Raw genomic sequence first — 57,275 nt, forward strand, 5'->3', positions numbered from 1 at the left:
TTTCTTTTGCCACTTCTTCTTTAGTTAAAGCCTTTTTCAAAGCTTTTTGTCTAATTCTTTTTTTCTTAGACTTCACATTAATTTTTTCAAGTCTCATAGCAGCATATTCACTGTACTCAATCCCGCTATTTTTAATGGCCTCTTTCAATTTTAGGTTGTTACTTTCATATGTACGTTTTTTTAACAAATCAAAAACCCCTTACTTTCTTAAGTTATCATAGTAAAATGAGAATAAGCAATGATAGATTTTCTCCCTTTACTATAGTACCAAATATCCTACTTTCTTTGTGCAAGTATCAAAGTTTTCTGCTAAAAGCGCTAGCAAAAATGTCTGTTTCCAATAGTATAACGTGCTTTCTATAAAAAAACTGTCGCAATTTGTTAAGCTAGCAAAATTTTTGACTTCGTTATTCTATCTATAATAAAAAACAATCCTATCTTACATATTGAAAGGGGATTTTGTCATGGCACAATCATTGCAAGGAAAAGTAGCTTTTGTCACTGGTGCTGGAAAAGGAATCGGCAGAGCGACTGCAATTGCTTTAGCAAAAGAAGGCGTACTACATCATGTTCGTATTGTACATTTGTAATGTCATAACTAGAGAAATACTCTTTCTGAAATTCTTTTAGTTCTGTACTAGTGATAATAGGACGTTCATCCGCATGGGCTTTCACTAGCGTTGTTCGAATTGAGTCGTTAATTTTTGACAAATCAACCATTGTTTTTAAATAAAGAATCACCTTTTGTCCCGCTAACATACAGTCTCTCTTGGTAAAAATCAAAGCTATTCGAAAAAATATTCTTGAAATTCTCTTCGTTTTTCTGAATCTTGAATTTGAACCCTTTTTTCTTCCGACTCATTATACAGTCCCCACACTTTTTACAATGATCGTTAAGTAAAACTTTCTCTTTTTCTATATGCGTTTGTTTTCGGACTTCTTCAAGGCACCATTATGAAGACTGAATAATCGAACCAGTGGCATAGTAATAGAAGTAACACAATCAGGATATATAAATGATAATTCATTGAAATACTGTATTAATTTCTATTATCGCTTAAATATCGTACCCAATCCCCGCTTTTAATCAGACTTTCACATTCTAATAACTTGTCCCCAACAACGTAGAGGTAAGCGTCTATCATTTCGGTTTCAGTATGTACAGGTTGAACCACTCTTATATACTCATTCGTTTCATTTAATGGAGAATACTCTTCTAATTGATCAATTTGCTTTAATTGTTCTAGATTCACTTCATAAAGCTCACCCCACACTTTTTTTGTCTGATTCCCTTTTAAGACAGGGTAGCCAAACCCAGTATCATGAAGCTCGCCATAAACCCAGCAAGATGCAGAGAGTAAAGTAGCCTTTGTTAGAAAATGCTGATTGGTTTCACCCTTCCTCAGCGTGCCATATACAAACAGAGAATTATTCATATTTTCAACTCCTTTTGCGCATGTTCGACTTATAGTTAAGTCAAAAAGGTTAAAACCGACCTTTCTGCCCTCAGTTTGATCGGTTGCATGGCTCCACTCTCTGCGCGTCCGTTCTGAGAAGTTCACTCAAAACAGACTTAAGACCATGCAGCGGCTCCGCCCATGCTTCGAGCTTTTAAAAAAAGGAAAAAACGCCCTTTTTTTAAAAGCTCTCAATCGTTGCCATTCTTTCAGTCATTCTTTTGATGGAGTGGTTGGATTCTGCTAAGACGATTTTTTTGTCCATTGTTTTCATAATGCGATTTTCCATCACGATTTTTCCATTAATAATGGAGGTTTCAACATCTGCTCTTGTCGCGGAATAGACAATTCTCGAGATTGGGTCGACATCAAAAGAAGGATAGGTGTGAAAATCATTTAAGTTAAGAATAACGAGATCGGCTTTTTTTCCGACTTCGATTGAGCCAATTTCATTTCCGAGTCCAATCGCTTTTGCTCCTCCAATCGTTGCCATCTTTAGAACGGTTTTAGCATCCATCGTGGTTGGACCATGTTTCGGCTTTTGAATTAAAGCGGCTAAGCGCATTTCATTAAACATATCTAAATTGTTGTTGCATGGTGCACCGTCAGCACCTAGACTAACTGAAATATCATCATCTAGCAAACTTGGAATTTCAGCAATTCCAGATGCCAATTTTAAATTTGATCCAGGACAATGACTTACATGAATTCCTTTTTCTTTAATAATTTGCTTTTCGCGTTCATTTAACCAAACACAATGAGCCAAAATCAATCGATTGTTCGCAAGCCCTAGATGATCTAAATATTCAATATTCTTCATACCTGTTTCTCCTTCAACGATCTGAATTTCACCTAAGTTTTCTGATGCATGGGTATGAACGTTCACATGGTAAGAAGCAGATAGTTCTGCCACTTCTTTTAATAAAGGTTCCGTACAAGAAACGACAAATCGAGGAGAGAACGCATATTTAATTCGACCATTATCAAAATTATGCCATTTCTCCAGCAAATCAACACTTTCTTGAATGGATTGATTTGTGTTTTCTTGTAATTTCTTCGGAACTTCCTCTCCCTTATCCATCATCACTTTCCCTGACAAGGCTCGAATACCACTAGAGGCAATTGCTTGAAAAGCAAAGTCTGTATGATGAACCGTCTCCATATCAACAATCGCAGTTGTTCCGCTTTGTATCAATTCCCCTATTCCTAGTAATGCGGAATAATAAAGAGACTCTTCATCATGTGCTGCTTCAAGCGGCCAAATGCGTTTTTTCAACCAATCTAACAATTCCAAGTCATCTGCTCTTCCTCTGAAAACGGTTTGGCATAGATGAATATGAGTTTGCACAAAACCTGGGATAATGGTTTTTCCTCTACCATCAATTATTTTAGTTATGTTCACCGGATTTAAATCTGGTCCAATGGCTTGAATACGATCGTTTTCTATTAATATGTCACCTTTAAAAATGTCATCTGTCCCATTCATCGTCACAATCTCTGCCTGTTTGATTAAAATTCTTCTCAATGTCTTCACCCCATTATAATATGTATACAAAAAAGGCTACGAAAAATATGCATGATGCATACTTTTCGTAGCCAGGAATTTACGGTTCCTATACCCTTACCCCATATTATTAAGGTTATACGAAAGATATATCTACTTTATTTGAAAATCTAAAGTCATACTACAAACGAGTGAGATAACCTACCATAAAATTTATGAACGAGGCGACCTCTTTTTTTGTTTTCCGAAATTCCTATTTTTTCGATAATCCTCTTTTTTACCAGAGTTTACACTATGCTTAGGAGTATTCGTTCGTTCAACCACTCGTTTCTCAAGCGATTGTCCAATTCCTTTTTCAATCATTTCTAAATGCTGACGATCTTTAGGAGCGACAAATGTATAAGCGACTCCTTCTCCCCCAGCTCGTCCTGTTCGACCTATGCGGTGGATATAACTTTCTACATCATGAGGAATGTCGTAGTTAAATATATGCGTGACACCTTCCACATCTAATCCTCTAGCAGCAACATCTGTTGCAACTAGATATTGGATTTTGGCTTCTCTGAATACTTTCATGACTCTCTCCCGTTTTGCTTGTGAAAGATCTCCATGTAGAGTGTCAACTAAATAGCCATCTCCAGCCAAAGCATCATTTAACGTATCTGCTCTTCGCTTCGTTCGGCAAAAAATAATGGCAAGAAAAGGCTGTTCTCCTTTCATGACGGTTCGAAGCGCATCCTGTTTAGCGCGGTCTGTTGTTTCAATGGCTACTTGCTTAATATCATCTAATGTTATATTTCGTTGCTTAACAACGATATTCTGAGGGTCATTCATGTAGACCCTTGCTAATTTTCTAATTTCTTCTGGCATCGTTGCGGAAAAAAGCAGGGTTTGTCTAGTTGGAGGTGTTTCTTCTATCACCTGCTCCACTTCCTGTAAAAAGCCCATATGTAACATTTGATCCGCTTCGTCCAAAACAAGAGTAGATACTTGATTTAAATGAATCGTTCCACGCCTGATATGGTCCAACAGTCTTCCTGGGGTCGCCACAACAATATGATTAGCACCTTTTAATTTCTTTAATTGTTGCTCTACATCTTGTCCCCCATATACAGCAAGAACTTGTCGTTCAGGCAATCGCGACAGAAGTTTTTTCGCCTCCGTTGTAATTTGCAAGGCCAGCTCTCTTGTTGGAGCAACAATCAATGCTTGTACATATTCTTTGGATGGATCAATAGCATCAATAATAGGTAAGAGAAAAGCAAATGTTTTCCCCGTACCGGTCTGAGCCTGTGCAATCACATCTTGCCTTTTTTGAACAACCGGTATTGCTTTTTCTTGAATCGGTGTTGGTTCACTTATGCCATTTGCTTGAACGATTTGAGATAATTCAGAACTTATTCCTAACGCTTGAAACTTACTCACTTTTATCAACCTCTCTAAAGAAGACCGACCTGCCTTATCAGACAATAAGCCGACCCACTCATGACATCATTTATTCTTTATCGTACACGTCATTTCAATCTTTCATACACTACAATCAGTTCGTCCTAGCCGTAACAGGCTGATTTTGATTCTGACCTTTTCTTTTGCCCTTGCCGAAAAAAATCGCTCTATCGCGGTAGAGCAAAGTACCTGCGAGAATACAAGCGAAGAAATCAGAAATAGGAAATGCCATCCATACTCCATATACACCAAAGAAATGTGGCAAAATCAAGACAAGTGGTATTAAAAAGATCAACTGTCTTGATAAAGACAAAATAAGAGCTTGTTTTGGCTTACCTAAAGCTTGGTATAATCCACTTCCTACAACTTGAACACCGATTAAGAATACAGCGGCGAACATGATACGAAGATAATCCACACCAGCTTCAATAACCACTGGATCAGAAGTGAAAATCATCATTAACCAGTGAGGTACGGACATGACCAATCCAAATATAAAAACAGAAATAAAAATAGTCACTTTTAAACCTAATTTAACCGTTTCTTGTAGGCGGTTAAAGTTCTTTGCTCCGTAATTATACCCTACAATAGGCTGCATTCCTTGCATAACCCCCATCATCGGCATCACTGTAAACATAATAATTCGCTGAATAATTCCATATACACCGACATGAATATCTCCACCAAATCGAATAAGCATCGTATTAATCGCAATCATCATCACGCTTCCTGCGGCTTGTTGAGCAAAGGCTGGCAAACCAACTGCTAGGACTTCTTTAATGATGCTTAGGTTAATTTTCAGATCTGCTAGATTCAATTGTAGTGAACTTTTTCCTGTTATGAAGTATTTGAGAATGACAACGGATACCGATGCTTGTGAAATAACAGTCGCAATCGCAGCCCCTTGAACACCCATATTCAAACCAAATATAAAAATCGGATCTAATATAATATTAATCACCGCAGGGATGATCATCATCAGCATCGCAAACTTGGCATTCCCCTCCGAACGAACAATGTTAGTAGTCGCAAACGCAAACGAGAAAAAGAACGTTCCAAGTAAAATTGGAAACATATAATCTGTTGCATGACCTAAAATGTCTTGACTAGCTCCAAATAAACGAAGCATTGGTTCAAGCACCGTAAATGCAGCAATAAATCCAACTACACTAATGATTAAGATAACCGCCATAATATTTCCGAAAACTTGATTCGCTTCCTGATCACGTTTAGCGCCCAATCTTCTAGAAATGACAGACGCACCACCAATTCCCATAGCAGCAGAAATAGCCATCATAATCATCATGATCGGAAACGCAAACGTTACTCCAGCTACTCCTTCAATTCCTACTCCATAAGAAATAAAAATAGTATCAACGACATTATAGAGCGCCATTACAAACATTCCAATCATGGCAGGAATCGATAAGTTTTTTAACAGCTTAGGAATCGGCTCTGTGCCAAGCTTTTCACTTTGTATTTTTGGTTTCATTTATAAACCAACTTTCTACTTTTGATAGTGACTAGTCGTCTTTTTAAACAGGTTAGAAAGAATAATTTTTTCGTAAATACGGCGATTTTTCTTCGTCTAATTGTCCTAATTTATTCCACAGTTTATTTTCTAGTTGGTTTCCCTTAACTGTTCTTTTGGGAATGTACATCTTCTAAACTAGCTTTCTTTTCAAATAAATAGTCATTTTAACATTAATTCAATGATCCCATTCATTGTTGCTGGTCTTATATAGACTACCCGAGCTGACATCAACACGATTATTTTGATTCTATTTCAAAATACCTAGCTACCTAAATAATCCTTTACGAATCATACACTCATGTACTCTCACAATCAACTATTTTATTTCGCATACCTAATTTCTTTTATTCTAAAATCCTTCTTTGTAAACAAGCTACACCTTACACCAATGCCTAGACCCATACATATATTATCTCAACTATCGTTTAAATAGCCAATGAAAGGAGATGAAGTAGTTGATTTTAACAGCACCACATTGGATCTATTTAATTGGAACATTTGTTATTATTTTAACGATGCTTTTCAGACAAAATGTTGTTGTCCCTGCTGTCTTAATGACATTTTTAGTAGGATGGGTATATACGGGCTCTATTTCTAGTGCTTTACAGACGATTTTCCAAGCAAGTTTAACGGCAGCAGGTGAGCTTTTTAATATATTTCTCATTATTGCGATCATGACAGCTCTTCTTCATTCACTAAAGTCCATCGGAGCAGACGAACAAATGATCACTCCGTTTCAACGTGTCATGAAAAATGGGCATATTTCATTTTGGGTCATTGTCGGGGTCACTTACGCGATTTCTGTCTTTTTTTGGCCAACACCAGCAGTTCCACTTATCGGAGCGTTACTAATTCCCGTCGCAATCAGGGCAGGTTTACCTCCTATTGGAGCGGCAATTGCCATCTCTCTAGCCGGTCAAGGAATGGCGTTATCTGCCGACTACATGATCAAAATTGCCCCAACGCTAAATGCAACCTCTGCTGGGGTACCTGTTGATGCCGTTGCTAACCGTGCATTAGCTTTATCAATCATTACTGGGGTAGTTGCTTTAACATACGCTTATTTTTCCATTCGTAAATCGATTCAAAAACCTTCTAGTCATCATTTACAAAAATGGGAACAAAGCAGTGGTATGGAGACAGAAGAAGAGCCTCTTTCAAAAAAAAAATCTAAGAAACAACGGATTTTCTTTGCTTTATTAGTGCCTATTTCTTTTCTACTCGTCGTCATTTACATGGTTCTTTCAATGTTTACGGAAGCAATTCCTAATATGGAAGGTGGAGCCGGCGCTGCACTCATTGGGGGAACTGCCGTTATTCTACTCGTGGCAGCTTCGTTCTTCTACAACATTCGTCAATCATTAACAAATGTAAGTGATTTTCTTGTTAAAGGGTTTATCTTTGCTTTTAAAGCTATGGGGCCCGTTATTCCAATTGCTGGTTTTTTCTTTATCGGAAGCGGTGATTTCTCTTCTAAAATTTTTGGAGTGGAAACAGAATCAGCACCAACATTTTTATTTGATCTCGTTCAAGCAGGTCAACAAGTCATTCCTGAAAGTACCTTTTTAGCAGCATTTGGTATTTTAATTATTGGAATGATTACTGGTTTAGATGGATCTGGTTTTTCAGGTTTGCCATTAGTCGGCTCCTTATCTGGCGCGTTAGGAGAAACACTAGGAATAGATACTGCTACGCTAGCAGCTATTGGTCAAATGGGATCAATTTGGGTAGGGGGCGGCACACTTATTGCGTGGTCATCCTTAGTGGCTGTTGCTGGATTTGCTAAAGTTCCTGTTATGGATCTTGTTCGCAAAAGTTTTATCCCTGTAATGCTAGGGTTAATTGTATCAACGATTGCTGCTGTGTTATTGTTTTAAGAGTTACCAATATCTTTTATTTTAACTAGATTAGCAAAAGAGATGCTACAAGAACAGATCAAGGTTGTAAAATCCCGCTATAAGGAAATAGCGGGATTGCTGTGTGGTATTTCTTTTGTAGTCTATTTAAGAACACTTTTGACCACTGTCTGTTTAAAGACTATTTAATGCCGTTTCCAAATCTTTGATAATATCATCTATCGCCTCTGTTCCAATAGACAATCTGATCATTCCAGGAATAACTCCTGCCTCTTGTTGATCTCCTTCAGATAGTTGTTGATGTGTCGTACTAGCAGGATGGATAATTAATGATTTAGAATCGCCAACGTTCGCTAAGTGAGAAAACAATTGAACAGACTGAATGACGTTCTTACCAGCTTCTAATCCACCTTTTACCTCAAACGTTAAAATAGCCCCTTGTCTATTTGGTAAATATTTTTTTGCAAGGTGATGTGAAGGATGACTTTCTAACCCAGGATAATTTACCCATTCAACTTTTTCATGTTGCTCTAAATAGTGAGCGACTTTTAACGCGTTAGAACGTTAGAACTATGTCGCTCCATACGCAAATGAAGGTTTCCAACCTTGTAACAATAAAAAAGAATTGAATGGTGAAATCGCAGCTCCTAGATCTCTTAACAACTGGACTCTAGCTTTTATAATATAAGCAATTGGACCAACAGCTTCTGTGTATACAACTCCATGTTAGCTTGGATCAGGCTCAACTAAACCAGGAAATTTATCAGTAACCGTCCAATCAAACTTACCACTATCTACAATCACTCCACCGATAGAAGTACCATGCCCTCCAATAAACTTCGTGACTGAATGAACAACTATATCAGCTCCGTGTTTAATTGGTTGTAATAGATATGGACTCGGAAACGTATTATCTACAATTAGCGGGATCTGATGATCATGTGCGCTTTTAGAAACAGCTTCAATATCAAGAATATCACCTTTAGGATTTCCTATCGTTTCTGCGTAAATCGCTTTTGTTTTATCGGTAATCACAGCTTTGAAATTCTCTGGATTCTCTGCATCCACAAATTTCACTTTTATCCCTAGTTTAGGCAAGGTCGTTGCGAAAAGATTATACGTCCCTCCATATAAACTAGATGCTGAGATAATTTCATCTCCTGCTTCTGCAATGTTTAAAATGGAATATGTGATCGCAGCTTGACCTGTTGCCGTTGCTAAGGCCGCGGCTCCTCCTTCTAATGCTGCAACTCTTGTTTCGAACACATCTGTCGTGGATTCATCAGTCTCGTGTAGATGTTACCAAATTCTTTTAGTGAAAATAAATTAGCAGCATGCTCCGTTCTTTAAATCCGTAAGAAGTTGTTTGGTAAAGTGGTACGGCTCTTGACATTGTAGTAGGATCGATTTCTTGTCCAGCATGAATAGCCAATGTTTCTAACTTAAAGGAATCATTTACTGTCATTATTCATCTTCTCCATTCGATTTTATATTGATATTCAAATAAACTCTGCATTTATTTACCATCTATCAGTTTTATAGTAGTGAGCAAGCTAAACGATGTCAATTATTATCTGAACATTTTTACTCTTTTGTGATCTTTACGATTCAATCGGTAAATTGGACTAATAAATGCTATGTTCTTACATTTATTTTCGCAGAAAGACAACAATCGAATTACGACAATATTTCCAAGTATGTAAAACTCTGTTGTCACTCATAACTTTGAGGTGGGGGCGTCATTCGCGGGTGATTAACTCCCTTCTTCTCTGTTTGATCCCATCTCGGGCGTCATTCGCGGTGATTAACTCCCTTCTTCTCTGTTTTGATCCCATTTCGGGCGTCATTCGCGGTGATTAACTCCCTGGTTCTCTATTTTGATCTCTTAGAAGCATCAAGTCATGGATAATCAAAAAAAAGCAGATGAGAGTTAAACCTCAACTGCCTTCAATAATTACCTTTACTCTTCCCACTTGCCCGTCTTGCAACCGAACTTTTATACCATGCGGATGTTTAGGCGAATTCGTTAAAATGTCTTTGACTACACCTCTAGTTGTCTTTCCTGATCGCTGATCTTGCTTAAGTACAATATCCACTTCAACACCAGCATGAATATTTTTACGCTCTTGTCCTGATTTACTCATCTTGTTACCTCATTTCGTCAACGTAGAAATTGTTTTTTCCTCTTCTTCACTATTCTACCTCAAGTACATACGGAAAAATATGAACTTTTTCTTCTGCCTTTATAAAGACCAGGTTATTCAGTTTTCATATCCAGAGCTGCTAACATGGATATTTGTATTCTGAACACTACAATAACCCCCAATGATTAGCAGCAAAATCACAATCTCTAAAACAACCAAAGTCGAGCGGCTTACCTCTCCATTTATTTTTCTAGCTTCGTTTTCTGAAGCCTTAAAGCATTTAAAATGACCGATACAGAACTAAAAGCCATCGCTGCACCTGCGACCCAAGGTGCAAGTAAGCCGACTGCTGCAATTGGAATTCCAATTGTATTGTAAACAAAAGCAAAGAATAGATTTTGTTTAATATTGACCATCGTTTTCCGACTCATGATAATGGCATCTGCCACACTATTCAAATCACCACGTATCAATGTAATATCAGCTGCTTCAATCGCAATATCCGTCCCTGTTCCGAGCGCCATGCCAATATCTGCTACAGCAAGCGCGGGAGCATCATTTAACCCATCCCCAACCATAGCAACCATTTTACCGTCACGTTGAATCTTTTCAATGACCGCGCTTTTCTCTTCAGGAAGCACTTCAGCTACGACCTGGACAATCCCTACTTGCTTCGCGATGGCTTCTGCTGTTCGCTTGTTGTCACCTGTGAGCATAATTACTTCTAATCCAAGTTCACGCATTCTTATAACAGCTTGGTTTGATGTTTCTTTAACCGTATCAGCAACGGCTACGAGACCTTCATAGTTGCCATCAAGAGCAATGAGCATAGCTGTCTTTCCTTCTAGCTCTAATTCTATTTGTTGGTCTTTGGCGCAATGAAAAGTGACATTAGAATCTTCTAGTAATTTTCTTGTTCCAACTAATAGATTCTTTTCTTGTACGATAGCTTTGACACCATGGCCTGGAATCGCTTCAAATTGGTCTACACTTAACAAAGAAATGTCGTGTTCTTCAGCATAATTGACAATTGCTCGAGCCAATGGGTGTTCTGACTTTTTCTCAGCCGATGCAACTAGCTGTAATAATGTGTTGCTGTCTATCTTGCCTTCGCTCAGTAAGTTCGTTACAGTTGGTTCTCCTTTTGTCACAGTTCCTGTTTTATCAAGCACAACCGTTTGGATAAATTGGGTGCTTTCTAAATGCTCTCCCCCTTTAAACAGTAAGCCTAATTCGGCAGCACGACCAGAACCAGCCATAATGGACGTAGGAGTCGCCAAACCTAAAGCACAAGGACAAGCAATCACGAGGATCGAAATCGTCGGGATAAATGCTGCACTTACATTTCCTGGTATAATAACAAAATGCCAAATCAAAAATGAAAGGACAGCTATAGCAACAACGATAGGGACAAAAACCCCAGACACTTTGTCTGCGATTCTTTGAATATTGGCTTTTGAGCCTTGCGCATTCTCTACGATTTTTATAATTTGAGATAAAGTTGTATCCTTTCCTACTTTTGTAGCAACCATCGTTAGTGAGCCATTTTTATTGATCGTTGATCCTATGACACTGTCATCTATTCCTTTGTCAACAGGAATACTCTCACCCGTAATCATCGATTCATCAACAGCGGAGTGTCCTTCAATGATCAATCCATCGACTGGTATTTTCTCACCCGGCTTAACAATAAGATGATCTCCTACACGAACGTCTTCAAGTGGAATCTCGATTGTTTCGCCGCTGCGGAGTACAGTAGCCGTTTTCACTTGTAATCCTAATAGTTTTTGAATTGCCTGGCTCGTTCTACCTTTGGCTCGCATTTCAAATAATTTTCCTAACACAATTAAAGTAATGATTACTGCCGATGTCTCAAAATATAAATTTGGCATCACCATACCTTTCTTCATTGCTTCAAATCCTAGATAGATACTATAGAAATAAGCTGCCGACGTACCAAGGGCAACAAGTACGTCCATATTCGCACTTTTGTTTCGCAATGCTTTGTAAGCACCGACATAAAATTGAGACCCCACGAAGAACTGAACAGGTGTTGCCAAAGCCCACTGAACCCAAGGATTCATAAACATTTCTGGCATCCAAATAAAAGCCGTAAATTCAAAATGAGTCACCATTGCCCAAATTAGCGGTAATGTTAGGATCAGTGAAAATATGAACTTCCTCAACTGCTTCTCCATCTCTTGCTTTTTAGATGTGGTGTGATCATTTGCATTCTCTTTTTCTTTTAACCCATACCCCAGTCTTTCAACCGCCCTTTTCACATCAGGTATATCAACAGCACCTTCAAAATAATCCACCGTTGCTGTTTCAAGGGCCAAGTTAACCGTTGCTTGCCTGACACCAGGTAAACGATTAAGCTTTTTTTCCATTCGGTTTGAACAAGCGGCACAAGTCATTCCTGTGACCTGAAAATCAGCATGCAGGATTCGTACCTGATAACCCAACTTCTCAACCTTATTTGTTATATGTGCTTCACTTATTTCTTCCGAATCAAAACGCACACTTGCTCGTACCGTTGCTAAGTTTACATTAGCTTCTACTACACCATTCATACGATTTAGCCCTTTTTCAACTCTAGCTGAACAAGCAGCACACGTCATACCTGATATCGCAAAGGTCATATCTTTTTCTTTTGACATAAGTTTCCCCTCTTCATTTCTTCAACTATCAATTACCCCTGTAGGGTATGTAACAATGTAAGAAAAACGTGCCACCAAGGCACGTTTTTAATTGGTTAAAGTACATCGTATCCCTGTTCTTCAATTTCATCTTTAATTGAATCTAGAGAAATGCTGTTCTTTTCGAATGAAACGACGACCATTCCTTTTTCAAGGTCGACTTCAACAGACTGAACTCCATTAAGCTTTCCTACACTTCCTTCAATAGCAGATACGCAATGGTTACAGGACATTCCTTTAACTTGAATCGTGGCTTTTTCGAATACATTTGTTTCCATGTTGTCATCACCTTTCCATTAGTTAATTTCATTTTACCATACTCCCCTAGGGTATACAATAAATAGACCCTTTATGTTTTCGTTAGCCTCTCAACAACATCCATTAGTTCAGAAATCGCTTCTTCTCCATCACCTCTTTGAATCGCATCTGCTACGCAATGCTTCGTATGATTTTCCATCAGCTGTAGGCTGACTTTTTTCATCGCTGCGTTGATTGCAGCGATTTGAATAAGAATATCGACGCAATAGCGATCTGTTTCAATCATATTTTGAATACCTCGTACCTGACCTTCGATACGTTTCAAACGATTAACCAACTGTTCTTTTTCACGAGAATGTCGATGATCAACTCGTTTTACCTCATTTTCCTTTGACATCGGCAAATCTCCTTTCACTCACATATTTCATTTTACTATTATATAAAAAGGAACCTTTGTCAATAACCTTACTTGGAAACAGAATGCAGATTTGATTAGGATCCGTTTGATTCACTGGAAAAAAGGGCCCTGATTTTCAATTGCTAAAACCCGATTAGCACAAGCAATATAACTATAAGTAGGTGTCTTTGTAAATTGAGAAAGTTTTAAAATTGGAGAAACGGATTGTAAATAATAAAACCACTAAAAACGATCCCACTACTTTTTTAACAAATAAATAACTTGTACATAATTAGTATCTTCCTTAAATAAAATGAAACAAACACATCAGGGGAGGCAAACATAAATGCAGTTAACCTTACTTATCATTAATTTTATTTTTTTATTTGGCTGGTTATTATACTTTACTTATTTTCTAAAAGACAAAATAAACAGTATGGTAGCTATGGTCATTTCTATGGCTCTTGGAATGATTATTGGTCTTTATGTAGGAACACTGTCTATTATCATTTATCCTGATTCTTATTTTGAAGTAACAATTATATCTATGTTAATTGGCGGGGTAACAGGAGTTATTGCTGGTTTACCTTCTTCGTTAGCTGCTGTCTTGGATGGGTTATTATCTGGTGTGATGGGAGGAATGATGGGGTCAATGCTTGGAACGATGGTGTCCTCTGATCATCATAACCAACTTATAAACGTTTTAAGTGTATGGACTGTTGGGGTATTCTTTTTTGTTTTCTTGTTACTCATATCTGAAATAAAAAAGGTGACAAAAAGAAAAAAGTTTTGGTTACAGCCATTTTCTTACTTTATACTTGTTTGTGTTTTTCTTTATTTTATGAATGACTATACGACCATTAAAATGAATGATAATAATCAACATTATCACGAATATTATTTAAATGAAGATGAAATCCTTATTATATAACAAATATTCTAACTAAATAATCAAGGACTCTGCGCTTTTATTTTGCTAAATACAGGTAGTGAACTACCCTCATAAACCTCATTACACCCTAATTACAGAAAATACATTCCTATTTTACGATCCTTTAGGCTATCACCTAACCGAAATTCATCTCCCCCTTACCCTGGGCTACGCCCTCCACGCAATTGAAGAGGAAGACTTCTTCCGGAGTTCTGTTAAATTTTGAATAAGATTACGTACGGTTAAATGGGAATAAGCAATACTAAGGAGGAATCTGAATGCAGATATACGCATTTGTTTTTGCCATTTTACTAGCGATTACGCATATTTTAGCGAAAAATATGCGTTTTATCCGAATCATTCCTAGAAGCCGGTTCCTCTCAGTAGGCGGCGGTGTATCAGTTGGGTATGTATTTATCCATATTTTACCTGAGCTAAAAGAACATCAAGAGTTATTTGACGAAACTGATATAATGCTGTCATACCTTGAGCATCATGCGTATTTATTAGCTATGCTGGGATTAGTAATATTTTATGCCTTAGAAAGAGTTGCGAAGGAGTCACAGAAGAAAAACCAGCAAGATACCGGTAACAATAAACCTAAGAAAGGAGCATTTTGGCTCCATATTAGTTCCTTTTTCTTTTATAACGGATTGATCGGGTATTTACTTATTCATCGTGATTCGGAAGGCTTACTAAATTTGGTTTTATATGTGATTGCAATGGGCTTACATTTTATAGTCGTCGATTATGGCTTACGAACTCATCACAAAGATACCTATAACCGGATCGGTCGATGGTTATTAGCTTTGGCTGTATTGATTGGATGGGGAGTAGGTGTCATAACAGAAATACCCGAATCTAGTCTCGCCTTACTCTTTGCCTTCCTATCAGGTGGCATCATTTTAAATGTGCTAAAAGAAGAATTGCCTGAAGATCGAGAAAGTAATATTTGGGCATTTTCACTTGGTGCGTTTGGTTATGTGGCCCTTCTATTAATTATAGTATAGAAGTGATTGTGACTCATACTTTAACTTGCTGAGTCTAGTAATCGCACACCATTATTTCTCTTATCACAACTTTATCTAATTAAAATTAAATATTTTTTCAGACATAAAAAATACGTATTTTCCTTTTACTTGCGCATAATAACAATAACATTTGAAAGTGAGGTGGGATACGTAATGTCTAAGCAAGGGATGCAAAAAAAGGATCAAACGAGAAAGCAAATCGAAAAACAAGATAAAAGAAATGATGTGGAATTAGGTAATGAATTTCAAATTGGAAATACAGGTTCACAGAGCCAAAAAAAAAGCGGGCGGCAAGTAAACAAAAAACCATTCTAACTATTATTTCTTGTTAAACTAACCAATGTGGTCAAATTCTCATTTCTCACGTATTATAATGTAAACGCTTGGTTCACAAATATTCAGAAAAAAGTAACCATCATTCCACCCATTTTCGGGCAGTAAACCATTAAGGTTACTTTATTTAACCGATGTTCATTTTAGTAATCAATTAAGGGTTAAGGGTTTTCTATTTTCACTTTAGAAAACCCTAGTTAACCCTTTTCTCGCAATAGCATTACCGTTTATAAGAGCTTCTTTTCTCCACTTATACAAAGTCGGTTCTGTTATTCCTGTGTTTTCACTGATTTTACTTATAGATTCATTTATAGGTAGCATCATTCTCTTCAAAATGGCTTCTGTCATTTCTTTTGTATATCATTTTCCAGAAATCCCTGTCATATCGATCGACCTCCGTGTTATTTACTTAACTATAACAGTAAAGTATCTTACGACAACTATCCTAACAGAGGGCATCCTTCACTTGATATAGGCAATGATATCGAAACATGTGTGCCCAGTCCGACTTCACTTTGGATGGTTACTTTTCCGTGATGTTGATCTATAATTTTGTAGGTCAGCATTAAGCCAAGCCCAAACCCCTTTTCTTTGTTCGAGTAGAATGGCTCTCCTAATTTCTGTATACGCTCTTTCGAAATTCCTACTCCGTGATCAATTACATTCACTTCCAACCTATCTCCGTAACATTTAATTCCAATATACAGAGTCCCACCAGTTTCCATTGCTTCGATCCCATTCTGAATAACATTAAAAAATGCTTGTTTAAGTAGCATCTCTTCACACCAAATGCTAGGCACCTCATCATATTCAAATTCAATATGGACATCATTTACGATTGTATGTGTCTTTAGTGATTGAATAACATCTTGAAGTAAGCGAGTCATGTCCTTCATTTTATAAGACTCTAGTTGAGTCCTCCCAAGTAAAGCAAATTCATCGACAAACGTTTCAATTTGCTTCAAGTCACCGATCATAACATTAAGGCAAAGATCGTAATCGACCACTCCGTCCCGAGATGTACTTATTAATTGCGTTAGTCCTTTCAATGATTGCAATGGATTTCTAATTTCGTGCGCAACACCAGCTGCAATCTGTCCAATCGCTAGTAATTTTTCTGCTCTTAAAAGTGATTTCTCTGCTTCTTTTTGCACTGTAATATCCCTTAGATGAACTGCCCAATTGCAGACTTTACCACACTGATCATTTATAGGTGTGATGGAGAGCATCATGTGATAAGCTTTTTCTTCATTCGTTACTCTGATCGTCTCTAAAGTAGATAACTCAGAATTAGAAGTTAAATCCGAGTTAGATTGAGAAGTAACGACATGATGATAGTAATCTCTCATTTGTTCTACCAAATGAGGAGGGATGGAAGGGCAACGAAGAATATGAAAGCCCTCAAGATTCTCTTTGCGCCATCCTAGTAATCGTGAAAAGGCGCTATTTGCTAATACGATAGTCGCATTAAGATCTAATAGAAGGATGGGATCTCGATTATTTTCAATAAAAGATTCGCACAGGTCTTTGTGGACTAGCTCTAGCTCCAACTTCACTTTTCTTTGTTCCGTTATATCTTTCATGTACAAAGAAATATTGACAATTTGACCTTCAATTTCGTTTGGAACCATTATAACTTGTAGCTCTACATTGCCCCCTTTTTTATCGTTAACCACTGATTCAAACTCATGAGTCTCTCCTTCAACTACTTTGCCAAGGTAATAATTAAAGGTTTCAAATTCCTCAGAAGAAATCAACTTATCATAGTGTAAGTTTAACAGTTCATCATCGGAATACTTGAACAATTCCGATGCAACCAGATTAGAGTAAACGATATATCCGTCTAGGTTCATGACACAAATAGCGTCATGGTGATGTTTAAATAAAAATCCATAGTTATTGGGAGCAAAAACTTTATTCTTATCTTCAATGTTTTTCAAAACTAAAACCTCACTTATTATACGAAGCCCATAAATCATCTCAAATGGGGGATCCGTTACAATTTCCACTCTATTTGTGCTTTTCTTATTACTTACTCATTTAATTCTCTTGTAAAAACTGGTGATTACTTCCCCCCTTCTTTTTTGCTGAAATTAATGCTAGATCTGCTCTTTAAAGCAGAGGATAATTAAATTATTTTCAAATGAACAACGAAAATGTATTCACCATTTTGACAATCACTTATTTTATCGCTATTACAGCGATTTCCACATTCATAGTATTATTGAAAATTTCAGTGAAATATTAGAACCTTTTTTAAGCGAAAATATTAATATTCGTACATGGGCACATGTTGAATGGAAGAAACAGGATGACATTTCAAGTAAACTTGAAGAATTTGAAAATCTAGCAGACTGTAGTGTTAATGAAATGGGTCTTATGTCCGTATGTGCATATGATTCTTCGGATGTCTCCGCATCTCTTCAGACTACTATGATGCGAAGTCATGAATACCTTATGACAGATAGAGAGTTTGTTCGATCCTCCTTATACAGAAATCCTCGTTTAAGGAGTTAGAACTTAATTAATTTTCACATAATTGATGTTTTACTGTATTTTTTAAGTTTAAAGTCAATTCGCAAATCACAGACTAGGATGAATAGAATACGATGCTCAGATTTGGTTATCATAGATGATCTTATGTTCATGGCTCTGGATCACCGTGAAACTAACCTATTCTCAAATAAAGGCCTGCTGAATACTACCAGCATTACCATCATCATTAAGCTCATTATTTCTTCTTGACGCTCGTGAACAATCACCACATAATAACAAACAGATAGAATCGTTGATAAAATAATAAAAGAAGTAGTTCTGTTTACGTAAACACCCTCCGATTAACCTCTAACCTCATAAGGGGGAAGTTAAGTACATACGAAAGGGGCACGACGATGAAAATCATAGACATCTCGCAAGTTTTAAACTCAGCAACTCCGGTATGGCCTGGGGACACGCCATTTGCTTTTCATTTAAATTGGACAAAAGAACAAACCGGTTCAGTCAACGTCGGGACAATCAAGATGAGTGCTCATACTGGAACTCATATTGACGCACCTTATCATTTTTCTGATGAAGGTACACCTGTTTCCGAACTACCACTCGAATCCTATATTGGAAACGCATTAGTCGTGGATGTCACAAACCATCAAGCCATTTCTAGTCAAGCTTTAGCAGGTATTGACCTGACAACTATTGAAATGGTTCTACTTAAGACAAACTCATGGATCGATCATTCAACTTTTCCAGAAAATTTTTCTTACCTGAGAAGTGAGCTTGCTTCCTACTTACACAAAAATGCAATTCGTTTAATCGGTGTCGACGTTCCCTCCGTTGACCCTTTAGATAGCAAAACATTAGATGCCCATCACGCTTTACATAAGCATAATATTTCCATATTAGAGGGTCTTGTTTTAAAAGATGTCAAACCAGGAGTTTATGAACTGATTGCTCTTCCTTTAAACATCGAAGGCGCTGATGGTTGTCCCGTCCGTGCGGTGTTAGTTGAAAGATAAAACGAAGATTTGTATGAAGCGAGGAGCCTACTTAGTTTTTCAAGTAGGCCCTACAACATTTATCGTCCGGATATTTCATATAATTTAGGGATAATCTTAAAAACACGTTCAATCGGAATCGCTAAACCATGACCTTCCTCTTGACTTCCTATCGAAGGAATCGTCCGAGCGTAAACGACTCCCACTACTTCACCACTCTCTGATAAAACCGGACTGCCACTATGCCCAGGGAAAATCGCATTTGAGATCTTTAAAACTTGATATGGAGCTTCGTCATTGAGAATTTCTCCTTTATTGACAATTTGTGTTTGTGATAATGGGTTTCCAATCACAAAGATCTTCTCATGTTCTACTGCATCCTCTACACGCAATGGTAAAAATGGTAAATCATTACCTTTAACTTTTAACAAAGCAACATCTAGTTCCTCATCAGATTGCAACACTTCTGCGTGATACATCTCTCCACTTGGGAATATCACTGCTAATGGCTGGCGATTATCGATCACATGATGATTTGTTAAAATATACCCTTCTGGATGCACAGTAAATCCAGTTCCTTTCCCACCATCCCCTTGAATGGTCACAACCGCTTCTTTAAACTCCATGATATGCTCTTGCTGGCTTAATTCGTCGGATGTCCGAGCTAACTCTCTTGAATCTAAGGAGAAAAGATTAAACCAGATGTTCGCTCCTTGTAGGACAAGAATGACTGCGATAGCAGCTCCGATTAATCGAATCATCATTTTTTTCGTTTTCTTTTTTTGTACCTCTTCTTCTGTTTCCTCCTCATCAAAAAGAAAGTCTTCTGGTTTCGGTACATATTCCTCTTGCTCTTCTTTTTTATCAAATTGATCTGAATCTTTCATCCAATCCCCCTCTAACAGAGATCATTTTAATAGAAGCAATGAGCGAAGCCGTTGCTTGTTTTAAGTCATACATCAAGTGGGTTTCTTGTCGTTCGACCACAGCGTATCAAGCCATTCATCTTCTTTAAACATCTTTTCACACTGCTTGAATTGTGGTTGCAATATTATCAATTTCTTTTTTTGAACAAAACCGAAACTAAAACATATACTTATCAGTTTAACAAAAAAGAAAACATATGAATACTAGGGCATTGAAAATGACTTCTCGAAAAGCAGCAATAGCTCCGCAATGAGTTTCAAGCCTACTGAAAAAGGCCGATGTCTATCTTTTCAGTGACCTTAGCAATCAACCTTTTTCTGTAGGCTTATGAACACATATGAGATTTTATTTTTGCTCCTTGTATTAAATAATTGGTTGTTGGCTTTTTTTGCTTTATACTAAATATACAATCGACTGAAGGTAATAGGAGGAGTAGGTTATGGAGAAGATTACAATTGATGGTGTTCAAGAATTAATTGATACGTTCGCCAAGCAAGAGATCTACCTGCATTTAGAAACAACTAACGGATCTTATGCGTCACATTTTGACGAATCCTTTTACTCGGCAAGTGCTTATATTCGCAATGCGAAAGTAGCGTATGAACACGGAAAAATCATAGGACAAGGCCCTTATCGCATTGGACTTAAATTAGAGATCGGTTGGATTTATGCAGAAGGCCTAACCCATTTTGAATTGGATGAGAAAGGTCGGCTACTACTTGCAGGCCACGGTAATGATGGAAAATTAGGTGTTGCACTGGAAATCAGTAAAACCCCTTTTGAATAGAGAGGAGAATTACAATGAAAAAAGAACGTCACATTCTTGTTGTATTCCCGCACCCTGATGATGAAGCATTTGGAGTCTCTGGAACGATCTCCATGTACGTTGCTAATGGGACGCCTGTTACATATGCTTGCTTAACACTTGGAGAAATGGGAAGAAACTTAGGAAACCCGCCGTTTGCAACACGGGAATCCTTACCAACTATCCGCAAAAAAGAGTTACTGAACTCCGTAGAAGCAATGGGGATTCAAGATTTAAGGATGCTTGGACTCCGTGATAAAACAATTGAGTTTGAAGATGACGAAAAAATGACTCAGCTCATTGAAGCGTTAATTGCTGAATTGAACCCTTCGTTAGTTATCAGCTTTTATCCAGGCTACTCTGTTCACCCAGATCATGAAGCGACAGCACGTGCAGTAGTTCGTGCAATTGCTCGTATGGATGAAGATACTCGCCCTACACTTCATTGTGTCGCTTTTTCCAATAATCACGAACAAGAAATTGGTCCAGCAGATATTGTGATCAATGTTGAGGCTTTTGCTGAGCAGAAAAAAGCTGCCATTCGAGCTCACCTTTCGCAAACAACGTGGATGCTTAAGGAAATGGAACCAAAATGGAACATGGGCGATACAGAAGCACTAGAATGGTTGAATACTGAACGGTTTTGGACCTATTCTTTTTAGTTGGTCTTTTTAAGCTGTCTCGAGTGAGACAGCTTTTTTAAATTTCAACATTGGACTTGCACGTTTCTCCTACCCCCTTTATAATATATAACTTGTGAATAGTAATTGAGGGGAGTGATTCTGTGCTATTAACAAAGCTTGGGGCTGAGGAGGAAAAAAAAGACCCCGAAGAGCTAGAGCAGAATTTAGTAGATCTTGAATTCCAAGTGTTTCGAATGCAAGAGAATGTAAAAGAGATTGCAAAGAAATGGCAAATCATTGGGATTGAACAAACAAAAGAAGAAAAATGGGTGATTGTGTCTATAGTAGATGATGGGCATGCTTGTAAAGTCATGCTAAATGATTGTGAATCAGCCTACCGAGGAGTCTGGGACTTCTCCATTCAAGCCAAATACGAAAATAACTCGACGATTCATATCGGTGACATCAAAGGCGAAGAAAACAAAGGCTACGGCTCAATCTGCATGGATTACTTAAAAGAACATGCCAAAGATCAAAACGTCCAATACATCAAAGGCGACCTCGCCAAACGTGATTGGGACCATCTTGACAGACTCATCCATTTTTATGAGAAGCATGATTTTGATGTTGAGGTTGATTATGAAAACCGTTGTGGCTCAATCGTTTGCGAGCCTTATTGCTGATAGCGGAGTTTACATTAATTCCCTGTGATCATGTGCGGTCATAATTTTGGTCATAATATAAACAGATTAAAAGTTGTTATCTAAGAGCTTTGCTGCTTCTTGTTGCATTGTTAGAGTTGCATGACCGTATATCCCTAAAGTTGTTTTATTATCTTTATGCCTTAATCGTTCTTGAACAACTTTAGGGTTTATACCTTTACTCAACAAATAAGTTGCATGGGTGTGCCTGAGATCGTGATAGCGTATCTTGGGCAAACTTAATGCTTTGATTATATTATCAAAACTACTACACAGGTAATTGAAAACGCAAGGCGATAGACTGGAGACACCCAATAGCATAGATAACCCAATTGACAAACCACTTACTCCATCAATAGATCGTCACATCATCTACAGCAACATCGTTGTGAAGGTGATTCTCCACGACCCTTTCCATACTTTCTACAATCATATCGCCTGTAGGGAATTAACAAATCGAGAAGCTCATGGTGAATTTTTGTGCACTCTTTACATTGAAGACGCCGTATGACTAACCTCTCTTTTTCCCCTGAACACCTATACCAGACACGCTTGCGACTGCCAATCACCTTTACGGCACCTCCACAGCAAGGGCAGGCATTAACATCAACTTTCGGAATATTCAGATTAGATAAAACAGTACCTGTTAAGGCTCAATAACCCCAAAAGGAATCAACCCTTCTCAGCATTGAGAACCCATTTCATAAAAAAGAGAGTAACTGGATAAAATGTTCTAAACCCTGTCACTCTTATTGGCATTATCGAATTTGAAACGATGTTGTTGAAGAAATACTTTCGTAATTACTGATTGTTGTATCCGCTTTTGTTTGGTATGTTCCTTTTTTTGTATTTCTTTTAGTCGACATCACAAATGTAACACTACCATTTAGATTGGTTGTACCTCTTATAGTCGTTATTCTCCCTATTGGAGGTGTGATTGTAACTGTGACATCTGCATTAGAAAGTACCCTTCCATTTTCATCTGAAACTTTTACTGTTATCTTTACATTCTCTCCAGCAAGGTAAGAAGTTTTATCCGTTGACAGATGAGTACTTGTTTTTAATACTTGTTCTTTAATTGGCTCTTCTGCTATTGATTCTGTATAAGTGATTTACTTGGCTTGCTTTGGTGCTTGAATTAAACCATACCCAAACCAGTTATCTTTACCTTCCTGACCTAAATCAACTACATTTTTTTATAATTTCCAACGTAATTCTACGTGACTGCCGTTTGGAAAGGATTGCTTTAATAATGCTAGATTTCCTGCTATATATGGAGCAGCCATAGAAGTACCGCTCATACGAGAGTATTTATTTCCTAGAACCGTGCTTAATACACTCACCCCCAGTGCTGCTACTTCAATTGTATTTCCTGTTGCTGAAAACGAGGCTCTGTTATCTTTAGAGTCAGTAGCAGCTACACCAATTGTTGAATCATAACGAGCCGGATAGTTAACAGTATCTCCTGATCCATCTGATGACCGTTATTACCCACTGCAGCAACAACTAAAACCCCTTGGCTATATGCTTTATCTACGACTTGTTTTAATGTAGATGAATGGGATATAGTACCAAGGCTTAAGTTGACAATATCCATCTTATTAGTGATTGACCAATCAATTCCCGCAATAACATCATTTTGATCTAGTACTTTAACTGCATAAATACTAGATTCATAAGCAATCCCGACTGTTCCATAATTATTATTTCTTGCTCCAATGATGCCTGCTACATGTGTACCATGACCATTATCATCAAAGAAAGAAGAAGTATATGATGGAAAGGAAATTCCACCAGTAATAATTAAATCCTCATGCTTAGCAACACCTGTATCAACAACAGCTACTTTTACACCTTTACCTGTATATCCACTTTCCCAAGCTTTTGGAGCCTCTGTTCGAGTCATTCCCTAATCTTGTGTTTGATTTTTAACTTTCACTACTTTGTCCTGTTCCACGATTAAAACATTTGGATTTTTCTGCAATCCTTTAATTACAGCAGTAGGTATATTAATGGCTAAGGCAGGCACATTAGTATATTCTCTATTAATCTTACCTTTAACTTGTGATATCACATTTTTGTCTACTTTTCCTTTAAATAAAACAATGACTCTTTCATTCGCAATGGATTGTGCAGATACTCCTAAAACAGGTATAAATGTATATACTAATGCGAACACTAAAGACAATAAAAAGCCCTTCTTCACAGAATTTCCCCCTAAAATAATTGATGTAAAATTCTAAAAAAACCTCAAAAAAAGCCATTCCTAAGAATAGCAAGGGAATATCCTTTTCTACTCGGTAGCTGGCTGGCATATCAAATAAATGATGAAGCCCCTCAAGCTTTGCGTCCCAAGGTTTCCCTTGGTTTGCCATTTTCGGTTGGATTAAATATATCAGGTAATCTCACTTTTGAAAATGAGCAAAAACTCTCACGAAGACTCCAAATTTCACCAGTTCAATAAGTTAATTGTTTTTAAGTGGTACTTTTTTAAGTTCTTATTCCAATGTTTCTTAGCTCAAGAAGCCAAAAGAGCTACCATAATGTGTGTATTTGTAAACCAATGCAGGAAATAGCAGTATATATAAATAAGTCATATACGGGAATTGAATAATAAACCGCCTATTATGGCTCTCGTTAAATGCTAAGTTATCATAAGCTACCCTTTAGTAGAAAGAAAAAAGAGAACCTTATTAACATTGTTGTAATTGTCTGTTAATATAACAAAAGTAATCCTCTACTAAAGAACCCAATAAATCTACTATTTTTAGATATATAGCAATTTTTTTAGTATCTATTTCTTAAATAAAAGCACCCGAAGAAAGGACGTTTCACTTTGATAGAACTTTTACTAATCAATTTTCTTTTTTTACTTTTTCCGGTATTAATTTATTTCATCTATTTTGAAAACAATTTACATATTTATAGTAAAAAAGTTGTTATTTTACTTTCATCGATTACTATGGTTCTGTGTATGACATTTCCTATTAGATTAGAACCTGGCTTTATTTTCGATTTACGGTACCTTCCTTTTATAATAGCTTCACTCTTCGCGGGATACACCGTTGCTTTTCCGCTCTATATAGTTCTAAATCTATATCGCTTTATTATTGGCGGAGATGGCTTGTTGCCATCACTCCTTTTTTCAACATTTGTTTTTATTTTAGTACCTTTATGGAGCAAAAAATTTAATCAAGTTAGCTCTCAGAATCGAATTTTAATGGTAGGAATTATATCCTTTCTTACAATGGCACTTTACCTTTCAATCTTAAGTGCCTTTTTTCAAACATTAAATAAAGAATTTTGGTTTTTTGTTATCAATGTCCTAACGATTCATGTTGCCGGAATCATGATCATTATGATTTTAATAGAGAAAATCCTCTTTAATGTGAAATCCCGTGAAAAGATTATAGACTCAGATAGACTAAGTGTCATCGGTGAGTTATCTGCTAGTATTTCTCATGAAATACGAAATCCACTTACTGTAACTAATGGATTTCTTCAACTTTTAAATAAATCTAAAAATATAAGTCAGGATGAAAAAAGATATGTAAACTTGTCATTACAAGAATTAAAACGGGCTGAAAGAATTGTTAGTGATTTTCTTTCTCTTGCCAAACCTCAAGCTAAAAATATGGTTTCTTCTACCTTAAAAGATGAATTTGAGTATGTAAATAATATTATGATTGCTTATGCAAACATCCACCACGTAGATCTACAATTTACATTTAAAAATAATTTAATAACAAGGTACGATAAGAACCAAATCCAGCAGTGCTTAATTAATTTATATAAAAACGCTATTGAATCTATGAAAGAAAAAGGTGGCACACTTTCAATTGATGTTTCGGGAGAAAAGAAAAAGATAATTATTAAGATTAAAGATACTGGAATTGGAATGTCAATAGAAGAGGTTTTAAGACTAGGTAGACCGTATTATTCTACAAAAGAAGGAGGGACAGGTCTTGGTATGATCATGATTTATAGTACAATTAATAAACTTGGAGGAAAAATCAAGGTAGATAGCGAAAAAGAAATTGGTACAACTTTTCTTATAAATATTCCTGTTAATAAAAGCTAAAAATAGCGTTACTGTATTGTACCGTAGAATTTATAGCGTTATTCACTATGAACCGTTACTTCTATAATAAGAGTAATGTTTGATGGAAATTTCAGGTTTTAATTTTCTTTTTCTTCCTTACCTCATTACATGTATCCATAGATAAGTATTTAAAGACCTTAACTGGGAGCCTCTGTGCTTATTCTTATTCATTATACAAAAGGATTTCCACTCTGGCTTTTGCCCAACAAACTGAATAACATGAGACAAACCATTATGTAATTCTCCTTCATGACGGACCACTTCTCCCATAAACAATAAATATAGCTCCTACCAGGAACCAAAGATAAACAGCAGGTCATATAGGAGGTGTCGTCTTTACCTTCTTCCTTCTGTTTTTCCTTTTTTAATGCCTCACTGGTTTGTTGTACAATTTTTCTCTTTGTCCATTGTTGGTCTCCTTTATTGGTTTTATCCAAACATCCTTTGGTACGAATTATACCTAATGGGGTATATTAGTCAAGCTACCGCTAACCCCTAATTCTATTCCCCGGCATTAACAATGTTTTTAAATCGAGTATATTTCATATTTAAAAACCCAACACAAGTGAAACGCTTGACACTTAATTGGGCTCTAAAAGAAAAAACACTCGGATCCGAGCGTTTTTAAAACTAATTATAGTCTGTTCTATTTCTTAATGTTTCCCTACCATAATTGAACGACTAAAACACTACGTTTGTTGATTTAACCCAACAGTCTTTTACAGTTTTAATAATCAACTGTCTTCAACATCGCCCACATACTTGGTCCAACTCCCTCGGCTGGCTCTTTAGAAGGAAGAAAAATGGTGAATTCAATTAATTGACCGTTAAACTCTTTAGCTACATGTGTGATGGATATTGGCTCTCCGTTCGACTCAACTATTTCATGTAAAGCAAATTCAACTCCAGTAAGTGGAACCTCTAATCCTTCTTCAATCTCTCCATCAGCATGCTCCATGATGGAATTCTTAATTTTATTTGGATCGGCATCGGTGCCATGGACTATTACTCGAGTAAAGAAGCTGTCGTCAATTTCAGAGAAAATTACATCGCGTTGAGGTTCTTCACTAACCAGTTGATAATCATCTAGTACGTAGATTGAATAACCAAGACCACTTCTATGGAACTGTGCTTTTCTCATCTCGGTTTCACCTTCGACTTCTACTGGTATTTCTTTGATATCAGCAGGATCACTTCCGCTTGAAGGTGCAGGGTTTACTTCCACTTCAGACTCTTCTATTCCCCTACTTGAAGCTGCAGGGTCTATTTCCACCTCTGGCTCTTCTATTCCCCCACCAGAAACTGTACCAACTTCTTCCGTGTTCTCTGAAGCATTCGTGCCACAACCTGCTAGACCTGTAAAAATAAATGCCATACAACTAACTATCATAAATTTTTTCATGTTCAATTCCTCCATAAGTGATTATGTTCTTTTCACTTATAGAACGAGCGATTCCTTAAAATGGTTTCATTTTTTAACGTAATATAAAATAGCTGAGCGATCCTGTTAACATTCCTAGAAGTGCTCCACCTACCACTTCTTCTGGCATATGACCTAGTCGTTCACGTAACTTAACTGATCGCTCGCGGTTAGTGATTTTTTTGTGTATCCCTGTTAAATGTTCTAGTTCTTTATCCATTTCATTTACCTTTAATGTTAATTCACCTGTTTGTCTTCGAATACCTTGTGCGTCGTACATAACAATTAAGCCAAATACAGTTGATAAAGCAAAGTCGACAGATGGAATTCCACGGTCTAAAGCTATATAGGTTGCCAATGCTGTTACCCCAGCTGAATGTGAACTAGGCATACCTCCTGTCTCAACAAGAATACTAGGATCCCATTCACCCGTTTTTGCTTTATTTATTGGAATCTTTAATGTTTGTGCAATACCGATTGTTGCTAATGCGGTTATCATTGGTCGATTCATAGGCTTCACCTCATTTATATCGTTTCAAAAGAAGTGAAGAAGTATGCACATCTCTTATTCGACCTTGACTACCTTTTATGTTCGATGGGTCTTTTCATAAAACAAGACCCATTTTTACTTGAATCTCATCTTCATTAATGTTAATAACACTCAAAACTTCAATGTCCCCATCATTCTTTCTTACTCTTTTTTTTATAGAGGATAATTACTCCAACACAGATTGCAAATAGAAGAAGTAAAGGACTTAATCCAATCAAAAAGATTACAACACTTGAACTTAGATGAATGATCGTATTGATCGTTTCAATAAAAAGTTTCTGAGAACGTTCCCATGTATTTAAGTCCTCCCCTTGAATCGTCGCTGATAAACTATTCTCTTGAATATGAAAGGAAATGGTTGAGAATTCTACTTGATTCTCAATGTATTGCTTCCTCCCAAGCATCTGTTCGATTTCAGCTTGGACAGTAGCTAACTCATTAGAAATTTTAAGCAAATTCTCTGTATTATCAGCTTTATTCATAAATCCGAGTAAGCGCTCTTCGACCACACGTTTTGCTTTTAACCTTGATTCAAGGTCTATAAATTCTTCGGTTACATCGTTTCCAGATGTTTGCTGTTCAATGGTTTTCCACTCACGATTAGCCAAGTGATCAAGTAATGGTTGAAAGTCTTGCTTTGGGACTCGTACAGTCATAGAGCCACTAAGTTGCCCCTCCATATCTTCATGATAGTTGGATTCAACAACATAGCCCCCCATACTTTTTACCTTTTCTTGAATCTCATCTCTCGCCCTGAGATAATTCTTCACTTCAAACATAATATGTCCATGATAAATAACCATACGACTCTCACTACTGAATTCATTAGCAACTGAAATCTCTGCTGTGTCGCTCTCTATCTCCATTTCTTCGACATTCGCTAACGACTTAGAAGAGTTCTCGGTCCCACCACTCATTTCTTCGACACTACCCTTAGATTCAGTTGCTTCCTCTTGGTTACTACATCCGAATAGCACAAATATTAATCCAAACACAGTTAAAAAAAGTTTCAACCTGCTCATAACCCACCTCTGTTTTTTTATAATGAAACGAAATGAGATGAGTAATAGTTACAAATAAAATCATTTACTATTCTGTTGCCCAAACGGCAAATACCCGTGGTTTAGCACCAGGTATCGCGGGTTTCACTTTCCCCATTCTGGTTTAAAGGTCTTGCCAAGTAACTGCTAAGCGAGCACCATTATGATAAACATTCTATTTTTGGGTCATATCTTCGTCTTTTCCAACCTGACCATTAGTGCCGAACGCGGATCGCTTGGCTTGGAACAACCGTTGTTATGGTTGCGATTCGCTTGGATTAACGGCTTTGTCTCTAATTAATTTAAGAAAAGCAAATGATGATGACCGCAAAGAGGTAAAAGCATTATGCAATTCTCTTTTGGTTGGTAGATATATGCCAGTATTCGTGTAGGACTTGTCTTACTTATGTCATTTGCATAAACCGCAATGGCACAAAACATCAGCTATTTCTCATATTGGCCTTTTGCTGCCATACAAGGTGAGATATTCGACCTACTTTTAGAAAAATCAAACAAAAAACAAACTTAAATTAGTTTGTTTTTTCATTAAACTGCTTTATATTTTATTACAATCTCTTGAAGTTTCAAAGCAAGCCCTATTTTCTCATCTACTTTTAATTGGCCAGTCGTAAAGGCCATTGTTGTATTTAGAGCACCGCTAATCATCTGACAACTTTAAGATGATATCTGCCTCCGCTAAAACTTCTTTCTACATATGGGCCCTTCCTCCTTTAAATTACACCTGAATAGAACCGGCATCCGTTAAGTCAAATTGAAAAATACGATCTTTCTCATTTTCTATGTGTTGAGGATTCTCATTCACTTTATAAATAAATGATTTCAGCTTATTAAGCACAGTATTCCCTACCTCCTTTTTCTCTTTAAATCTTATTCTCTCTTTGTGTAAGCGGTTCCTTTTTTATTTTGACGAATATTATCAGGATTTTCTAGAAATAGTATAAAGCAAAGGAGGATGCATCATATGGAAACAATGAAAATTTTGCAGTATGCTTGTACATTACTTGGAACTGGATGCTTAATTTTTACTTATGTACAAATGGCTAAGAAAAACAAAAAAGAGAGTGAGTAAAGAGGCCACTGAAAAAGGTACGATTTACACCTATTCAATGGCCTTCCGATTTTCACCTTTTTCAGTAATCTTCCAAATACCTTGGTCACTCTCTTTCCTTATTAACTGCACTTGTTGATTTCAAAAAAAAAACATTACTTTTTTCACGAGTTGTGCGCAATAGCGTTGGAGACCAGACTGTTTTCAATGACCTTTAATATAAAAATCACTTGAACCCTCTTGGAATGATTGAAATTCATTGCAAGCTTCTGCACTAATAGGAAGTGTCAAACTATGATGCTTCAGCAAAATAACGACCTTTACTTCCGTAGACTTCAATTCTACCGTTTCTACATTCGCCATCATTATCAGTTCTTTCGTTTACTTACATCAACCAACTCATCCTCTTCTTGTTAAGCGTTTCAAGTAAGATCTCTTGTCTTTTTAATGTCTTAACGATGGTAACAATGATAATAATCACTAAACTAGCAATCGCCACGGACAGAAGGACACTAAAAAGCATAAAGAGCCCCGTAAAAACATCCATTTAGATCACCCATCCATATTCTGTTATTCTTTCTCCGTATAATACATTAAAGCTACCGCCCCTGGACCTGTATGGGTACTAATAACCGGGGAGGTTTCCGTAATCGTTACAGGAATATCTTTTATTTGTTGAAGGGTTTCTTTTAATTTATTAGCTAGTACTTCTGCTTCTACTTGAGCAATCCCAATTGCCCTTACCTTCATTCCCCTTGTTTCTTCCACAAATTGTTTTTTATAGTATTCAATCATTTGCATATGAGTACGCACTTTATTAACCGGTGTGTACACACCATCAGCAAGTGAAGCAATTGGCTTTATTTTCAGCAAGGATCCCAACAAAGCTTTACCGCGACCGATACGACCACCTTTAACAAGATACTCTAATGTATCAACCATAAGATAAAGAGATGTCTGATTTCGGACTTCTTCTAGACGGGCTAGTATTTCTTCAACAGTATGACCTTTTAACGCCATCTCAGCCGCTTCTACTACTTGAAAACCCATCGCATGAGAAATAAATTTAGAATTAACAACCGTAACGTTTTCTCCTGCTAGGTCAGCTCCAGCTCTAGCAGAATTGACAGTTCCGCTCATGCCTTCTGTTAAATGAATGGAAAGAACATGAGTCGTGTCTGGGTCATCTAGAAGACGGCGGTAGGTCTCTTCAAAATAGCCTGCAGCCGGTTGAGAACTTTTTGGTAACTCATCAGATGATGTTAACAACTTTACAAATTCTTTTTTCGTAATGTCTATTCCATCTAAGTATGTTTTTCCTTCAATCGAAATCGATAAAGGAACAATTTCAATTCCGTATTTCTCAACAATGTCTATTGATAAATCACTTGTTGAATCTGTTACAATTTTAATTGTCATACCTACATTCCCCTTTTAAGTCAAAAATCCTTTATATGAATCTGAAACCCTTGACATTGCGTTTATTAACAGCTAATGCTAAGCTGCCCTATCCTAACACAGTTATAACGTTCGTGAAAGTGAAACGCTATTTCCCTAATGTAAAGTGGATATCTTGATACGTAATGTGCTCGGGTAATGCCTCTTTTATTGGTTTTAGGTAATCCGATCCCACTTCATTTGCCACCTGTAAAATAATTTCACGATCTTCTGGTTTTACATATTGTTCTAAGCTTAACTCGACTCCGTCTTGCTGAGCTTTAAGCAAATGTTTAATAATCGTTTGCTCTGAAAGAGATAAAACTTCAGCTAAGTGTTCAATGCTATCCCCATCGTGAAAACGTTTAGCTGTTTCTAAAAACTGTCCTTTTTTTGTTTTTCTTCCTTTATTAGCAGGCTCGACTTCCAAATCCATTGGTTGTTTATCTTTAAATTGCTGAAGAATCTCTAAGAATGCTTGTCCATACTTTTCTTGCTTTTGCTCTCCAACTCCTGAAACAGAAGAAAATTCCTCAATCGTTAATGGAATCAGCCGACTCATTTCTTTTAACGTTTTATCAGAGAAAATCATATATGGGGGGATGCGACTTTCTGTTGAAATCTGTTTACGTAATTCTCTTAATGCCTCAAACACAACATCGTGCTCTTCACTCTGGATCGCTGTCACTGTCTCTGTTAAAAACACTTCCAATTCACCCATTAATACCTGAACCGCTTTTTCCGTTAACTGAATGGTTGGATATGTCGTTCCCATTGGTACTAAGTATTCTTCAGCCATTAAGATATCGATAAATTCGGCAACATCTTTTTGAGACCAAGTTTTTAAAAGTCCATAAGTGGTTACATTGGTTAACTGCAATTGCTTCAATTTCTGATTGGCAGAACCGACTAAAATTTGAGATATAATCGTTTTTCCAAATCGTTCTCTAGTCCTTTTCACCGTAGAAAAGACCATCTGGGCTTCTCTCGTTTTATTCACCTTCTCACCAGTTTGAACACAGTTCGAACATTTCCCACATGTCTTATTACTATCATCACCGAAATAGTTTAAAATATATTGTTGTAAGCAGCGTTCAGTATGGCAAAATGCAGTCATTTGTTGCAATTTTTTGTATTCCATCTCTTGTCGTAATTCATTTCGATCTGATTGCTCGATTAAGAAAGCTTGCGTACGGACATCTTGTGGGCTAAACAATACAACACATTCACTAGCTTCCCCATCTCGTCCAGCTCTCCCTGCTTCTTGATAATACGCTTCAATCGTCCGTGGCAAATTATAATGAACAACAAATCGAACATTTGATTTGTCAATACCCATTCCGAACGCATTTGTGGCAATGATGATGTTTACTTCATCATGAATAAAAGCCTCTTGACTTCTCGAGCGCTCTTTTTCATTCATTCCGCCGTGATAGGCTGCCACACTGATTCCACTAGAAGATAAATGCTGATAAATTTGATCAACTTCTTTTCGTGTTGACGCGTAAATAATACCGGATTCTTTTTTCTTTGATGTTATATATGAATCAATAAACCTTTTTTTGTTTAAACCTTTTTTCACTTTAAAAGTTAGATTCGATCTTTCAAATCCCGTTGAGATTACATGATGTTCACCTATATGCAAAAAATTCTGCAAATCTTTACATACTTCCGTCGTCGCTGTTGCCGTCAAAGCAAGCACTGTTGGATTTTGCTCCAGTTGTTCGAGCCATGAAGAAATAGATAAATAGCTTGGTCTGAAATCATGACCCCATTGCGACATACAGTGAGCTTCGTCAATGGCAACCAAGGAAAGTGAGATACGGCTTAGTAGTTGTTGGAACTGATACTGCTCAAGTCTCTCAGGGGCTACATAAATTAATTTATAAAACCCGTCTTCAATGAGGTTCTGCCTCTCTCTTTCTTCAGATACAGATAACGTGCTATTTAAATAGGTAGCCGGAATATTCAATTCAGCTAAAGCATCGACTTGATCCTTCATTAAGGAAATTAATGGCGAGATCACTAAAGTAATACCTGGTAATACAAGAGCTGGTATTTGATAGCAAAGTGATTTCCCTCCCCCAGTAGGCATAATTCCAATTGTATCGGTACCATTTAATATTTGTTCTATAATCGTATGCTGGCCTTGTCTGAATGAATCATATCCATAAATCGATTTAAGTTTATCTTGTGCTAATTGCAATCTGTTGTACTCCATCAGGATTCCCCCTTTTTTGTGAATGAGAAAGATCTACTTGGACAACTTAGAAATAATAACATTTATGAGGTGATGTCATGAACATGACGTTAAAACAAAAAAACACAATTTGCTTAGTGATTGTATCGCTTATTATGGTAGCACCTTTATTGATTACGTTGTTAGCTGGTGTTAGATTTGTATCCGCAATAAGACTGTTCCCACTTGATTTTTCACTTTACTTTGCCGTTCTTTTAGGAGTCATAATTGTGAACTACTCGATGAAATCGACAAAGTTATTAACCGTCACCATGTTAGCGACAGTTGGTGGACTTGCCGTATACTTCTTTTGGTTTATCTAGATCATATTTTATCGTAACACGTAGGTTTAAAACGGTCGAGTTTTCAATTTTTTTTAATGAAAGCTAAAAAATCTGTTAGAAAACTAGCCCCATGTCTACAATGAATGGTATAATTCAAACGATTATGGACATTGGAGGCTTACATAAATATGATTACTGTAACAAACGTTGGTTTACAATATGGAGATCGCAAATTATTTGATGAGGTTAATATTAAATTCACACCTGGGAACTGCTATGGCTTAATTGGAGCAAATGGTGCAGGAAAATCAACTTTCATTAAAATTCTATCGGGTGAAATTGATCCACAACAAGGTGATGTGCATATGAAGCCAGGCCAAAGACTGGCTGTCTTAAAACAAAATCACTTTGAATATGAAGAACAAGAAGTTCTAACAACTGTTATTATGGGACATGCTCGTCTTTATGAAATCATGCAAGAAAAAGACGCTATTTATATGAAAGAAGAGTTTTCCGATGAAGACGGAATTAAGGCAGCTGAGCTTGAAGGAGAATTCGCAGAAATGAATGGATGGGAAGCTGAATCAGAAGCTGCGATTTTGCTGAAAGGGCTTGGCATTTTCGAAGATCTTCACACAAAAAAATTGGCTGATTTAACAGGTTCTGAAAAAGTGAAGGTTCTTCTTGCTCAAGCACTTTTTGGTGAACCTGACGTTCTTCTTCTTGATGAGCCAACCAACCATTTAGATATTAAAGCAATCGAATGGCTTGAAGAATTCTTAATCAACTTTGAAAATACGGTTATTGTTGTTTCCCATGACCGTTACTTTCTTAACAAAGTATGTACACATATTGCCGACCTTGATTTCGGTAAAATTCAGATTTATGTAGGGAACTATGATTTCTGGTATGAATCAAGTCAACTAGCGCAAAAAATGGCAGGTGACCAGAATAAGAAAAAAGAAGAAAAAATTAAAGAGTTACAAGCGTTCATTGCTCGATTTAGTGCAAATGCATCTAAATCAAAGCAAGCAACTTCACGTAAAAAACTACTTGATAAAATTGAACTTGACGATATCCGTCCATCTTCACGAAAATATCCGTATGTGCACTTTACACCTGAACGCGAAATAGGAAATGATGTATTACGTGTTGAGAAAATTACGAAGACGATTGACGGAGAAAAAGTTCTTAATGATGTAAGCTTCACATTAAATAAGGATGATAAGATTACATTAGTTGGCGAGAACGAACTTGCTAAAACAGTGCTTTTTAAAATTTTAACTGGTGAAATGGAACCAGATAATGGCACCATTAAATGGGGAATTACCACATCACAAGCTTATTTCCCTAAAGACAACTCAGAGTTTTTTGAAGGCTGTGAATTAAGTTTAGTTGACTGGTTACGTCAATATTCTCCTCAAGATGATAGTGACACCTTCCTTCGTGGCTTCTTAGGTCGTATGCTCTTTTCCGGAGAAGAAGTAAAGAAAAAGGCAAACGTTCTATCAGGGGGAGAAAAAGTTCGCTGTATGCTCTCGAAAATGATGTTAAGCGGTGCTAATGTTCTTCTTCTTGATGAGCCAACCAACCACCTTGATCTTGAATCGATTACAGCAGTCAACAACGGATTGATTAATTATAAAGGTGCGATGATCTTTACTTCACATGACCATCAATTTAATGAAACGATTGCCAATCGCGTCATTGAACTTACAAATGATGGCGTCATTGATAAACAAATGACGTACAATGAATATTTACAATCAGTAAAATAATTGTGTATCTTGCTGATCCTAGAGGATAAATCCCTTTTGGATCAGCGTTTTTTAAATTTTGATTCTGTTAATAGATGCAAGAAACATAATATAGTTATGGGTACTATTCTTCATTAGGAGAGGATGATAACACAATGTCAATAAAAACGGCATACATCTTGGCTATATTAGGAGCTGCCTGTTGGGGACTAATTGGTCTGTTTGTCCAAAATTTATATGATTTCGGGTTTACACCTTGGGATGTAGTGGCCATTCGCTCGATTTTTGCTGCGGTTATTTTACTCCTGTACATGGCTCTCTTTCAACGTAAGGACTTGAAGGTGAATTGGAAACATATTCCTCTTTTTATCGGATCAGGCATCATTAGTATCGTTTTTTTTAATTGGTGCTTTTTTACAGTAATGGAACAAGCCAATCTTTCTTTAGCAGTTGTATTATTATATACAGGGCCTTTATTTGTAACGATTTTATCACGTGTTTTTTTCAAAGAGTTGCTTACTGTTAGAAAAACTATCGCGATTATTATTACCTTAATTGGATGTGCATTTGTTGTCGGTTTCTTACCTTCTGTAAGCACCGTCATTACGGCTGCCACTTTTTTAATTGGGCTAAGTTCTGGGTTCTTTTACGCGCTCTACAGTATTTTTGCTAAAGTGAGTAGTCGGTATTACGGTGCGTTAACGATAACTGGTTATACTTATTTTTGTTCTGCTATTTTCATGCTCACTACTAGCCAATTTGTGTCAAAGCTTGATCTATTTATAAGTTGGTCCGTGTTAATTAACAGTTTGGCACTGGCGCTGATTCCAACGATCCTTGCCTTCTTACTTTACACAAAAGGCTTGAGTTACATCGAATCTAGTCGTGCATCCATCCTTTCGACGATAGAACCAGTCGTAGCGATTTGTGTAGGATTCTTAGTATTTAAAGACGTCCTATCGATCTGGCAATGGACTGGAGTATGCCTCGTCATTGTGTCAATTATTCTTGCAACTGTCTCTAAAAGAAAAGAAATCAAAAAAACAACACCAACCCATGTTACTTAAAGCATACGGCGCTGACGTTGTTTTTTTCTTTTCACAATTTGGAGAAAAATGACCACGATAACAATAATTACTGAAGAGTAGCTCAAATGCTGAATAAAAGTAGTCCAATCTGTAATCGATCTTCCATAATAAAAACCGATAAAAAAATATATACCAAGCCATATAAAAGCAGAACTAAATCCAACCAACGCAAATAACCGATACGTAACACCAGACATACCGATACTAAATGGAACTGCATGTCGGATGAAAGGGAAGAAATAACTGAAACTAGCAGCTTTTAGCCCATAGCGATCGAGAAGCTCCCTACCTTTTTCTGCACGTGCATACCAAACTGATATTTTATTTTTATCAAGATTAGAATGGTGATAAATGACCTGGCCAATAATATACAAAAGTGTCCCATGTAATAAAATACTACTATAAAGAACTAAAAAGGTTGGAATAGGATCTAATAGCTTCGTTGTTGCAAGTAAACCACCGCTCATTAATAAAACTTCATTAGGAACCGGAAAGAAAAACAAGCCGATTGCCATAATGAAAAAAAGAGCAATATACCCATACTGTCTAATAAAGTCAATAAATATAAGTAAATCCACTGAATTTCCCCCTTTCTTATGAAGATAAAAACATAGATTCATAGCCTATCAAGAAAAAAGGCGCAGCTGTCTTTTCTTAGAGTAGGCTTCATACTTCATTGAATCCAGCCTGTATTCACTCGAATCTTTGGAAAAAAATAAGACAGCGTATTGCTGCCTTATCCCTTGAAGTACTCTTTATAATAGCCACCGATATTTCCAGTATTATCAATAACAAAATAAAATTCGTCAGTTTCATTTTTAAGCTCGTATAATTTCCCAGCTGTTAACGCACGGTTCACCATATATTTCTTAGCATCCGTATGAACACACTCAATCGTACGAATCGTCTCACGATTAGTCCAATTTTGATGAATCATTTCACCACTCACTTTCTGTACCTATCTCTATAGTTCCATTATAATGGTAATTTTTGATATTGCAAACTTTAATGTAGATCATAATGTAATTGTAAAAAACAAATATAGAGGCTAACCGCTAAGGTCAGCCTCTATGATCAAATCATTACCCTTCTAGTAAAAGAGATTCTGGATCCTCTAACAGACTTTTCAATGTAACTAAGAAACCAACAGCTTCTTTTCCATCAACAATACGGTGGTCATAAGAAAGAGCAATATACATCATCGGACGATTTTCAAAACGTTCTTGATCAATCGCAACTGGACGCCATTGAATCTTATGCATACCTAGAATACCTACTTGAGGGGCATTTAAGATTGGTGTCGACATAAGCGATCCAAATACTCCACCATTTGTAATGGTAAATGTACCACCTTGTAAATCAGCAATCGATAACTTATTATCACGTGCTTTTTTACCAAGCTCACCGATACCACGTTCAATTCCGGCAAAGCTTAAGCGATCAGCATCACGTAATACAGGAACAACCAAGCCTTCGTCTGTTGAAACGGCACAACCGATGTCATAGTACTTTTTGATCAAGAGTTCGTCACCTTGAATTTCAGCATTCAACAATGGGAACTGTTTCAAAGCACTAACAACTGCTTTTGTGAAGAAAGACATAAATCCAAGCTTTACGCCATTTTTATCAACAAATGCATCCTTGCGTCGGCTACGAACATCCATCACAGCTGTCATATCGACTTCGTTAAAAGTTGTAAGCATTGCAGCAGTTTGTTGAGACTCAACCAGACGCTTCGCAATCGTTTGACGACGACGCGACATTTTAACTCGTTCTACCGGCTTAGTAGGATCATCAGAAGCAACTGAAGCAGCTGGTGCTTTTTTAGCAGGTGCAGGAGCTGCTGCTACCTTTGCTGGCGCCCCAGTACCGTGAGATTCAACATCTTGCTTACGTACGCGTCCAAGAGGATCAACAGTAGAAACTGAACTTAAATCAATTCCCTTTTCACGTGCAAGTTTTCTAGCTGCCGGTGAAGCAAGTGGTCGGTTTGTAGAAGAAGGAGCAATAGCTTCCTCTTTTGCTGCCGGAACGGTTTCTTTTACTTCTTCTTGTACAGGAGCTGCTGCACTTTCGGGAGCATTTCCACCAGCACTTCCGTTTTCGTCAATCACAGCGATTACTTCACCTACTTCAACTGTGTCACCAGGTTCTCTTTTAAATTCTTTAATAACACCTGAGTGCTCTGCTACGATTTCAACATTTACTTTATCTGTCTCTAATTCAGCGATGTATTCTCCTTGGTTTACATGGTCTCCAACTTCTTTTAACCACTGAGCTATTGTTCCTTCAGTAATCGATTCTGCAAGTTCTGGTACTTTAATTTCAATCACAGGTAAAGCCTCCTCTTATTGTTTACGTGTTAACGATTCTGTTACAATACGTTCTTGCTCTTTCTTGTGTGCGACTGGATCCCCTTCAGCTGGGCTTGAACGATGTGTACGTCCAATATAACTTACTGCCGTGCCTTCAGGTGTGATTTCACGAATACGAGATTCAATATAAGGCCAAGCACCCATATTTTTAGGTTCTTCTTGCACCCAAACAATCTCTTTTAAATTCGTGTAACGTGCAAATAATTCACGGATTTGTTTTTTCGGGAACGGATAAAGCTCTTCTACCCGGGCAATATGCAACCAATCCCAATTGTCATCCGAATCTTTTTGTACACGATCAGCTAGATCAATTGCAAGCTTACCACTACACATTACAATTCGCTCAACGCTATCAGCTTTTTCACCTAATCCATCTTGCTCGAATACTGGTAAAAATTCTCCTTCAGTAAACGTTTCATGTGTCGAAGCAACCACTTGATTACGCAACAAACTTTTTGGTGTCATAATAATAAGCGGACGTACAGCATCTTTTTCAAGAATTTTTGCTTGTCTTCTCAGAATATGAAAGTATTGAGCAGCTGACGTACAATTGGCGATTGTCCAGTTATTTTCAGCAGCAAGAACTAGAAAACGTTCAACACGACCACTAGAATGCTCAGGCCCTTGACCTTCGTAACCATGCGGTAATAAGATAACTAATCCTGACTTTTGACCCCATTTAGCTCGACCAGCAGAAATCCATTGATCAAACATGACTTGAGCACCATTAGCAAAATCTCCAAATTGAGCTTCCCATAAGACAAGTGTTTCTGGCGCTTGCACATTATAGCCATATTCAAAACCAACAACTGCTTGTTCTGATAGCGGACTATTGTAAACAGCAAACGATGCATTTGCTTTCTCAAATGTCTGTAATGGCGTATGAACTTGGTCGTTTTCACGATCATGCAAAACTAAATGACGGTGAGCAAACGTACCACGCTCTGAGTCTTGACCAGTTAATCTGATTGGAGTTCCATCATGTAGAATGGTTGCAAATGCAAGTGTTTCGGCTAAAGCCCAATCAATTTTCCCGTTTTCATCAAATGATTGCAAACGACGCTTTAAGATTTTTTCTAGCTTAGTATTAGCAGCAAAACTCTCAGGCCATTCAAGCAATTGGTCATTAATCTCCTTCAATGTCTTAAATGGAACATTCGTCTTCACTCGTGGTAAACCATTAACAACCACATCCGGAGGAGACATTTCCTTTATTTTGCTTGATTTATTGGCAATAACGTCATCGTACTCCGTTTGAAGATCTTCTTGAACTTCTTTATCAAGCTGATCACCATATGTTTTTTCAATAACAGATTTTTCTGTAAGTTGATTTGCATAGATGGCACGAACAGTTGAATGCTTACGAATAATATTGTAAGTTCCCGGCTGCGTGACAGCTGGTTCATCCATTTCATTATGACCAAAACGACGATAACCTATTAAATCAATTAAGAAATCCTTTTTGAACCGTTTGCGATACTGCACCGCTAAATGGATTGCTGCAAAACAAGCTTCTGGGTCATCTGCATTAACATGGATAATCGGAATCTCAAATCCTTTAGCAGGATCACTCGCATATGTAGTTGAACGAGAGTCGTACGTTTCTGTTGTAAATCCAATGTTGTTATTTGCAATAATGTGAAGAGACCCACCAGTCTGATAACCTTTCAATCGGCTAAGGTTTAATGTTTCAGTAACAATTCCTTGACCAGGGAACGCTGCGTCACCATGAATCAAGATAGAATAAGCTTTAATAATAGATTGTTCCGGAAAACCTTTAGATGTTCTTACTTCTTGAGCTGCTCTTGCATATCCTTCAACAATTGGGCTCACAAATTCAAGGTGACTTGGATTGTTTGCAAGTGAAACAGTTGCTTCAGCCGTGTTTTCTTCACGAATTTGACGATCTGCACCCAAGTGGTACTTAACATCTCCAGTCCAACCATTAATCCCTTTAGACCCACCAGCCGGATCAGAATCTTTACTCGGAGCATGTAAAAACTCAGAAAAAATTCTATTATATGGCTTATTAAGTGTATGCGCTAATACATTCAAACGACCACGGTGAGCCATACCGATAAACACGTGTTGTGTCCCTTCATGGACAACTTCACGAACCGCTTCGTCAAGCATTGGTACTAACATATCCAAACCTTCAATCGAGAACCGCTTTTGACCAACGAATGTACGATGCACAAATTTTTCAAAACCTTCAACTTGTGTCAAACGTTTTAAAAGATTGAGACGTTGTTGTTTCGTAAAGTTCGGTAAATACAAACCAGTTTCTACCATTTTGATTAACCATTCACGCTCTTCCATATCATGAACATGATTAAATTCAAACGCAGTTGTTTTCGTGTAACATTCTTTCAAATAATTAATCGCATCTAACCCATTTTTTACATGAGCTGGAGCATTGGGACAAATCATATCAACAGGAACTTTTTTCAGAAATTCTTCCGTTAGATCATATTGTTCAAGCTCTAGTAATTGACTATGCTTTTCATTTTTTACTATTGGGTTGATATTAGAGACTAAATGACCTTTACGACGAATCATATCCGCTAACTTAACAGCATTAACAAACTTCCTAACCATATCTGGTGAGGCCGCAGAAGATCCAGAATCAGCAATAGGTTGACTCTGACTCTGAACATCAGAAGGTGGTGGACCCCAAATCTCAAATAGCTCTCTTAGATCCTCTTCTACAGCTTCAGGATTTTTTGAATATTCCTCATAAAGCTCAATTGCTACGCCAAGATTCGGACCATGAAACCCTTGCCATGGTTCTTCCGCTTTGTGCCCCTTGCTTGACATAAAATAATGACCTCCTAGTTTAACTTAAGTTAAATCTATGAATTTTTAAAGTGATGTAACGCTTTCATCACTATTTTAACATGATTGTCACAATTGTTAAAGGGAATTTGTAAGTTTTTTTAGATCGATCTAATTGACTTCCACTCTAATTTTGTAGACAGTATAATTAACACTTTACAACTTAAGAGTTTAAATCTTTTTTTTCAAAAAATCTAGTTATTTTTAAGGAAATTTTTTTTTTTTTTTGCTAATTTATTCCTCAATGAGAAAAGGACTGATAATAATGATTTTTATCGATATAGAAAAGAGGCAAATTCTTTCAAATTCTTGTTTAAACTGCCAAGATGATTTCTTTCAACCACCTAATCGCCAGTTTCCAAAAGTAGGCTGCTGTTCTTATAGTCCTACCTTCTATTTACTAGAGATCGCCAAGATGTGCGCAGAAGACCAATCTTTTTTTATAGATTCTGTTCTAATGCATCCTAAAGCTGAAACTTTTCCTTATTCAATTAAAGTACATGCAGAAGTTCACCCAGCTTATCAACAAGTTAGAAAGGTGAATTTATCAAAATTAGAAGAGGATGATTTGAAATTATCTTATTCAACTTGTCAATTCTTTAATAAAGGATGTTCGTTAGACCCTTCTTTTAAGAATGTTGTTTGTCGAACGTTTATTTGTATGACAATTGAGAACTCTCTTGAACAAGAACAAAAGGATTCACTTCAAAAATGGACAAAAACGTTTAGCAAAGAAGAGCTTGATTTTCAACTAAAACATGAGTCCGAGCTAAAAAAGCGGGGAATTGATTTAATTAAAAATCCACAGAAGGTCGTTCAATATTTTCAAGGACTGAACGTTTAGAGACTTTCCTTATCTTGACATGAAGCGATTTATTCAACCAGCTGCTCTCAACCTAATTGCTAACATAAAGATTTTTCGCTGTTTCATTTCGTTTTTACTGATCTATTTCTGCTATTGCAATAGGATTTGTCTAAGACTTGATTCTGGCCTTAACTTAAATAATAGGATGCTCCATTTTTTCCTCAATTAATCTAAGATTGATGCATCATAACACAATAGAGGTTGGTTCTTATCTCCCAACCTCTTACAAAACCGCAATATGAATTTAGGCTACGACCCCACGTTCGTTAGAATACTTCTTATATCGCTCCTCAAACATGATTCGTTTAAGTATATTTATACAATGGTATACATCTTCAAAAGAGTTATATAAGGCAACCGGAGCCAGTCGGATAACCGATGGAGCTCTAAAATCGGGAATAACTCCCTCAGCTTTTAGTGCCTTACATATTCTTGCCGCTTCAGGATGAGATAGACTTATATGCCCACCTCTCTCTTCTGCTCTTTCTGGTGTTGCAACCTTAAAGTTGAAATGAGACAATTCTAGCTTAATTCCTTCTAATAAGAACTCTGTTAACGCCAGTGATTTCCTGCGAATTTGATCTATACCGGCCTCAGATGAAATGGATAGTGCTCCAATCAAAGGTGCGATGCTCAATATGTGAGGAGTTCCACTTTGTAAGGCGCCTGCATCACTTGCTGGCGTGAACTGATGAGCCATATCAAATTGTTTACTCTTATCTGAGCCAAACCATCCAGCCAAGGCAGGTGTTACCGGTAAATGCTTTTCATGAATAAACAATCCACCCACTGCACCTGGTCCCCCGTTTAAGTACTTATAGGTACACCAAAATGCTGCATCAACTCCCCAATCATGAAAATGATGAGGTAGACACCCGACAGAATGGCTACAATCAAAAACAGCCAATATTCCGTGTTTATGAGCTTCTTTTGTCAATGTATTCAGATCAAGTAATTGACCACTTCGGTATAAGACAGAGGGCATGACAAGTAAGGCAACATCGTCTTGCAAAGCGTCTAAAATATCTGCTTCTGCTAACAAATGTCCGTCTTTACTTTTCACTTTCACCAGATGCTGTTCAGGGTCAAGCCCTTGTTCTTTAAGGATTTCCGAAATGGCATAGATATCTGAGGGAAACTCTAACTCATTCATAACGACTTTTGTCCGGCCACTATTAAAAGGTTGAAGGCTTCTCACTAACTGATGTAAATTCAATGTCGTAGAGCCTGTTATCATGATTTCTGTTTTTTTTCCTCCAACGATTACAGCTATCGCCTCAGTAAGTTGTTCTGCAAGAGTAAACCATGGATACTTCCCTTCCGTCCATCCTTCAATTTGATGATGTTTCCACATATTTAGAATTTCTAAAACAGCTGCCTCCGCTCTTTTCGATAAGAGCCCAAGTGAATTTCCATCAAAATAGAGCCTTTCTTTCACCAAATAAAATTGATTTTTATACTTTTGAAGAGAATCTTTCTCGTCTAATTTTTTTGCTTTTTCTAGTAACATATCTGTCATGTAATTCCCACCTTTCATTTCCCAAACGTAAAGAATCTGATACAGTAATAACATTATATTTAAGGTGGAGAAAAACTTATGCAACGATTTACTGTACCTATCCATCGAGTTTGCGGTACCTATAGTGAAATAGGTTTTAAGCAAGGCGAGCAATTGCGTAATAGCTCTTTAGCTACTTTTTATAAAAAAAGATTGAAGCAATCCGTTCGCGCTTATCAAGCAGATATAAATGAAACGAAAGCCATCCTTCAAACATATAAACAAGATCTCTGGGATGAACTTATCGGTTTAGCAGAAGGGTTGGAGTGGTCTTTTACTGATGTGATCCAAGAGTTCAGTGGTTTCCAAAGCAATTGGAAGAAATCAGGTTGTAGCGCCATTATGACTAATGGAATCTACATTCGAAACTATGACTACTCACCAAAAACGTATGAAGGGCGGCTTGTCTTCACTAAACCCAATACCGGCTTTGCTTCAGTTGCTTTTTCTCAACGGATTTTTGGTCGTATTGATGGCATGAATGAACACGGTTTAACAATTGGTTATCATTTTGTTAATCGTATTAGACCAGGACGAGGATTTATTTGTACAACGATTAATCGACTTATTCTAGAACTCTGTAAATCAACAGAAGAAGCTGTTTCCTTACTAAGAGAATTGCCTCATCGCCATTCGTTTAATTATTCGATCTATGATAGGCATAGTGATGCAGCAGTAGTCGAAGCTTCCCCTACACAAACTGCTGTTCATCGAAGCGAACAACTTCTATGCTCAAATCATTTTTCACACTCGTCTATGCATTCTTTTAACAGAAAACATCTTGAACATTCTCTAAATAGAGAGGGCTTGATGCACCCCTTTTTAAATCAGTCACCTTCTTTACTTGAAGGATATCAATGGTTAAATGACCGAAAACATAAAATCTTTCAAACAGATTATTCCAATTATGCTGGAACAATTCATACAGTAGCTTTTGAGCCAACGCATCTAACTTGTTTAATTGGACTTGGTACAACTAATCGTCCTCATTTTTTTTCATTACAAGATTGGATAGATGGTAAGCCTATACGTATTAAAAAAATGCTTGGAGTCATAGAAACTGACATCCCGTTTCCATATTCTCCTTAAAGAGCTTGTTCAAAAAGGGTGGTCTTCCCTTTTTGAACAAGCTCGAAGCAATGAGCGAAGCCACTGCAATGTTTTAAGTCGATCCGAGTGGTTTTCTCGGATAGACGCGCAGTGAGTGAAGCCATTGCAACTCCGCATTAGGAGAGAGGATACTAAAGGTTCAAAAAGGGTGGTCTTCCCTTTTTAAACAAGCTCTTAAACTATTCTTTCTGTTTTTCAAACCAATCAAGAATTTGTTTTTTTTCACTTTCTGTAAATTGAAACAGAGGAGAATCACAGCCTTCTTCTCTTAATACCACCTGTAGCACATTCCCTGACTCTCCTACGATTATAAGGGCTTCAGGTTCTTGTAATTCATTAGGAACTTCACCTTCAAATGAAACGATATAGTGTTCCCATTGTTGAACAGAATAAGAGTCAACAATTTTTAAGTTATTCAATTTGCACTCACTGTATTTTTCAAAAGTTAAATCAATCATTATGTAATCTCACTTTCATCTTTTATTTTTATTGTAGCAGATATAGGATGAAAAAGTGACTAACCCGTAAGGCTAGTCACTTTTTCATTAAACTGAATTGTAAATAAACAAGACTATTGGTTGTTCGAGATTTGTGTTTAACTTCTTTCTTGGGAAACAGAAAGATAAGGATGCAATAAAACCACCAATAGGACATGTATCATATCCCATGCCTTAGCTACAAGCATCAATTGCATCGCCGCTAGAGAAGAGATCCTTTGCAGTAAAGAAATATGCTTAAGAAAGGCGTTCTTGTAGCAGGTCTACTGCCTCTGTTAGCTCTCTATGAGTAGTATAGCGCCCTAAACTAAATCTAATCGTTCCCTTTCCCTCCTCTGGAGTAACCCCCATCGCTTGGAGAACAGGGGATAGAGTCACTTCGCCAGAATGACATGCAGAGCCTGTTGAAGCAGCAATTTCGGGTATCACATCCAATATCTCTTGTCCGATTCGACCATGAAAGCTAACATTTAACGTATTTGGTAAGCACATGATCGTGTGTCCGTTAACTCGTATTTCATTTGGGAAAGCTTCCTTTAACATTGAAAGGAAATCCTCTTTCATCCCTTTGATTTTGTCTATTTGTCCTAAAAATCCTTTGGCGATTTCACATGCTTTTCCTAAACCTACTATAAGAAGTACATTTTCTGTTCCAGCTCTTTGTCCATTTTCATGACCTGCACCGTGAATATAAGAATTTAACTGTCTCCCCATACGAATATAGAGTGCTCCAACTCCTTTTGGTGCATACAATTTATGTCCTGCAATAGAAAGAAAGTCTATACCGAGTTTTGTTACATCTACATTTACTTTTCCCAATGATTGAGCCGCATCTGTATGAAACAAAATATCGTGGGTTTGAGCCAATTTTCCAATTTGTTCAATTGGCTGAATCGTGCCTACTTCATTGTTGGCATGCATGACTGTGATTAAAATTGTATCTGGACGAATTGCTTTTTCAATAGCGCTAATTGATACTTGCCCATATTGATCAACTGGAATATATGTAACTTCTGCACCCTTTTGTTCTAGGTAACGCAGCGGTGCATGAACAGCCGGATGTTCAATGGTTGTGGTGATGATATGCTTGCCTTTATATTGGTTTTGTTCAAAAATCATTTTAATCACATGATTGTTTGATTCGCTACCACCACTTGTAAAGATGATTTCTTCTTTTGAAGCTCCAATTAATAATGCAACCTGTTCCCTTGCTTTCTCCACAGCCTTTTTCGCTTCAACAGCTGCATAATGAGTGGTCGATGGGTTGCCATAATGCTCTGTTAAAAAAGGTGTCATAGCCTCAACTACTTCAGGAGCGATCGGTGTGCTTGCGTTATAGTCCAGATAAATTTGTTTCATGTATAGTCCTCCGTCATTAAATAGTACGTATATTTTACCAGTTCACAATCACGAATGCATAACAATTTGATTTAAATGTGGTAACACAAGAGTTAGGCGATTCCTATAATAACCCACACAATACTTCTAGTTAAGACAAGCAACGCATATATATCCATTACAACTTTATTCGTGGGGTGGGTTTATGCTAGCCTTTGTCCTTCTGCTTCTTCTCTCCATGCTTGTAAGCATTGATGCTTTTGCCATTGGTTTTTTATTTGGCGTAAAACGAATCCGTATACCGCTTATTATCATTGTTTTAATAGCGATGTTCTCTTCTTTTGTTATTTTCTTTTCAATGGGGATCGGTCGGTTACTTGGAGAGCTTATTCCTTCCTCCATCATTCAAACAGTCGCTGGCTTTCTTCTCATTGGACTTGGTATATACAATCTTATTTATGAAATGCCTTTATATAGACGTTCCTATTTCATAATGGTTGCTTTATTAATGAATGTAGATAGTCTAGGTTACGGAATTCAAGCCGGTTTAGCAGAACGATCATTTTGGTTCGCTCCTTTAGCGGGTATCATTATTTTTTCAGCTTTTATTCTTGGAATCATTTACGGTCATGAAACAAAAAATCAATTTGTTATCCGCTATGTCTCATTGATACCTAGCTTTATTTTTCTATTATTAGGTTTCAGTAAAGTCCTTTTTTAAAATGATCAATTTGATAATTTATTCAAATAGAATAAAAGACCAGGAGAGATAATAACCCATCCTGGTCTTTTAAATTGAAAGTCATGGCGTGAATTGTCTGTTTTTATCTATTTTTGCGCTTGCCTCGGAAATAACTCTTAGCGAACGATTCCCCTACTATGCTGTTTTGCCACAGAAATCTCAAAATAACTATCATCATCTTCATAAATTCGATCAATGATAATAAGCACGTCCTCAAACGCAACAGAATGGTTATTGGTGTTATTCGTATTCATGAATTTAATCATACTTTCAACTTCCGAATTAATTTTATGATTAAGGTCTTCCTCAGCCCTTTTTTTATTTCTCACACTATCATTAAAATCCACGGGATATTTAGGTATATTCATTCGTTCATTACCTTCTTCCATAACTCATTTATCTACATCATAATTGTTTGAATAGATGGAATCAAGAATTGAAATTTTGAGAGATTTCTGTATAGGTAATGAAAAATAACTTGTTATGTAGTTATTAGTAAATTTATCAACTGAATATATTCTAAAGCTCCATCACGGTTAACTCTATCGGTTCCACAGGAATTCTAAAAACTATAACCTTAATTAATATTTCCTGCTAAAAACACTAGACTTTTTACTTGTACTAGGAAATATACGTAACCAAGGGTAAATAAACTTGTAGAGTTTATTTTCAATGGATCTTTTAATTAGAACCTGGGTGGTTAACTATACGCACAAACACATTTTTGAATACGCTACTAAAGACCATACAGAATTGGAGGGGAAGAGATGTCAGAACAACAAATTGTGCCTTGGGATCTTGATGGTACTCTTGAAGACGACTTTTTTGTACCGGAATATATAGTTGATATGGCTCAAATTGTCCTAACTCATTACGACCTTAAAGTAAGCCATCTTGAAGTGATTACAACAAAAGCGGACAAAGGTGGCCTTATTTGGAAAATGGACACAGACAAGGGACCATTTAGTTTGAAAATTTTACACAGGAGGCCTGGAAGAAGTAAATTCAGTCTTGGCGCACAAGAATACCTTGTAAAAGAAAAGAATGCACGGATACCATCAATTTATAAAACAAAGACCGGAGAGAACTATGTTGAAATGGGCGGCAAACTCTGGTTCGTTGCTGAATGGATTGAACCTCTTTATCAAGTTGCTAATGATTTAGAAGGAGCTAAATTATTATGTCGTGCTCTAGGAGAATTCCATCAACTATCAAAGGGGTATGTGCCTCCTAAAGGGTCTGAAAATCCTACCCGCCTTCACCGCTGGCCTAAGTCATATGAAAAAGTCCTAAAAAAAATGGATTGGTTTCGAAAAATAGCTAAAGATTATCCCGAAATGCCTGCTAGTCAAGCAATACTTGCTCATGTTGACATATTTGAACAGCAAGCTTGTGATGCACTAGAGCAACTTAAACAATCATCTTATTATGATTTAGCTGCTAGAGGAAATACTGCATGGGGATTAGTGCATCAAGATTACGGTTGGTCCAATGGACAAATGGGGCCTAATGGAATGTGGATTATTGACTTAGACGGGGTGGCATATGACTTACCGATTAGAGACTTACGGAAGCTGATCACTGGGCAAATGGATGACTTGGGTGTGTGGGACGTCACATGGATGAAAGGCATGATCGAAGCTTACCATGAAGCAAATCCAATTGAAGATGAACTCTATGAAATTCTTCTAATCGATATGTCCCTACCAAATGAATTTTATAAAAATGTAAAAGATATGGTATATGAACCTACCGTGTTTCTCGACAATGAAGTTGAAGCTCTATGTAATAGAATTGCTGAAACAGACAAAACAAAATGGCCAGCAATTGAAGAGCTAAAACAGTGGAAAGGAGTTAAGTCTCAATGAAAATTCTCATGATCTGTACCGAAAAACTCCCTGTTCCAGCAGTAAGAGGCGGAGCGATTCAAACATATATTGATGGTGTGTCTCTTACGTTAGCCAAAAATCATGATTTAACAATACTAGGAACAACAGATCCATCTTTACCAAATGATGAGAAGGTTAATAACATTAGATATGTTCGAACTCCTGGTGGACTACTTGAAGATTATCGAGATGGTGTAAAAGAGTTTTTGCAATCAGCACCTGACTATGATGTCATCCATATCTTTAATAGACCACGTCTAGTTCTAGCCGTTCGAGAATGTGCTCCAAAGGCTAGATTAATACTAAGCATGCATAATGATATGTTTAAGCGTGAAAAAATAGAGCCAGAGGAAGCTGTAGCAGCGATTGAGCAACTTGATAAAATTATTACTGTTAGTGATTATATCGGAAAGACAATTGCTGATTTATTTCCGCAAGCAGCTTCCAAGTTGAAAACCATATACTCCGGTGTAGATATTGACCGATTCGTGCCCCCACATTCTAAACTAGCGTTGGATATGCGCAAGGAAATAAGAACAGAGCACAATCTCGAAGGCAAAAAAGTCATCTTATTCGCTGGGAGGCTTTCCGCTAATAAAGGTGCTGACATTCTAGTTCAAGCAATGCCATTACTTGCAAAAAAGCATCCTGATATTGCTCTTGTACTAGTTGGAAGTAAATGGTTTAGTGTCAATGAAGTAAGTGATTATGTTGCTTACGTACGTGCTTTAGCTGCAAGATTGCCAATTCCAGTCGTCAATACTGGCTTTGTTGCCCCAAGTGAAATTCAAAAATGGTTTGCTGCAGCAGATGTATTCGTTTGTCCTTCTCAATGGCAAGAACCGTTAGCAAGAGTTCACTATGAAGCAATGGCTTCAGGCCTTCCTGTTATTACAACAGCAAGAGGTGGAAATCCGGAAGTTATTACCCCAAATGAAAATGGTTTCGTTGTAGAGCAACCTGAAGATCCGCAATCTTTCGCAGACCTATTAGCTCCTCTTCTCTCCGACCCGAAACTTTGTAAAAGATTAGGTTTAAAGGGAAGAGAGTTAGCTGAAGAAAAATTCACTTGGGAGCGAGTGATCAATGATATTGCTGATGTCTGGAACGAGGTAGAACACAAAATTAAAAATAACATTGCCTTAACTTCTGAGGAGCAAAGTAACGATGCTACTGCTACTATTGAATCACCAACAAATCAGTGCTCTGACATAGAAGCGGATTCTGATGTAACAACTAAAGAACTAGAACTTAATACTGAAATCATTGATGAACAGATTACAGATGAAGCCTCTCAAATTTTTTCTAAAGAAGACGTTTTTCTTGAACCATCGACCGTTGAACTTGATTCTGAAGAATCCCTTAATGAGGACATTCCTCTAGGTGAATTATTAACTGATCTTGATTCTAAAGATCTTACCGAACAACTCTCACTTTCAGATCTTTCGCCACTGGAAAAAACCTTGAATAATTTCGGCAGACGCAAGAGAGTTAAATTAAAATTATTGCAGGTTACAAACAACCCTTTTATTCTCGATTCAATACTTTCAAACATCAGAAAAAAGGCTCATGATAATGCAGAACTAAATGATTCTACAAATAAAATTATAAGTGACTTCGAAAATTTGCTTAAAGGGCAATTTAATTTAGATAACTCACCGTCCACCAAAGAATATATTCAGTCAATAAATGACATTACAACAGCTAAACTTTTTTACAAAATCGCAAACAAACGCAAACAAAGGCGAAGCAGATAATTTGAACTTTAAAGAGTAACGAAAAACCTTTCCCACGAAGGAAAGGTTTTTTCGCATTAACTACTGAAATAGTTTATTGTTCATTTTTTTTGTAAATTCCTTTTATATAGTTAATTTCTTTTTTCAGTCCCATCTCTAAGCTAACATTCGGTTTATAGCTTAAGAGCCGTTCCGCTTTTGTTAAATCAGCCCATGTATGTTTTGGCTCCCCGATTGCTCCGTTATAAAATTGCAAGTTGATCTTTTTATTTAACAACTTCTCAAGTAGTGTAACAATATCAAGAATAGAGGCTCTTTCCTCTCCCCCTATATTGATTGTCTCTCCAATCACATTCTCAGCATAAGCAACAGCAGCTGTAGCCTTTGCACAATCGGTTACATAGGTGAAGTCACGTGTTTGCTTGCCGTCCCCATAAACTTGAATCGCTTTTCCTTCTAATGCCCTTTTTATGAATTTATGAAAAGCCATGTCACTTCTTTGTCTCGGACCGTAAACCGTAAAATACCTTAAAATCACCGTAGGAACACCGAAACTTTTCCGATACACATGGCATAAATATTCACCCGTTAACTTTGTAATTCCATACGGAGATAAAGGTTCTGGCTTGGCATCTTCGGAGACTTTTCCGGTTTTCTCTCCATAAACAGAAGAAGTTGAGGAATAAATGAACTTTTTCAAGCGAATGTTTTTAGATGCCTCGAGCAAACGCTGCGTAACATCAATATTATTCCTTACGTAATTTGAAAAATCAGGTCCCCAACTAGACCTAACTCCAGGCATTCCAGCAAGGTGATAAACATAATCGATTCCTTTTAGATGTTTTTCCCAATCGATTAGCATTAAATCTTCATTGATAAGAGTAAAACGAGGATGGTTAAGAAGTGTGATCATATTTCTTGTTTTAATTTGTTCAGGAGTTGGGCCAATAAAACAATCGACACCAATAATATTCACACTCTCATTACTAAGAAGTGTTTCACAAAGATTCGATCCAATGAAACCCGCTGCCCCAGTTACAAGAATGTTCATGGTCTAGCCATCCCTACATAGGTAAAGCCGTAATGCTTGATCGTCCTTGGACTAACACAATTTCGACAATCTAGTATAACCTGACCCTTCATTTTCTCTTTGACCAAGGCCCAATCAGCTTGAATAAACTCCTTCCATTCGGTAGCAATAATTAGTACATCCGATTCATTAACGGATTCATACATATCTTGATGATTCTTTACATGATCAACCGTAACGGCTGGATCAAACACATGCACTTCACAACCTTCCTCTTTTAGTCGTTCAATCAACCTAAGAGCTTGAGAGTGACGCGTATCATCCGTATTGGGTTTAAAGGATGCTCCCCATACTGTTACTTTCTTTGATTGTAGGTCCGCTACCTTGTTTTTTAGTTTGTTTACATATCCATCTATTAAAAGGTCGTTTATCGTTTGTGCTGCCTTCAATAGATGAGGAGTGATGCCTTGTTTCAATGCTTGATGTTCCATTGAAGCTAAATCCTTCGGTAAACAAGACCCTCCATATCCTAAACCAGCTCGAAGAAAATGAGGGCCAATTCTAGGATCTGTACCAAGTCCTAATGCTACATCGGTAATGTCAACATCATAAGCATCACTAATTTGAGCGAGTTCGTTAATAAAGGAAATCTTGACAGCCAAAAACGTATTAGACGCGTACTTAATCATTTCTGCTCCGTTTAAACTCGTTATAATAAAGGGAGCTTGGATTTTTTGATATAGCTTTTGTACCATCGTTATTGGCTTGGGGTCGTTCACACCGACTACAATTTTATCTGGGTGCAACATATCATAAATAGCTGTCCCTTCACGCAGAAATTCAGGATTTGACACGACGTCGAAATAATCTGCTGAAACCCCTTTTTCTAATAATGTTCGTTCGAGTTCACTATTGGTACCAACCGGAACTGTACTTTTAGTAATAATAATTTTATAAGAATCTATTAATGTAGAGAGTTCATTTGTGACTGCTTGGTAGAAACTAAGATCCGCCCTACCATCTGCAGAGAGGGGTGTACCTACTGCAATAAAAATGATCGAGCTATTCTTAACCGCCTTTCCTAATTGAGTACTAAATACTAGATTTCCTTTCTTTTTATTCTCTATAACGAGCTCTTCCAACCCAGGCTCAAAGATTGGAACCTTGTCCTCTAATAACATGGTAATTCTTTCTTTATCTTTATCAACACAATGGACATGATGTCCAAAGCTGGCTAATACGGCAGAGGTCGTTAGTCCAACATAACCTGCTCCAATCACACATACATCCATAGCTTCGACTCCTCTTTATGAAAATAAAATTATTTTTTATATCTTATTAACAAAGTCGAATAATAGTGAGTACGTATACATTAATTAAACGTTTGACTACAATGCCTTAGACCTTCTTTTAATAACCTTTCAAGAAATGACTTCCCTCTTTTTGCTAAGGTGCATAGGATAGAGTGAACCTATCGCTATAACATTGGTTCTGAAAAAGATTATTTTGAACTTTTTAGTAGATTGTATAACATAGAATTAAATGAAATTACACAGCAAAAGCTGTCTCCTGATATCTTGAGACAGCTAATCTACTCTCTTAATTAAATCTATTAAATTACCAAATAAGTATGCGCTTACTATTTTCTAATCCTTTTCCAGACAATAAAAAGGGCTGTCACAATAATTAATTTAATAGATAAAGCTAAGATCACGGTTTCTTTATCACTAATCAAACGTATTCCTCCTTACCTCTCCTACACTTTATACTACAAAAACAGTGGAAACCCTTTTCTGTTTTTATTTTTATTTCAAATGAAGAAGCAATAGTTAGAAGATTATTATAAGCCGTGAAATTAATTTATTCACGGGATTTATTCCTATTTAAAAAGATCAGAGGTAATTGTAGCGGAATACAGGATTAACTATTTATCTAAAATCTACAGGTCGTAATATCTCTTGTTTTCCCCTTCCATTTGGACATTTTCATAACTTTCAAGCTATAACAACCCACATTTTTTTAAGGACTATAAGGCATAATTTATAACTTTGTGAATATCATGCTAAATATGGCCTATGGGTTAAAAATAGGTTTATTCTTCTTATAACAGGATAGACTAATAAGGAACATTTCACTTACTAAAAAAGCGCTAAAGATTACCTCTTTTTCGCTTCATTGTCAAAAGGGAATATTTAAAATAGTAGAAGCATGTTATAATTCCTTAAAGGAGCTGATTAGTATGAGGAAATTCCAAGTTGTCGTTGAGTTTATTAGCGGACAGAAAGTCGATTTCACTACTAAGTCAGATATTAGAAAGGAAATGTTTCGCCAAAAGATTGACGGTGAGGACTGCATCGTTACAGACGATAACTTTGTGCTGAACATAGCTCAAATTAAAGCGCTTAAGGTAAAAAGAGTTAACAGAAATACTGCGTGAGAAAATTCCAAGTTTTTATAGGGCTATATAGACGGGTATGAGCGTCTGTATAGCCCTTTTTACATATAAATGATTAGCCAAAAAAGAGCGCCCTTTACTATAAAAATGACACTCTTGTTATTATTTATCTCTATCGTTATCAAACTATCTATTATCAATCGTCTCCGGATACAAGTCATGATTCATCAATCGGTACTCTGCCATCTTTTCATACTTTGTTCCGGGCTTCCCGTAGTTCGTGTAAGGATCAATACTAATTCCTCCACGTGGTGTAAACTTGCCCCATACTTCAATATAGCGTGGGTCCATTAATTCAATTAAATCATTCATAATGATATTCATGCAGTCTTCGTGAAAATCTATACCCGTGAAAGCCTATGATATCAATTGATTTAGGATATTATTTTCATTAAGTCACTTTTTATTGTCACCTTGTTTAAATAAATTATCGAATTTGCCTATAGCTTCACGTTGCATTGATGGCAAAGCATGACTATAAGTATTAAGAGTAATATTCACGTTCTTATGCCCTAACCTTTCCTGTATTATCTTTGGATTAACACCTTTCGATAATAAGTAAGTTGAATGGCTATGTCTTAAATCGTGAACTCTTATATTCGGTAAGTTTAATTGTTCAACAGTGACTTTAAAAGCTCTTCTAAAGTTGTTCGGATGCACCCAATTACCTGTTTGAGTACACACAACTAGATCATACTTGTGATAAGTATTACCGACTATTATCTTTTCATTGTCAAGGAACAGTTTTTGCTGTGTCAATTTTTCAATAAGTGAATCAGAGATGTAAATTATTCTAATCGCAGAAGTTGTTTTACCTTCATCAGTAAAAGAATAGCTATTCTCATTATCTTTAGCTAATGTTTGACGAATGAAAATCATTTTATTTTCAATGTCAATATCCTTCCACCTTAAACTAAGAACTTCACCCATTCGCATACCTGTTTGAATTGAAATTACAAAGCCGATATAATACCTCGTCAAGTTTAGTATCTTATTAGGTGCATTTAAGAAGGTATATATATCTTTCTCATCCCAAACACGAAGTTTTTTAACTTCTCTTGGTAACGATATTTCAGACAAAAAGTCTTCATGAATAATACCTTTCTTAAAAGCCTTGCTCAACACTTCAGCAACTATACCAAAACTTGTTCTTATTGTAGCTGGAGATAATCCTCTTTGTTTATGTAATATCATGATGTAATTTTGAATAACGTCTTCATCAATTTCAGAGGTATTCAATTCACCAAGATAAGGAAGGATGTTGTAGTACAATTGTTCTTCATAATTTCTAATTGTACTTGGTCGAAGCTTTACTTTTTTACTTTCAAACCAGTTTTTAATATAAGTATTAAATTTCAGATTCAAGGTTGTAATTGATTCTTTGTAATTCTGTAAGCCCGAATTATAAAAAATAAGCGCACCTTACCGGTACGCATGACAAATAGCCGTATATCACGACTTTTTTAATCGAATATACGGCTTATTTTATTTTCTGTTACATGTTTCTTGGATCTTTTTTGACCAAGGCATGTAATGATTTAATAGTTCAGGGTTTTGATGGATGGCGATATTGGGTAGGTCCGTCAAAAGTTTTTTTATGTATTCATAGAAATTTACGCCGTTACTTTTGGCGGTTTCCGCGATACTCAAACAGATGGCGTTTGCTTTTGCACCCGCTTCGCTGACCGAAAAAAGCCAGTTTTTTCTACCAATGACATTGGG

At 36.9% G+C, this 57,275-nt stretch carries 55 protein-coding genes, 5 pseudogenes and 2 riboswitches (1 of these 62 only partly in view); of the genes and pseudogenes, 21 read left to right on the plus strand and 39 right to left on the minus strand.

Annotated features, from left to right (window positions below; genetic code table 11):
- A protein-coding gene (locus LDX58_RS17485) for a hypothetical protein (RefSeq protein WP_227938103.1) crosses the window boundary here: on the minus strand, positions 1-187 show its 5' end (the start). It extends 308 nt beyond the left edge of the window; only the first 187 of its 495 coding nucleotides appear in the window; the start codon lies at positions 185-187; its stop codon lies off the left edge, out of view.
- Positions 188-464: 277 nt separating this feature from the next.
- Between LDX58_RS17485 and LDX58_RS17490 the strand changes: the two are divergent.
- Positions 465-560 (plus strand): annotated as a pseudogene (locus LDX58_RS17490) (short chain dehydrogenase); the annotation flags it as partial.
- 480 nt (positions 561-1,040) lie between these two features.
- Here LDX58_RS17490 and LDX58_RS17495 read toward each other — a convergent pair.
- The 4 genes from LDX58_RS17495 to LDX58_RS17510 all read right to left on the minus strand — a co-directional run bounded on the left by LDX58_RS17495 (position 1,041) and on the right by LDX58_RS17510 (position 5,899).
- A complete protein-coding gene (locus LDX58_RS17495; protein ID WP_227938104.1) occupies positions 1,041-1,436 on the minus strand; it encodes a gamma-glutamylcyclotransferase family protein in 396 nt (131 codons plus the stop codon).
- A 202-nt stretch (positions 1,437-1,638) separates the two neighbouring features.
- On the minus strand, positions 1,639-2,982 hold the full coding sequence (locus LDX58_RS17500; RefSeq protein WP_227938105.1) for a 5'-deoxyadenosine deaminase: 1,344 nt from the start codon (positions 2,980-2,982) through the stop codon (positions 1,639-1,641).
- Positions 2,983-3,030: 48 nt separating this feature from the next.
- A riboswitch (purine riboswitch) is annotated at positions 3,031-3,125 on the minus strand.
- A gap of 49 nt (positions 3,126-3,174) precedes the next feature.
- Complete coding sequence (locus tag LDX58_RS17505; RefSeq protein ID WP_227938106.1) at positions 3,175-4,386, minus strand: DEAD/DEAH box helicase; 1,212 nt, start codon at positions 4,384-4,386, stop codon at positions 3,175-3,177.
- Positions 4,387-4,501: 115 nt separating this feature from the next.
- Positions 4,502-5,899 (minus strand): MATE family efflux transporter, encoded by a 1,398-nt coding sequence (locus tag LDX58_RS17510; RefSeq protein ID WP_227938107.1) that lies wholly within the window; start codon positions 5,897-5,899, stop codon positions 4,502-4,504.
- Positions 5,900-6,396: 497 nt separating this feature from the next.
- Between LDX58_RS17510 and LDX58_RS17515 the strand changes: the two genes are divergently transcribed.
- Positions 6,397-7,818 carry a hypothetical protein gene (locus tag LDX58_RS17515; RefSeq protein WP_227938108.1) on the plus strand — a complete coding sequence of 474 codons (1,422 nt, stop codon included), beginning with the start codon at positions 6,397-6,399 and terminating at the stop codon, positions 7,816-7,818.
- Positions 7,819-7,971: 153 nt separating this feature from the next.
- Here LDX58_RS17515 and LDX58_RS17520 read toward each other — a convergent pair.
- The 5 genes and pseudogenes from LDX58_RS17520 to LDX58_RS17540 all read right to left on the minus strand — a co-directional run bounded on the left by LDX58_RS17520 (position 7,972) and on the right by LDX58_RS17540 (position 13,295).
- Positions 7,972-9,262 (minus strand): annotated as a pseudogene (locus tag LDX58_RS17520) (homocysteine synthase).
- 472 nt (positions 9,263-9,734) lie between these two features.
- Positions 9,735-9,941: a YwbE family protein gene (locus tag LDX58_RS17525; protein ID WP_227938109.1), complete on the minus strand. Its 207-nt coding sequence runs from the start codon at positions 9,939-9,941 to the stop codon at positions 9,735-9,737.
- A gap of 242 nt (positions 9,942-10,183) precedes the next feature.
- A complete protein-coding gene (locus tag LDX58_RS17530; protein ID WP_227938110.1) occupies positions 10,184-12,601 on the minus strand; it encodes a heavy metal translocating P-type ATPase in 2,418 nt (805 codons plus the stop codon).
- 95 nt (positions 12,602-12,696) lie between these two features.
- On the minus strand, positions 12,697-12,918 hold the full coding sequence (gene copZ / locus LDX58_RS17535; protein WP_227938111.1) for a copper chaperone CopZ: 222 nt from the start codon (positions 12,916-12,918) through the stop codon (positions 12,697-12,699).
- Positions 12,919-12,989: 71 nt separating this feature from the next.
- On the minus strand, positions 12,990-13,295 hold the full coding sequence (locus LDX58_RS17540; protein ID WP_227938112.1) for a metal-sensing transcriptional repressor: 306 nt from the start codon (positions 13,293-13,295) through the stop codon (positions 12,990-12,992).
- A 346-nt stretch (positions 13,296-13,641) separates the two neighbouring features.
- Between LDX58_RS17540 and LDX58_RS17545 the strand changes: the two genes are divergently transcribed.
- The 3 genes from LDX58_RS17545 to LDX58_RS17555 all read left to right on the plus strand — a co-directional run bounded on the left by LDX58_RS17545 (position 13,642) and on the right by LDX58_RS17555 (position 15,572).
- On the plus strand, positions 13,642-14,226 hold the full coding sequence (locus LDX58_RS17545; protein ID WP_227938113.1) for a hypothetical protein: 585 nt from the start codon (positions 13,642-13,644) through the stop codon (positions 14,224-14,226).
- 278 nt (positions 14,227-14,504) lie between these two features.
- A complete protein-coding gene (locus tag LDX58_RS17550) occupies positions 14,505-15,236 on the plus strand; it encodes a hypothetical protein (protein ID WP_227938114.1) in 732 nt (243 codons plus the stop codon).
- Between the two features lie 174 nt (positions 15,237-15,410).
- Complete coding sequence (locus LDX58_RS17555; protein WP_227938115.1) at positions 15,411-15,572, plus strand: hypothetical protein; 162 nt, start codon at positions 15,411-15,413, stop codon at positions 15,570-15,572.
- 458 nt (positions 15,573-16,030) lie between these two features.
- On the opposite strand, the gene LDX58_RS17560 is transcribed toward LDX58_RS17555, so the two are convergent.
- Positions 16,031-17,530 (minus strand): PAS domain S-box protein, encoded by a 1,500-nt coding sequence (locus LDX58_RS17560; protein WP_227938116.1) that lies wholly within the window; start codon positions 17,528-17,530, stop codon positions 16,031-16,033.
- A 220-nt stretch (positions 17,531-17,750) separates the two neighbouring features.
- Here LDX58_RS17560 and LDX58_RS26805 point away from each other — a divergent pair, with 220 nt between their 5' ends.
- Positions 17,751-18,107, plus strand: coding sequence for an MEDS domain-containing protein (locus LDX58_RS26805; RefSeq protein ID WP_227938158.1), 357 nt, complete (start codon positions 17,751-17,753; stop codon positions 18,105-18,107).
- Positions 18,108-18,481: 374 nt separating this feature from the next.
- Positions 18,482-19,102 carry an arylformamidase gene (gene kynB / locus LDX58_RS17570; RefSeq protein ID WP_227938117.1) on the plus strand — a complete coding sequence of 207 codons (621 nt, stop codon included), beginning with the start codon at positions 18,482-18,484 and terminating at the stop codon, positions 19,100-19,102.
- Positions 19,103-19,161: 59 nt separating this feature from the next.
- On the opposite strand, the gene LDX58_RS17575 is transcribed toward kynB, so the two are convergent.
- On the minus strand, positions 19,162-19,968 hold the full coding sequence (locus tag LDX58_RS17575; protein ID WP_227938118.1) for a S1C family serine protease: 807 nt from the start codon (positions 19,966-19,968) through the stop codon (positions 19,162-19,164).
- A gap of 479 nt (positions 19,969-20,447) precedes the next feature.
- Here LDX58_RS17575 and LDX58_RS17580 point away from each other — a divergent pair, with 479 nt between their 5' ends.
- The 3 genes from LDX58_RS17580 to LDX58_RS17590 all read left to right on the plus strand — a co-directional run bounded on the left by LDX58_RS17580 (position 20,448) and on the right by LDX58_RS17590 (position 22,119).
- Complete coding sequence (locus tag LDX58_RS17580; protein WP_227938119.1) at positions 20,448-20,795, plus strand: YojF family protein; 348 nt, start codon at positions 20,448-20,450, stop codon at positions 20,793-20,795.
- A gap of 14 nt (positions 20,796-20,809) precedes the next feature.
- Complete coding sequence (gene bshB2, locus LDX58_RS17585) at positions 20,810-21,475, plus strand: bacillithiol biosynthesis deacetylase BshB2 (protein WP_227938120.1); 666 nt, start codon at positions 20,810-20,812, stop codon at positions 21,473-21,475.
- A gap of 122 nt (positions 21,476-21,597) precedes the next feature.
- Positions 21,598-22,119: a GNAT family protein gene (locus LDX58_RS17590; protein ID WP_227938121.1), complete on the plus strand. Its 522-nt coding sequence runs from the start codon at positions 21,598-21,600 to the stop codon at positions 22,117-22,119.
- A 66-nt stretch (positions 22,120-22,185) separates the two neighbouring features.
- Here the strand turns inward: LDX58_RS17590 and LDX58_RS17595 are convergent.
- From LDX58_RS17595 to LDX58_RS17615, 6 genes and pseudogenes are all read right to left on the minus strand, one after another.
- Positions 22,186-22,380 (minus strand): annotated as a pseudogene (locus LDX58_RS17595) (tyrosine-type recombinase/integrase); the annotation flags it as partial.
- A 125-nt stretch (positions 22,381-22,505) separates the two neighbouring features.
- Positions 22,506-22,763, minus strand: a complete 258-nt coding sequence (locus LDX58_RS26810) for a DUF6431 domain-containing protein (RefSeq protein ID WP_372459238.1) — start codon at positions 22,761-22,763, stop codon at positions 22,506-22,508.
- Between the two features lie 132 nt (positions 22,764-22,895).
- A complete protein-coding gene (locus LDX58_RS26815; protein WP_372459239.1) occupies positions 22,896-23,249 on the minus strand; it encodes an MG2 domain-containing protein in 354 nt (117 codons plus the stop codon).
- Positions 23,250-23,333: 84 nt separating this feature from the next.
- Positions 23,334-23,564, minus strand: coding sequence for a S8 family serine peptidase (locus tag LDX58_RS26080; protein WP_308017556.1), 231 nt, complete (start codon positions 23,562-23,564; stop codon positions 23,334-23,336).
- The gene (locus LDX58_RS17610; protein ID WP_265416743.1) at positions 23,555-24,043 is read right to left on the minus strand and encodes a S8 family serine peptidase; all 489 of its coding nucleotides are present in this window, start codon (positions 24,041-24,043) and stop codon (positions 23,555-23,557) included. The genes LDX58_RS26080 and LDX58_RS17610 overlap by 10 nt, the downstream gene beginning before the upstream one ends.
- Positions 24,044-24,046: 3 nt before the next feature.
- Positions 24,047-24,343 (minus strand): hypothetical protein, encoded by a 297-nt coding sequence (locus LDX58_RS17615; protein WP_227938122.1) that lies wholly within the window; start codon positions 24,341-24,343, stop codon positions 24,047-24,049.
- Between the two features lie 90 nt (positions 24,344-24,433).
- Positions 24,434-24,520, minus strand: a riboswitch (cyclic di-GMP riboswitch).
- Positions 24,521-24,973: 453 nt separating this feature from the next.
- On the opposite strand from LDX58_RS17615, the gene LDX58_RS17620 reads away from it, so the two are divergent.
- Entirely contained in the window at positions 24,974-26,218 is a 1,245-nt protein-coding gene (locus tag LDX58_RS17620) for an ATP-binding protein (protein ID WP_227938123.1), read from the plus strand.
- A 213-nt stretch (positions 26,219-26,431) separates the two neighbouring features.
- Here LDX58_RS17620 and LDX58_RS17625 read toward each other — a convergent pair.
- From LDX58_RS17625 to recQ, 8 genes and pseudogenes are all read right to left on the minus strand, one after another.
- Positions 26,432-26,512 (minus strand): annotated as a pseudogene (locus LDX58_RS17625) (SAM-dependent methyltransferase); the annotation flags it as partial.
- A gap of 454 nt (positions 26,513-26,966) precedes the next feature.
- Positions 26,967-27,641: a DUF8580 domain-containing lipoprotein gene (locus LDX58_RS17630; RefSeq protein WP_227938124.1), complete on the minus strand. Its 675-nt coding sequence runs from the start codon at positions 27,639-27,641 to the stop codon at positions 26,967-26,969.
- Positions 27,642-27,714: 73 nt separating this feature from the next.
- Positions 27,715-28,170, minus strand: a complete 456-nt coding sequence (locus LDX58_RS17635; RefSeq protein WP_227938125.1) for a divergent PAP2 family protein — start codon at positions 28,168-28,170, stop codon at positions 27,715-27,717.
- Between the two features lie 170 nt (positions 28,171-28,340).
- Positions 28,341-29,231 carry a DUF4349 domain-containing protein gene (locus tag LDX58_RS17640; RefSeq protein ID WP_227938126.1) on the minus strand — a complete coding sequence of 297 codons (891 nt, stop codon included), beginning with the start codon at positions 29,229-29,231 and terminating at the stop codon, positions 28,341-28,343.
- Positions 29,232-29,795: 564 nt separating this feature from the next.
- Positions 29,796-29,915: an SCP2 sterol-binding domain-containing protein gene (locus LDX58_RS26820; protein WP_227938127.1), complete on the minus strand. Its 120-nt coding sequence runs from the start codon at positions 29,913-29,915 to the stop codon at positions 29,796-29,798.
- A 788-nt stretch (positions 29,916-30,703) separates the two neighbouring features.
- Entirely contained in the window at positions 30,704-30,865 is a 162-nt protein-coding gene (locus LDX58_RS17650) for a hypothetical protein (protein WP_227938128.1), read from the minus strand.
- A 23-nt stretch (positions 30,866-30,888) separates the two neighbouring features.
- Positions 30,889-31,737, minus strand: coding sequence for a DegV family protein (locus LDX58_RS17655; protein ID WP_227938129.1), 849 nt, complete (start codon positions 31,735-31,737; stop codon positions 30,889-30,891).
- A gap of 127 nt (positions 31,738-31,864) precedes the next feature.
- A complete protein-coding gene (recQ, locus tag LDX58_RS17660; RefSeq protein WP_227938130.1) occupies positions 31,865-33,976 on the minus strand; it encodes a DNA helicase RecQ in 2,112 nt (703 codons plus the stop codon).
- 77 nt (positions 33,977-34,053) lie between these two features.
- Here recQ and LDX58_RS17665 point away from each other — a divergent pair, with 77 nt between their 5' ends.
- The 3 genes from LDX58_RS17665 (at position 34,054) to LDX58_RS17675 (ending at position 37,102) form a co-directional block, all read left to right on the plus strand.
- Positions 34,054-34,317: a hypothetical protein gene (locus LDX58_RS17665; RefSeq protein WP_227938131.1), complete on the plus strand. Its 264-nt coding sequence runs from the start codon at positions 34,054-34,056 to the stop codon at positions 34,315-34,317.
- 149 nt (positions 34,318-34,466) lie between these two features.
- Complete coding sequence (locus LDX58_RS17670) at positions 34,467-36,056, plus strand: ABC-F family ATP-binding cassette domain-containing protein (protein ID WP_227938132.1); 1,590 nt, start codon at positions 34,467-34,469, stop codon at positions 36,054-36,056.
- Positions 36,057-36,190: 134 nt separating this feature from the next.
- Positions 36,191-37,102, plus strand: a complete 912-nt coding sequence (locus LDX58_RS17675) for a DMT family transporter (protein ID WP_227938133.1) — start codon at positions 36,191-36,193, stop codon at positions 37,100-37,102.
- Here the strand turns inward: LDX58_RS17675 and LDX58_RS17680 are convergent.
- The 4 genes from LDX58_RS17680 to LDX58_RS17695 form a co-directional block, all read right to left on the minus strand.
- Entirely contained in the window at positions 37,099-37,701 is a 603-nt protein-coding gene (locus tag LDX58_RS17680) for a DedA family protein (RefSeq protein WP_227938134.1), read from the minus strand. The two genes, LDX58_RS17675 and LDX58_RS17680, sit on opposite strands and share 4 nt — an antisense overlap.
- Positions 37,702-37,859: 158 nt before the next feature.
- Positions 37,860-38,060: a DUF6501 family protein gene (locus LDX58_RS17685; RefSeq protein ID WP_227938135.1), complete on the minus strand. Its 201-nt coding sequence runs from the start codon at positions 38,058-38,060 to the stop codon at positions 37,860-37,862.
- A 145-nt stretch (positions 38,061-38,205) separates the two neighbouring features.
- The gene (gene odhB, locus LDX58_RS17690; RefSeq protein WP_227938136.1) at positions 38,206-39,456 is read right to left on the minus strand and encodes a 2-oxoglutarate dehydrogenase complex dihydrolipoyllysine-residue succinyltransferase; all 1,251 of its coding nucleotides are present in this window, start codon (positions 39,454-39,456) and stop codon (positions 38,206-38,208) included.
- A 15-nt stretch (positions 39,457-39,471) separates the two neighbouring features.
- Positions 39,472-42,315 (minus strand): 2-oxoglutarate dehydrogenase E1 component, encoded by a 2,844-nt coding sequence (locus tag LDX58_RS17695; RefSeq protein ID WP_227938137.1) that lies wholly within the window; start codon positions 42,313-42,315, stop codon positions 39,472-39,474.
- 283 nt (positions 42,316-42,598) lie between these two features.
- On the opposite strand from LDX58_RS17695, the gene LDX58_RS17700 reads away from it, so the two are divergent.
- A complete protein-coding gene (locus tag LDX58_RS17700; RefSeq protein WP_227938138.1) occupies positions 42,599-43,177 on the plus strand; it encodes a hypothetical protein in 579 nt (192 codons plus the stop codon).
- 265 nt (positions 43,178-43,442) lie between these two features.
- Here LDX58_RS17700 and kynU read toward each other — a convergent pair whose 3' ends face one another.
- Positions 43,443-44,717: a kynureninase gene (gene kynU, locus LDX58_RS17705; protein ID WP_227938139.1), complete on the minus strand. Its 1,275-nt coding sequence runs from the start codon at positions 44,715-44,717 to the stop codon at positions 43,443-43,445.
- Positions 44,718-44,795: 78 nt separating this feature from the next.
- On the opposite strand from kynU, the gene LDX58_RS17710 reads away from it, so the two are divergent.
- Positions 44,796-45,845, plus strand: a complete 1,050-nt coding sequence (locus LDX58_RS17710; RefSeq protein ID WP_227938140.1) for a C45 family autoproteolytic acyltransferase/hydrolase — start codon at positions 44,796-44,798, stop codon at positions 45,843-45,845.
- 200 nt (positions 45,846-46,045) lie between these two features.
- Here LDX58_RS17710 and LDX58_RS17715 read toward each other — a convergent pair whose 3' ends face one another.
- The gene (locus tag LDX58_RS17715; RefSeq protein WP_227938141.1) at positions 46,046-46,324 is read right to left on the minus strand and encodes a hypothetical protein; all 279 of its coding nucleotides are present in this window, start codon (positions 46,322-46,324) and stop codon (positions 46,046-46,048) included.
- Positions 46,325-46,427: 103 nt separating this feature from the next.
- On the opposite strand from LDX58_RS17715, the gene LDX58_RS17720 reads away from it, so the two are divergent.
- The gene (locus LDX58_RS17720; RefSeq protein WP_308017559.1) at positions 46,428-46,541 is read left to right on the plus strand and encodes a helix-turn-helix domain-containing protein; all 114 of its coding nucleotides are present in this window, start codon (positions 46,428-46,430) and stop codon (positions 46,539-46,541) included.
- Between the two features lie 59 nt (positions 46,542-46,600).
- Here the strand turns inward: LDX58_RS17720 and LDX58_RS17725 are convergent, their stop codons facing one another.
- A complete protein-coding gene (locus LDX58_RS17725) occupies positions 46,601-47,722 on the minus strand; it encodes a cysteine desulfurase family protein (protein ID WP_227938142.1) in 1,122 nt (373 codons plus the stop codon).
- 184 nt (positions 47,723-47,906) lie between these two features.
- Between LDX58_RS17725 and LDX58_RS17730 the strand changes: the two genes are divergently transcribed.
- Positions 47,907-48,422, plus strand: coding sequence for a manganese efflux pump (locus LDX58_RS17730; RefSeq protein ID WP_227938143.1), 516 nt, complete (start codon positions 47,907-47,909; stop codon positions 48,420-48,422).
- A 137-nt stretch (positions 48,423-48,559) separates the two neighbouring features.
- Here the strand turns inward: LDX58_RS17730 and LDX58_RS17735 are convergent, their stop codons facing one another.
- Complete coding sequence (locus LDX58_RS17735) at positions 48,560-48,811, minus strand: hypothetical protein (RefSeq protein WP_227938144.1); 252 nt, start codon at positions 48,809-48,811, stop codon at positions 48,560-48,562.
- A 399-nt stretch (positions 48,812-49,210) separates the two neighbouring features.
- On the opposite strand from LDX58_RS17735, the gene LDX58_RS17740 reads away from it, so the two are divergent.
- Together LDX58_RS17740 and LDX58_RS17745 are read left to right on the plus strand one after the other, a co-directional pair.
- The gene (locus LDX58_RS17740) at positions 49,211-50,311 is read left to right on the plus strand and encodes a CotS family spore coat protein (RefSeq protein WP_227938145.1); all 1,101 of its coding nucleotides are present in this window, start codon (positions 49,211-49,213) and stop codon (positions 50,309-50,311) included.
- Positions 50,308-52,089: a glycosyltransferase family 4 protein gene (locus tag LDX58_RS17745; RefSeq protein WP_227938146.1), complete on the plus strand. Its 1,782-nt coding sequence runs from the start codon at positions 50,308-50,310 to the stop codon at positions 52,087-52,089. The genes LDX58_RS17740 and LDX58_RS17745 overlap by 4 nt, the downstream gene beginning before the upstream one ends.
- 73 nt (positions 52,090-52,162) lie before the next feature.
- On the opposite strand, the gene LDX58_RS17750 is transcribed toward LDX58_RS17745, so the two are convergent.
- Both LDX58_RS17750 and LDX58_RS17755 read right to left on the minus strand, forming a co-directional pair.
- On the minus strand, positions 52,163-53,119 hold the full coding sequence (locus LDX58_RS17750; RefSeq protein WP_227938147.1) for an NAD-dependent epimerase/dehydratase family protein: 957 nt from the start codon (positions 53,117-53,119) through the stop codon (positions 52,163-52,165).
- Positions 53,116-54,390, minus strand: a complete 1,275-nt coding sequence (locus LDX58_RS17755; RefSeq protein WP_227938148.1) for a UDP-glucose dehydrogenase family protein — start codon at positions 54,388-54,390, stop codon at positions 53,116-53,118. The genes LDX58_RS17750 and LDX58_RS17755 overlap by 4 nt, the downstream gene beginning before the upstream one ends.
- A 947-nt stretch (positions 54,391-55,337) precedes the next feature.
- Here LDX58_RS17755 and LDX58_RS17760 point away from each other — a divergent pair.
- On the plus strand, positions 55,338-55,535 hold the full coding sequence (locus tag LDX58_RS17760) for a hypothetical protein (protein WP_227938149.1): 198 nt from the start codon (positions 55,338-55,340) through the stop codon (positions 55,533-55,535).
- Between the two features lie 144 nt (positions 55,536-55,679).
- Here the strand turns inward: LDX58_RS17760 and LDX58_RS17765 are convergent.
- The 3 genes and pseudogenes from LDX58_RS17765 to LDX58_RS17775 all read right to left on the minus strand — a co-directional run.
- Positions 55,680-55,895: pseudogene (locus LDX58_RS17765) on the minus strand (tunnelling fold family protein); the annotation flags it as partial.
- A gap of 54 nt (positions 55,896-55,949) precedes the next feature.
- Entirely contained in the window at positions 55,950-56,918 is a 969-nt protein-coding gene (locus tag LDX58_RS17770) for a tyrosine-type recombinase/integrase (RefSeq protein WP_227938150.1), read from the minus strand.
- Positions 56,919-57,038: 120 nt separating this feature from the next.
- Positions 57,039-57,275, minus strand: a 237-nt coding sequence (locus LDX58_RS17775; protein ID WP_227938151.1) for a transposase domain-containing protein, incomplete at its 5' end; no start/stop codon positions are given.

The sequence above is a fragment of the Alkalihalobacillus deserti genome, from assembly GCF_020734105.1.
Classification (GTDB): Bacteria; Bacillota; Bacilli; order Bacillales; family Bacillaceae_D; genus Halalkalibacter; species Halalkalibacter deserti.

Coding starts and splice junctions, on each gene's coding strand:
- LDX58_RS17495 (WP_227938104.1), bottom strand. CDS start 1,436: ATGAATAATTCTCTGTTTGTATATGGCACGCTGAGGAAGGGTGAAACC.
- LDX58_RS17510 (WP_227938107.1), bottom strand. CDS start 5,899: ATGAAACCAAAAATACAAAGTGAAAAGCTTGGCACAGAGCCGATTCCT.
- LDX58_RS17525 (WP_227938109.1), bottom strand. CDS start 9,941: ATGAGTAAATCAGGACAAGAGCGTAAAAATATTCATGCTGGTGTTGAA.
- LDX58_RS17530 (WP_227938110.1), bottom strand. CDS start 12,601: ATGTCAAAAGAAAAAGATATGACCTTTGCGATATCAGGTATGACGTGT.
- copZ (WP_227938111.1), bottom strand. CDS start 12,918: ATGGAAACAAATGTATTCGAAAAAGCCACGATTCAAGTTAAAGGAATG.
- LDX58_RS17540 (WP_227938112.1), bottom strand. CDS start 13,295: ATGTCAAAGGAAAATGAGGTAAAACGAGTTGATCATCGACATTCTCGT.
- LDX58_RS17545 (WP_227938113.1), top strand. CDS start 13,642: ATGCAGTTAACCTTACTTATCATTAATTTTATTTTTTTATTTGGCTGG.
- LDX58_RS17550 (WP_227938114.1), top strand. CDS start 14,505: ATGCAGATATACGCATTTGTTTTTGCCATTTTACTAGCGATTACGCAT.
- LDX58_RS17555 (WP_227938115.1), top strand. CDS start 15,411: ATGTCTAAGCAAGGGATGCAAAAAAAGGATCAAACGAGAAAGCAAATC.
- kynB (WP_227938117.1), top strand. CDS start 18,482: ATGAAAATCATAGACATCTCGCAAGTTTTAAACTCAGCAACTCCGGTA.
- LDX58_RS17575 (WP_227938118.1), bottom strand. CDS start 19,968: ATGAAAGATTCAGATCAATTTGATAAAAAAGAAGAGCAAGAGGAATAT.
- LDX58_RS17580 (WP_227938119.1), top strand. CDS start 20,448: ATGGAGAAGATTACAATTGATGGTGTTCAAGAATTAATTGATACGTTC.
- bshB2 (WP_227938120.1), top strand. CDS start 20,810: ATGAAAAAAGAACGTCACATTCTTGTTGTATTCCCGCACCCTGATGAT.
- LDX58_RS17610 (WP_265416743.1), bottom strand. CDS start 24,043: ATGACTCGAACAGAGGCTCCAAAAGCTTGGGAAAGTGGATATACAGGT.
- LDX58_RS17630 (WP_227938124.1), bottom strand. CDS start 27,641: ATGAAAAAATTTATGATAGTTAGTTGTATGGCATTTATTTTTACAGGT.
- LDX58_RS17635 (WP_227938125.1), bottom strand. CDS start 28,170: ATGAATCGACCAATGATAACCGCATTAGCAACAATCGGTATTGCACAA.
- LDX58_RS17640 (WP_227938126.1), bottom strand. CDS start 29,231: ATGAGCAGGTTGAAACTTTTTTTAACTGTGTTTGGATTAATATTTGTG.
- LDX58_RS26820 (WP_227938127.1), bottom strand. CDS start 29,915: ATGATTAGCGGTGCTCTAAATACAACAATGGCCTTTACGACTGGCCAA.
- LDX58_RS17650 (WP_227938128.1), bottom strand. CDS start 30,865: ATGGATGTTTTTACGGGGCTCTTTATGCTTTTTAGTGTCCTTCTGTCC.
- LDX58_RS17655 (WP_227938129.1), bottom strand. CDS start 31,737: ATGACAATTAAAATTGTAACAGATTCAACAAGTGATTTATCAATAGAC.
- recQ (WP_227938130.1), bottom strand. CDS start 33,976: ATGGAGTACAACAGATTGCAATTAGCACAAGATAAACTTAAATCGATT.
- LDX58_RS17665 (WP_227938131.1), top strand. CDS start 34,054: ATGAACATGACGTTAAAACAAAAAAACACAATTTGCTTAGTGATTGTA.
- LDX58_RS17670 (WP_227938132.1), top strand. CDS start 34,467: ATGATTACTGTAACAAACGTTGGTTTACAATATGGAGATCGCAAATTA.
- LDX58_RS17675 (WP_227938133.1), top strand. CDS start 36,191: ATGTCAATAAAAACGGCATACATCTTGGCTATATTAGGAGCTGCCTGT.
- LDX58_RS17685 (WP_227938135.1), bottom strand. CDS start 38,060: ATGATTCATCAAAATTGGACTAATCGTGAGACGATTCGTACGATTGAG.
- LDX58_RS17695 (WP_227938137.1), bottom strand. CDS start 42,315: ATGTCAAGCAAGGGGCACAAAGCGGAAGAACCATGGCAAGGGTTTCAT.
- LDX58_RS17700 (WP_227938138.1), top strand. CDS start 42,599: ATGATTTTTATCGATATAGAAAAGAGGCAAATTCTTTCAAATTCTTGT.
- kynU (WP_227938139.1), bottom strand. CDS start 44,717: ATGACAGATATGTTACTAGAAAAAGCAAAAAAATTAGACGAGAAAGAT.
- LDX58_RS17710 (WP_227938140.1), top strand. CDS start 44,796: ATGCAACGATTTACTGTACCTATCCATCGAGTTTGCGGTACCTATAGT.
- LDX58_RS17715 (WP_227938141.1), bottom strand. CDS start 46,324: ATGATTGATTTAACTTTTGAAAAATACAGTGAGTGCAAATTGAATAAC.
- LDX58_RS17725 (WP_227938142.1), bottom strand. CDS start 47,722: ATGAAACAAATTTATCTGGACTATAACGCAAGCACACCGATCGCTCCT.
- LDX58_RS17730 (WP_227938143.1), top strand. CDS start 47,907: ATGCTAGCCTTTGTCCTTCTGCTTCTTCTCTCCATGCTTGTAAGCATT.
- LDX58_RS17735 (WP_227938144.1), bottom strand. CDS start 48,811: ATGAATATACCTAAATATCCCGTGGATTTTAATGATAGTGTGAGAAAT.
- LDX58_RS17740 (WP_227938145.1), top strand. CDS start 49,211: ATGTCAGAACAACAAATTGTGCCTTGGGATCTTGATGGTACTCTTGAA.
- LDX58_RS17745 (WP_227938146.1), top strand. CDS start 50,308: ATGAAAATTCTCATGATCTGTACCGAAAAACTCCCTGTTCCAGCAGTA.
- LDX58_RS17750 (WP_227938147.1), bottom strand. CDS start 53,119: ATGAACATTCTTGTAACTGGGGCAGCGGGTTTCATTGGATCGAATCTT.
- LDX58_RS17755 (WP_227938148.1), bottom strand. CDS start 54,390: ATGGATGTATGTGTGATTGGAGCAGGTTATGTTGGACTAACGACCTCT.
- LDX58_RS17760 (WP_227938149.1), top strand. CDS start 55,338: ATGAGGAAATTCCAAGTTGTCGTTGAGTTTATTAGCGGACAGAAAGTC.